Below are 56,453 nucleotides of genomic sequence, written 5' to 3' on the forward strand. Positions count from 1 at the left end.
GGATCGTGATCGGGGGCGCCATGACCGCGACATCGCAGGCGGCGCGGCGGGCGGTCGACGAGCTGCGGAACCGCTACGGCGAGTACGAGGCGGCGCTCTCGCTCGGGTTCCTGCAGCGGGCGGCGGCGCTGGAGATCTGCCGCGGCTCCGCGGGACACGCGCTCATCCCGCCGCTCGACCAGACCCGCACGGTCGGCCTGGTGACCCTGCCCGGGGCGTACGTCGGGGTGCTCCTGGGCGGGGCGAGCCCGGTGCAGGCGGGGGTGACGCAGCTGCTCGTGCTGATCGGCCTGCTCGCCGCGGAGGCGGTGGCGGTCCTGCTCGCCGTGCAGCTCGTCGCCGCCCGCAGGCTGCACGCCGACTGGTCATCTCCGGCGTGACCGGGCGGCCGCACCTCGAGTGCCGCGTCCGGTCTCGCGAGTGCCCCGCCCAGGCTCGCGAGTGCCGCGTTGAGGATGGCGCGTGTCGGGGTCGCGCGGGACCGCGCCCCCGGCCGTGCCCTCGGTGCTGCTCCCTCTGCGCGGCCGGGCCGCCGGAGCCGTGGAGCCGCCCTTCGCCGGGTGCTTCTGGCTCGACGGTCGCGTGTGGACCCTGCGCGTGGACGGTGGTCCGCCGCCCCGGATCGCGCCCGGGGAGAGCGCCGACGCCGACGTCACCGTACGCACCGACCCGTGGACGCTCACCGCGCTGATCGAGGATCCGGCCGCACTCGACGGCGCCCTCGCGGACGGCCGGGCCGACGTCACGGGCGATGCCGACGCGCTGCGCCGCCTGCTCGCCACCGCGGCGCGTGCCGGTTGCCGCGGCGCGACGCGGCACACAGGGTGACCGAACTGCCTTCCTCGTTCCGTGTCGTGTTGCTCGGCGGGGCGCGGCAGACGGGGAAGACCACGCTGGTGCGAGACCTGCTCGACCTGCCAGGGCATGCCTGGTTCGGTTTCGATGACGAGGCCGTGCTGGCTCGGGCAGCGGACGATCCTGTCGGGTTCGCCGAGGCTCTGCCCCGGCCCGCGGCGATCGACGAGTTCCAGCCGGCACCGGGACTCGCCCGCCGGGTCACCAGCCGCGTTCGCGCCACTCCGGCAGCTTCGGGCGCTCGGCGCCGAGGGTCGAGTCGTCGCCGTGGCCGGGATAGAACCAGGTGTCGTCCGGCAGCCGGTCGAACACCCGCTGTTCGACGTCGTCCAGCAGTGACCGGAACGCCTCGGGCGAGGTGGTCTTGCCGATGCCGCCGGGGAACAGCGAGTCGCCCGTGAACAGGTGCGGGTGGCCCTCCGGGTCCCGGTACAGCAGCGCGATCGAGCCCGGGGTGTGCCCGCGCAGGTGGATGACCTCCAGCGTGCACTCGCCCACGCGCACCGTGTCGCCGTGCTCGAGCAGGAAGTCCGGCGGCACCGGCAGCGGCTCGGCGTCGTCGGGGTGTGCGGCCGTGTTCGCGCCGTACGCCCCGGCCACCGCGCCCAGCGCCTGCCAGTGGTCCGGGTGCTGGTGCGTCGTGACGATCGTGCGCAGCGCGGGCCGGTCGTCGCCGTGCCCGATCAGGTCGGAGATCCGCTCCGGGTCCGCCGCGGCGTCGATCAGCAGGGCCTCGTTGCTGCCCCGGCAGGTCAGCAGGTAGGCGTTGTTGTCCATCGGGCCGACCGACAGCTTGGTGATCGTCAGCGCGCCGAGCGTGCGCCGCGCGGCGTCCCCGCCCGGCTTGACATGACCGGTGTACTCCTCAACGACGTTCACCCGCCACACCGTAGCCGGTCGGCTGTCCGCCACTCCACCCCGGCGCGGCCGCACGGTGACCCTGCTCGTGCTCGCCGGCTACCTCGTCGGGCCTGCCCTGGGCGCGGCGACGTAGCCGTGCCGGCCGCGCGGACGGGTGACGTGGCTCGCCGGCGCGAGCTTCGGCATCGGCCTGGCGCACCAGCAGCTCGGCTACCCGCTGGGGAGGGTGCTGCCCGAGCTCGGTGTCCCGGACGGGTGGCTCCGGTTGAGCGTGGTCGGCGGCGCGATCGTCGTCGCGGGTGGCTCCTGACGGTGCTGGTGGAGCGACCGGCGTACCGTGTACTGGCGAGGCCGCGTGCCGACGGCGGGCGGCCCGGCGCATCCGTCGACAGGCTGCCCGGCCCTCCGTCGTCCGTTTTTGTCGGGGGCGCGACCTAGCATGGGTGCGGGCCGGTGTCACCGGCATTCCACAGACCAGTTGTGAAGGGACCTTCGGGTGGCTGATCGCCTTGTAGTTCGTGGCGCCCGCGAGCACAACCTGCGCGGTGTCGACCTCGACCTTCCGCGGGACAGCATGATCGTGTTCACCGGGCTGTCCGGCTCCGGCAAGTCCAGCCTGGCCTTCGACACGATCTTCGCGGAGGGCCAGCGGCGCTACGTGGAGTCGCTGTCGGCCTACGCCCGGCAGTTCCTGGGGCAGATGGACAAGCCCGACGTCGACTTCATCGAGGGCCTCTCGCCCGCGGTGTCGATCGACCAGAAGTCGACCTCGCGCAACCCGCGCTCCACGGTCGGCACCATCACCGAGGTCTACGACTACCTCCGCCTGCTGTACGCGCGGGCGGGCAAGCCGCACTGCCCGCAGTGCGGCGAGGCGATCAGCAAGCAGACGCCGCAGCAGATCGTCGACCAGGTCCTCGACATGGAGCAGGGCACCCGCTTCCAGGTGCTCGCCCCGGTCGTGCGCGGGCGCAAGGGCGAGTACGTCGACCTGTTCGCCAACCTCCAGCAGCAGGGCTACGCCCGGGCCAGGGTCGACGGCGAGGTGCACTCGCTGGCCAGCCCGCCGAAGCTGAAGAAGCAGGAGAAGCACGACATCGGGGTGGTCATCGACCGGCTCACGGTCAAGCCCACGGCCAAGCAGCGGCTGACCGACTCCGTCGAGACCGCGCTCCGGCTCGCCGACGGCCTGGTGGAGCTGGAGTTCGTCGACCTGCCCGAGGGCGACCCGCACCGGCTGCGCGGCTTCTCGGAGAACCTGGCGTGCCCCAACGGGCACCCGCTCGCCATCGAGGACCTCGAGCCGCGGTCGTTCTCGTTCAACTCGCCGTACGGCGCCTGCCCCGAGTGCACCGGTATCGGCGTGCGCAAGGAGGTCGACCCGGAGCTGGTCGTGCCCGACGACGAGCTCTCGCTGGGCGAGGGCGCCATCGCGCCGTGGGGCGGCGGGCAGAGCGCCGAGTACTTCCAGCGGCTCCTGCAGTCGCTCGCCGAGACCATCGGCTTCCGCATGGACGTGCCCTGGCGCAGGCTGCCCGCGAAGGCGCAGAAGGCGGTGCTGCACGGCGTCGACGAGCAGATCCACGTCCGCTACCGCAACCGCTACGGCAGGCAGCGCTCGTACTACGCCAACTTCGAGGGCGTGATCCCGTTCCTGGAGCGGCGGCACGAGCAGACCGACTCCGACTACGCGCGGGAGCGGTACGAGGGCTACATGCGTGAGGTGCCGTGCCCGGCGTGTCAGGGCAGCAGGCTCAAGCCGGAGATCCTCGCCGTCACGCTCGAACACGCCACGCTCGGTCCCCGGTCGATCGCCGAGGTCTGCGCGTACTCGGTCGCCGAGGCGTCGGAGTTCCTCGACGGCCTCGTGCTGGACAAGCGGCAGGCGATGATCGCCGGTGCCGTGTTGAAGGAGATCCAGGCCCGGCTGCACTTCCTGCTCGACGTCGGTCTCGACTACCTCTCGCTCGACCGGGCGGCGGGCACCCTCTCGGGCGGCGAGGCGCAGCGCATCCGGCTGGCGACACAGATCGGCTCCGGCCTGGTCGGCGTGCTGTACGTGCTCGACGAGCCGTCCATCGGGCTGCACCAGCGCGACAACCACCGGCTCATCGAGACGCTCTCCCGGCTGCGCGACCTCGGCAACACGCTCATCGTCGTCGAGCACGACGAGGACACCATCCGGGCGAGCGACTGGGTCGTGGACATCGGCCCCGGCGCCGGTGAGCACGGCGGCCGGATCGTCCACAGCGGACCGTACAAGAAGCTGCTGCGCAACAAGGACTCGCTCACCGGCGACTACCTGGCCGACCGCAGGCGCATCGACATCCCGGCCATCCGCCGCCCGGCCGACAGGAAGCGGCAGCTGACGGTCGTGGGCGCGCGGGAGCACAACCTGCGTGGTATCGACGTGTCCTTCCCGCTCGGTGTCCTGATCTCGGTCACCGGTGTCTCGGGCTCGGGCAAGTCGACGCTGGTCAACGACATCCTCGCCACCGTGCTGGCGAACAAGCTGAACAACGCCCGCCAGGTGCCCGGCAGGCACACCCGCGTGCGGGGGCTCGACCACGTCGACAAGCTGGTGCGCGTCGACCAGTCGCCGATCGGCCGCACGCCACGGTCCAACCCGGCCACCTACACCGGGGTGTGGGACCACGTGCGCAAGCTCTTCGCCGCCACCACGGAGGCCAAGGTCCGCGGGTACCAGCCGGGACGGTTCTCGTTCAACGTCAAGGGCGGGCGCTGCGAGGCCTGCGCGGGCGACGGCACCATCAAGATCGAGATGAACTTCCTGCCGGACGTCTACGTGCCGTGCGAGGTCTGCAAGGGCGCCCGGTACAACCGGGAGACGCTGGAGGTCCACTACAAGGGCAAGACGGTCGCCGAGGTCCTCGACATGCCGATCGAGGAGGCCGCCGAGTTCTTCGAGCCGATCAAGGCGATCCACCGGCACCTGCAGACCCTGGTCGACGTGGGTCTCGGTTACGTCCGGCTCGGCCAGCCCGCGCCCACCCTGTCGGGCGGCGAGGCGCAGCGCGTCAAGCTGGCGAGCGAGCTGCAGAAGCGGTCCACCGGCAAGACGGTGTACATCCTGGACGAGCCGACGACGGGCCTGCACTTCGAGGACATCCGCAAGCTGCTGGGTGTCATCAACGGCCTGGTGGACAAGGGCAACACGGTGATCGTCATCGAGCACAACCTCGACGTGATCAAGACGTCCGACTGGATCATCGACATGGGACCGGAGGGTGGCTCCGGTGGCGGCATGGTCGTCGCCGAGGGCACCCCGGAGCAGGTCGCCGACGATCCGGACAGCTACACCGGCCAGTTCCTCAAGCCGATCCTCGGTTGAACCCGCATACTGGCGTCGTGCCGCTGACCAGCTACCGGTTCCGCACCTCGTGGCTGATCGGTGCGCCTGCCCGGGCCGTTTTCGCGACCCTGGTGGACCTCGGGACGTACCCGGACTGGTGGCCCGACGTGCGATCGGTGAGCCGCGTCGACGACGACGCCGCCGAGGTGACGTGCCGGTCCATGCTGCCGATCACGCTGACGCTGTGCCTGCGCCGGATGGAGCAGGACGAACCCGCGGGGCGGCTCGGGGTGGCGCTCACCGGTGACCTCGAGGGCTCACTGTCCGGAGTGGTCCGCGAGCGCGACGGCGGCACCCGGCTGGACATCACCCAGCGGGTGGTGGCCCGCAAGCCGCTGCTGCGGGCGCTGTCCCCGGTGGCGCACCCGGTGTTCCGCGCCAACCACGCGGTGATGATGCGCCGTGGCCTGCGGGGCCTCCGCGCCTACCTGACCACACGGCCCTCGTGAGTGAGAAACGTCGTTAGAGTGCGCCTATCTTAGGGGTTCTTAGGCTCTGACCTGGGCTTATCCGAGTCTACCTCGTCTCGCAGACGCTCCAGCGCCATCAGCACGACGGCCGAGAGCGAGCGGCGGGTACGCGCGGCGTAGTCCCGTGCCCACTGCCAGAGCCACTCGTCTTGCTGGCTCACGTACACCACCTTGTCGCCCATATGTCTTAGCCTGGGTTCCCTATGGATTACCTAGGTAAACCAGGGGTACCCTACGGCCTGTGCTTATCTACGTTCGGTTCCGTAAGGGCCTCGTTGGGGAGACGCGTCGGACGGTGCATCTCATCGAGATCACCCCGGAGACCTTCCAGTCCCCTGAGGCTCTCCCTGCGCTCTGTGGGCAGCTCTTCCGTCCTGGTGAAGCTGAACGTCTCGACTCAATGGGCGGTATGCCCTGTGTCGGCTGCCTAGCGAGAGCTGAGCCCCCTACCGAGAGCGGGAGGAGTCTCCCGTGACTCGCGCCCTGGTCATCAGCGTCCTTACCGGTCTCTTAGTCCTCTTCACTACTTCTGCGTCACAAGCGGAACCAAGACCTCTGCCTACGCCTTGTAACTGGCGTACTGAGTACGAACGGACCATCTATGAGTTAGGTGATGATCCTTCCAATTGGTTCTTGCTAGGCGGAGAGCCTATGCGTGACCCTAAGCGGGGTATCTACTTCGGTATGGTCTTCCATGAAGACGGTTCAGCGGCAGTAAACCCAGCTACGCCTTGCCGACTCGTTGCAGATGTTGTGCGCCATGAATGGATGCACCTACAGCAGTGGCGTATGTATGGACCTGACTTCGGAGCAGTCATGCTAGGTAAGCGACGCTTAGAGCTGGTAGCCGACTGTGGATCAATGCTACTCGGCTCGAAGTACACTCCCTATCTCCAGCAAGAGACCTGTACTCAGCGAGACCTAAGAGATGCTCGACGGCTTATCGACTACTAGTACTTAACCCAACGCAGAGTTAAGAATCCGGTTACGTTCACAGAAGCCTCTGAAGTCTGAGCGTTGGCATCTATCACTACGACGGTCCCAGAGGTAAGCCGGTACTCAGTGCCGAGTCTCATTCGACGTTCGTCAACGGGCTGTAAGTCATCATCATAGGTAATAGTCTTAGCAGAGTTGACTAACCTCAGCAGGTAGTTACCGGCTCCTGAGGGAGTAGCTGCCGGAAAGTCAAACCCAGCGGTGAACACCCACAAGCCAGACCTATTGAGCGTAAAGAGCTTGTGGTCAAGGTCAGGGGTGACGAGAGCGGTAGTATAGATCGAAGTCGCAAACGCGATGTTCGTCAAGTTGAAGTTGTCTACGGCTACCGTTCCATCCGTCTCATAGCGTGCTTCTGTTTCCTCCAGAGGGTCTAGGTCGCTCGCTCTGAGCTTCTCTCCAGCTAGAAACTCTGCCATGTCTTCCTCGCTCGCTCGTATGTTGCTCGGGTCTTCTTCGTGACCATCCCGGTAAGTGTCTTGGCATGTGTTCCCCCTACAGACCTAGTACAGGAGCCTTGTAGACACTGATTGAATCTCCGGCCGTAAGGGCCTGTGAGACCGGATCAACCGTAAATGTCTGTGGACTAGTAGCCCCCGAGATAGCCGTAACGTTGACGACCACACCGCCTACTTCAATCTCAAACGGGAAGTCATCAGTAGCGGTAGTCCACAAAGGGCCTGAGTTAGTGGCCACAGACAGACTCGTAGCCCCCGCAGATACTCCCGTAACTAGCTCTGAGTCGTCCGTATCGAGGTGACACAGCTCAGGGTCGGTATCTCCCGTGTCAGCGGCTAGGACAATCACCCTCCAGGGCTCAAAGCGTGAACACGCGAACTCTGTAGTCCACTCCATAGGGCTTATCTGTGTCTGAATACCCTCGACAACCAACGAGATTGTTTCTGAGGGAAGCTCAGGAAAGACCTGCTCTGGGTTGATAATGTCGATACGAGCCGTAGGGCTGATACCTGCTACCTGCGCAGCGAGGCTAGGCGTAGCCCGGAGGTTCAAAGAGACTGACGGGAATCGATAGCCCTCTACCGTTCCCTTGTGAACTACCCACGCCGCATAGTCCCGCAGCAAGTCAACTAAACCGACGTTGACACTGACCTCACCGTCATAGAGACCGATGGTGTTAGTACCCAGAGGGCCATCTCTGTCTTCATAGACCGCTTCTGAACCTTCCCGCTGGTCGGCTGTGGCCTTGTTAATGACACGCTGGTCATCATCAGTAGGCGCGAAGTCAGGAGCTAGCTCGTTGCTCGCAACGTCAATCGTCAGAGCAGCCGAAGAGCTTTCTACAGACTCTCGACTTACGTAAGTCAGCCCAGCGCTCGTACCGTCATATACAATGCCCTGGTCTGTCGCCTCTATCTCTCTCACCAGGTTCAGGAAGGTATCCGGGAACTGTGCTCCCATCTGGGTAATCGAGGTAGCAGGGCCGCTGTACTCCACACCGTCCTCAGCACATAGACGGGACAGCCTCACCACCGCATCCTCATTCAGCAATGCGTCAGTACCAACGTTGTTCAGCTCGGTTACGTTAGCGTCAAAGTCCGCGAGCGTCAGAATCATGATATGACCGAAGCTCAGTTCAGTGTCTCCAACGTCGCAGTACCACCTAGCCATGCTGAGACCAGGGCCGAGGTCTACGTCAGTGATGTTGCCGTTCATGACCTGCTGGCCGTCTACATAGAACTGGTAATCAACGCCAGTGCCGTTCTGGGCAAACCTCACCGCGAAGAAGTGCCAGATACCGTCACGCTCTTCTACAGGAAGAAAATAGGGCTCAACATTCACGGTCGTAGTTGGTGTTATCGCCTTAATGAGTCCGATAAGCCCATCAGTCCGCTCAAAAGTGAAATAGAGAGCGTAATTATTAGGGTCATTCAAGTAGAAGACTACCTGTGCTTGAATCTCGCTACCGTCGTCGTAGTCAATCTTCTGTGCCCAAGCTAGAGCCCAGCCCGCACCAGGTACACCCTGTAACGTCGCTACAAGTCCACCACCGTCAGCCGCTACAGGAGCACGCTTGGTTGGCACATAATCGTCTGTCGCTCCCCACGATATCTTGCCCTGAGGGGGCGGGGGTGACAGGATAAACGTCATATTCGTATTGCCGAAGACAGGTCTACCTACCTTAGCGTCTTTACCTTCTTCCAAAGGCCAGTAGTAGACCGGGGAGAGGTTAGACGTCACAAACCTGTATAGAGCCGACTGCTCGGCACTCTTTAACTGCTGAATTCGACGCAGAGAGCCATTAGCGCCTATGGAAACGACGGGAACGTTACCCTTCAGGTTCCACGTAGGGGTAAACCCTGTGACGTAGCCTTGAAAGAGCGTCTCGTCAAAGACTGCCGTCTGAGTGGCTCTAACCCTCAGCGGCGTATTCCGTCTGACGTTCGGGTAGCTGGGCGACTGTGGCCCTAAGCTGTACTTTGCTCCCGTATTCGTTACCGAGAACGAGCACTCGGCAGGCTGAGAGTCGGAAGCCTCATCCGAACGGCCTAGCTTAATACTAATAGGACCGTCTTCGTAGCGAATGTCAGTCGTAATGTCCGTCCACACCCACGTGGACGAGTCCGCAGTTAAGTCCGCTCCCCAAGCGATTTCCACAAAGAGGGTAGCGTCGGCTAACTCCTGAGGCAGTAAGGGAACGCCCATTATGCACCCCTGATCTGAATCTGACCGGAGCGGATAAGTTGCATAATCAGCGTGGCAACGGCCGTATCAGTGTTACCCCGGAAAGTCATCGAGACACCAGAGGAACTATCAACACGACCAGCAGGGGTAACCGTCTCTCCTGCCTGGAGCAGCGCTAGCATCTCACTACCAGGTGCACCAGGAACCTTGCCACCCCTGTGGAAGGTAGGGATGTTGGGCACACCGAAGCTATTCCCACCGATGCCAGGCACCCAGCCTGGGATAGTGAAAGAAAGTCGGCCAACGGTGTTGTTCCAAATAGAGGCAACGAAGTTGAACGCAGACCGGAAAGCGTTCTTAATGCCCTCACCGATAGCACGGAAGAAGCCACCGATACGACCAGGTAATGACCGGAACCAATCGACCACACCGGCCGCCTTATTGCGTACCCAGTTCCAGGCGTCAGAGAATCGCTGACCTATCCAGCGCGCAACGTTGCCAACGAGGTTACGCACCCACGCCAGACGGTCACCTATCCAGTTAACGACTGTGGTGAAGACCTTCTTCACCTTATCCCAATGAACGATCATTAGGACAATAGCAGCGATAAGGGCGGCTATACCTACAACTACCCACGTAATAGGGTTAGCCAGTAGGGCAGTCGTAAATGCCCACACGGCTGGAATCGCCGTAGTAAAGAGCGACTTACCGAACGCTGCGATCACAGGAATCAAGAAGTTGGCGAAACCTGAAGCTAGGTCACCTACGCCCATACCAAGCGTTAAGAGACGCTCTCCGAGCGAGAGTGAGTCGTCTGTGAGTCCCGTAAAGGTGTCCTGTAGACCGGTAATCGTGTCACGGAAGCCCATTGCCTTGGTGTCAGCGTTGTCAGCCGAGTCAATGAACCTGTCCGTTGAGCTTCCCGCTCTTTTAACGCTGTCCGACGCTTTACCAACGTCTTTACCCATAGAGTCCGCAGACTCACCGACCTTGTTAAAGGCTTTTTCAAGGTTCGCAGTGTCACCAGCGAACGTGAGCGTAACCGTAGGTCCAGCCATTAGCTGTCAACCTCCACTCCGGCCTGTCTGGCAACGTCGATAAGAGCTTGCTCAAAGGTGTCGTAGACACGCTGACTCTGTTCGTCGTATGCCTTCCAGATGTAGCGGCCTGACTTGAAGAACGGTCGCTTAACCGAGCGGTTCCTACCTACCCGGCCACCGAAGTCAAGCCAGGCGTAGTAGGGGAAGCGCTTGCCACCTCCCGCTACACGAGCCGCCGTCCTAGTAGACCGGGCTTTCAGTGACGACACTGCGTGCCCACCCTTACCCGGCCCTCTCGGTACACGAGGCTTGGCCGTCTGAACGATTAGCTCAGCGGCCTTGTTACCAGCAAGGCGCACACCTTTAGGGAGATCACCATCAATCTTCTTGAGATTGCGGGTGAACTCCCTTAAGCCATCAATCTTGATAGGCTCTGGTGTGGTCATTAGTACCTTCTCGCGGGTGCTTTCGCCTTAGCCTCTGCTTTGAGTCGCTCTAGTTCCTGCCGCTGGGCTCTTCTACCGTGGTAGACGTTCCAGTAGACGAATTCCTCGTGAGTGAGGTGCTCTCGCAACTGACGGACCGTCATCTTCAACCGGTCTGCTAGGTAGAACTCAAACTCAAGCTCTCCGTCAAACTCAAAGTCTAGGTAGGCTCTTTTGGGTTAATCTCCAGTCCAGACAGAGCCGCAATGGCCCTAGAGACTCTTTCAATCTCACCGGCGTTAGATGCCGCCTGCCAACGTTTAACGTCGTCTACGTCCATCTCAGGGTCAACCATGGCCTGCACTAAGATTTTGCGTTCCATGACCTCTTTGGGCATCTCTTTATTATGGATCTGAAGAACCTCAGCCCGAGATAAGGCACGAAACCTAACAGTGCCGACGCCTGGAATCTCTAACTCGTCCTCTTCCAGACGATTTGTGAAGAGTAGTTCCTTGTCCACCATGACTACACCTGGTCAATCGTAGTTACGTCGTCAGTGAGTTGAAGCTCAGCCGTCCACGTAATCATGTCGGCTACCGGAGAGGTCTCCTGGTAGCTCGTAACGAGTACGTTCACGGTGTCTTCAGGCAAGCCAGTACCGGTACCTTCCGGTCGCCATACAAAAGCCACGACCGTACCGATAAGCGGCTGGATAGTCGCACGAGGACCTGTAGCGCCATCCTCGTAGATACCCGAGATGGTAGCCGTACCGTTTTTCAGCCCACCCTGGAACGTGTGGGCATTCTTCCCGTACGTCGTGGTGTCGTGGGAATCAGCACTGTTGGTGTACTCGGTGTTGTTTACAAAGGTAGAGAGGTCTACCGAGTCTAACGAGCAGTAAGACCCTTTACCGTGCACAAAGGCCATGGTTTAGCTCCCTGAGCCAGTTACGTCGATTTGAAAGATTGCTGCGAGGTACTCAACGCCTGCGATGGTGACTACCTCGAATGACGCTGAACTGACGGTTGCTACGTCGTAAGCGGTAGCCGTGTGGTTGTCGATAGCCGCCTTCACACTTGAAGCCCCTGAGCCGTTCGCATACTGCGAGAGCTCGTCACGAGACGTACGCGCATCAACCTTGCCCACAACGAGGGTTACGGGGAACGTGGCTGTATCAGACCCGCGCTGGTAAGTAGCGTCGAAGTTGTAAGGCTCCGGGAAGCCCACAGACGCAGCGGGAGGGGTAACCCTCTCTGCCCAATAGGGAAACACCCTGAGACCAGAAATAGTCTCTAAGGCAGCCCCTAAGTCGTCCATGACGTTTCCGATATCCATTACGCAGCTCCCCAGATGCGCCGGTACGGAGTCACGGCTACGGCTACGTCAGGGTCTACGCGTGCTAGGAGACGCATCTCTGACCCCTGGTCTGGAGACCCAGCGATACCAAAGGGAGAGTCTCGCCTGATTAGGAAGCGAGACGCTTGTAAGAGCGTGGCCTCTACGATCGCTGTAGGTACAGAGGTCCATCCAAACGTAGCCGTAACCCGGATACCATCCTCTAATGCTGTCGGCTGTGTAGTGGAGTCAGAGTTAACGACAATCTCAGTCCACGGACGGCTCTCACTCGAAGCATTAGCGGGCTTCAATCGGTAGTCGGTAATCTCGCTTGCATAGGTCTCGTCAGCGTCGCTGTCGTAGTGAACTAGGAGACCCGTACTGGTCATCACGTCGTCTATCTCGATGACCCAGCGAGCACGCCTTTTATCCCACCGAGCGGTATAGAAACGTTCCTGTACGGCACCCGTGTTACCGAACTGTCTGTTCGTCGCCTGGTCGATAGCACGGGAAGCGGCAGTAATGGCATAACCGACCTCAGCGTCATCAGCCGTGTCCGTGATACGAACAAAGTTCTTCAGTTGAGTAGCGGTTACGTAGTCAGGAGCCCACGCCATCACTGCCACCTCCCTTCATGTGCATTAGCAAATACGCTGGCCAAAACTAAACGGCGTCGTTTACCAGCAGCGAGTACGCGTTAACGTTCTGCACTGCGCCATCGGCACGAGCCCAGACGGTGTACTCCACCTGACCCTCATTAGCACGGCTGTAAGGGTTGACGATAAGAGTCACGTCCCGAACGCGACGGATGATGTAACCCTCACGAACGTGCCCAAAGACACCCCAGGTGTTACTAGAAGCGTCGGTGTAGTCCGCGAAAGCCTGGTCAATAACGACACGGTGACCCAGAAGCACACCACCAGGAGCGTCCTGTAAGCCTGCGTCAGCCTGAGACTGCCACAAGGGACGGCCGGTAGTGTCTTCCATCTTCCGAATAAGGGACAGGGTGGTGTCATTGAAGACCCACACCGCACCAGAACGGTAATCGGGGTCAACGGTGTGGAGAGCATCAATTAACTCGTCTTTGGTAGGCGCTGCGCCAGCGAACGTCTGACTAGCCCCCGTGCTCTGAATGATGCCCTCAGGCTCACCAGTGCCCGTACCGGTAACCCAATCGACAGCCTGAGCCCGTGCGATGCGCTCACCGAGCTTGCGGGAGATAAGCCCCTGAATATCAAAGGCGGAGTCCTGGAGAAGCTCCACAGAGACCCGTAACGGGAGGTTACCCGCGCCGGGAGCCACGTACTTGTGAGCCCCAAGAGTAACCTCACCAAACACGAGGTCAGCTCCACCAGAGGCCGGAGCCGTGTTCTCAGTGGCAATAACGCCAGAGTTAGCCGTGTCATCGAGGGTCGGCCAACGGAGAGTCTCACCGCTAGAAGTGGTAATCGTCTCTACTTCAGGAGCAAGGCCACCGAAAGCCAAGAGACGCTCCGTGATCTTATTACGGAAGGTCTCAGGCACCGTAAAGCCACCAGCCGAGTCAGTACCCACAGACTGAGCACGCAGCTCGGCAAGGTCTTGGTTCTCAACACCCGTACGAAGATAGTGGTTAAAGGCGCGCTCTAAGGTGTCGTCAGACTTGGCCGTACCCACGTGGACACCCACGTCATTACGGATAGGCTCCTGATACGACTTCAAGCGCGCTCGCATGTCCTCAGAGCGCTGGACAGCCGTAAGCTTGCCCTCTAACTCTTCGAAACGAGCAACCTCTTCGTCAGTCAATTCACGCCCATTGGCCTCATCAAGGATAGCCTGGAGCGCTGCTAGAATTTCTTCCACAGTCACTGTGTCCTCATTCGTTTTTGAGCCCAACGGGCACGGATAAGACGGGATCTAAGTTCGCTCTTCGTCTGCGCATAAGGATCAAAACTGCGCAGAGCTACAGCAGCGGACTTATAAGCCGGGTACGTCACCGCTGAAACGTCTAAGAGACGCTCCATAGTGGTGTGCGTCCTGATAAGCGAACCGTCGTTCTGCTCATTCAGGGTGTACTTACCGGGAATAGCAGCAAAGGACGCCCCGTCAACGTCACCCCGCTGCACAAGTTCTTTAAGGTCATTGGCATAGCTCGTGTCTGGTAGGTCAACCTCGAAAGCTAAGCCCTCACGGTCAATCTTCACCCTGAGAGTGCCGCTCGACTGCCTACCGAGCACGAGATTAGGGTCATGATTAATAAGAGCGCGTACGTCCGTGTCCGACCTGTCTAACGCATCAGTGAACGCAGTTGGAGCGATACGCTCTCTAATCCCGTTCTCTACGATTGCCTCTTGAAAGAACACAGCCGCGTGACCATGCAGCGTGTTAGAACGCATCTCGGCTTTATCTAGCTTGGCTGAGAAGGTTAGTACCTCGCCCATTGGTATTCTCCGGCTGACCCAGCTGATTAGGCTGATCTGATTGGACAGGTTGCGCGAAGCCTTGCCTAGGAATGTCCCCACCCTCGACGGGCGGTAGATTCCTCTGAGCACGAGCCTCATTAAGCGTCAGAAGACCTGAATCAATCTGTTCGATCAGTAACCTAACTTCGTCTTCCGGGGACGGCTTTAAGTAGCCGCTGAAATCGAACTCCACTAACCGAGGATTCTCTACGAGCGTAGACAGAGCCTCTTGGAGCCTTAACGTCCACGGCATGAGCACGTGACGTGCCAAGCCTCTATTCTGTTCTGATAGTCCGGTACCCCAGCTTGTAGACTTCTCGGTTAAGCCCAGCAGGTGAGGGGGTACACCCCACCAGCGGCCAATCTCTTCAATCTGGAATGTCCGCGACTGTAAGAACTGTGCATCTTCAGCCGACATAGACCAGGGAGAGAGCTTCAGCTTTCGGTTGATAACCGCAATCTCGCCCGCGTTCTCTGGGCCGGTCATCTTCGCCTGAAGGTCAGCCTTAATGGTCTCGGCTTCGTCCTTGGTGACATCCTCTTCAGGCGTAACGATGATGTTGTAAGCACCACCGTTCCTGAACATACGAGCGGCAGAGCGATCACCAGCGAGAGCCGTCCCCAGAGAGTTACGAGCGAATCTGATAGGGGACATACCTCTGAGCCTGTCTAACGACGGCCCCATTACCTGAGTCATACCTCTAGCGTCTTTAACGAGCGGCTCTCTACCATCAAGGTGAATCTTGTAAAGCTTTCCCCCAGGAGCCCTATCGTTCCATTCCACCGTGACGTAAGAAGGATGCACAGGGAGAAGCCCGATTAGCTGCCCAGCCCCACCATATCGGTGGAGTAAGAACGCGTCTCCGTGTAAGAGAAGGTGTAAGACCACAGTCTCTTTCCAAGAGAAGGGAGTCTGTAGCCCTACCTCGCTCGCTGCACCTGCTGGGTTATCAAGGAACGATCTAACTGTCTGTCTACGGCCCTCAGCAACTGTGAGAGTCTGTAAGGGTAGTGAGGCGATGGTTCCGGCAATGAGGTTAACCGAGCGATAGACAGCACTAAGGTTGAGTGCCGTCATTTCGGATACCGGCTCACCTGAATAGTTTAGGGAACCGTACCCGAAAAGTTCGGCCACGACGGGATCGCCCACGCTGACCACGTGGGCTGATCGTTTCATGGATCGCCGGAAGGGCCACCACCCCATACAGCCCAGAATACGGCGTGTCAAGCCCCCTGTCTCGCCATCTTTTATCGAATTTTATACGACGGCTAGTTTCGGCTTAGGTGGTGGCAGAATCTTTGCTAAGTGAACGGCACCAGCAGCGGCATAAACGGCGTCAATGTCTCCGTCTCCCTGTCTGCTAAATCTCCAAGCGTCACCTTGTCTCTGCTTCTGTGCGTTCTCTACGTGCTTATTGAGCAACGGGTCATCAGAGTGCGCAACGAGATGTCCGGTAACTAGTTCGGAGAAGCTCATACACACGGTGGTGACTTCCGCTCTGATCTCTTCCACCTTGGTACCGCGCGGCGGCCATGCGGTCTTGTAGCCGTACCGTCTCTGTGGGTCCGCTAGGTCAGCAGCTACCACAGCAGCGGGACCGCTAGGGAACCATCCGAAGAGAGCAGGCTTTACCGCAGCGACCCACGTCGGCAGCTCTTTACGGAGATCGTTAGTGCACCCAGGGCCGGACCAGTGGTGGATAACCTCCACACGTACCGTGCCGTCCTCTTGCACAGCAGCCGCTACAAGAGTGGCATGTCTCGCGTTCATAGAGACGTCCACACAGAGCGCTACCCGGTCCCGTAGCTGGTCCATAGTTCCCGCTGAGACGCACGCAGACCAGCCGTCAGGGTCTACCGCTGGGTCAAGGTGGTTAACCCGCTGACAGAGCACCTCAGTACGGAACGTTGCTAACTCTTGGCCTCCCGCTAGCCTCGCTCGCTGAGCGTCACCAAGGATGCTGTCTAGCTCGATGCGCCTACCAAGGTTCGGGTTAGCCGCTGCGATAGCGTTAACGTCCGTAGGGTCTGCGCCATCAGGAGCGCTCCACTCGAAGATACCTAACCGTGGGTCTCCCTTACCGTCCTTCAGGTAGGAGAGCGCAGAGTCTCTGAGAGAGTCGAGCACGATCGAAGAGTCGTCACCTTGGTTGGTGATAGCTACCGCCTGCGCATCAGGCACAGCGTTCATAGCGTTAGTGGCAGCGCCCCAGGCATCCCACGAATCATGCTCTCGTAGCTCATCGAGAATGAGACGGTTAATCGTCAGTGACCGACCACCGCGACGGTTAGACGCAGCGATGCGGTACTTACAGCCATCCTTAGTCGTCAGGCACTCGTTACCGATTGCCCTTGTGACACCGCTCGTGCCGTTACGACTCGGCGGGGGAATCTCACTAGCTAGGTACGGATTTGCTTCCGCAATCTCGATAGCCTTCAACCAAGACTCTTTGGCGTACATCAGATTGGTAGACGTACCAAGGATCATCTTCTGTCGCTCTACAAAGAGCCAATAGAGACTGAGCACTACACAGAGGTGTGTCTTACCGTTCTGTCTAGCGACGATAATTAAGACCTTGCGGAATCGAGGCCGGCCGTCTTCGAGTAACTCCCCAGCGTGGATAACTGCCCACTCTTCCCAGGGGTCCAGCGGTAATCTCAGTACCTCGTTAGCGAAGTCGATAACATCAAAGCCGTAGCTGGTCTCAGGAGTCAGCGCACGGAGAGGAGGTGTCCACAGCCTAGGTTCCGTGTGACCTAGCGGCCCGTCTTGCTCGTAACTCATCGAGCTTGGAATTACCGACATTCTGGTCTTGCTCCTTGCTCTTGGCAGCAATAGCCGCCCGGCTCTTAGGCGTCATGCCCAGCTCTACGAGCACCTCTAGAAGTTTTGAGCTGGTCAGTCGACCGTTTCCTAGCTTCATATCCATTTCGACGGCCAATCTCCGGGCCATTGCTACCGCTGCCCGGTCTTTATCGGTGAATTCCATCGCTTGAAGGGCCTTTTCTAGCTCTGCCGTAACTTGCGGTGAGTGCTCCATAAGAACTCCATAGGTGGACGTATAAAAAATTTTCAGGGGACGGCGGGTGTATGGGAGAGGTCAGACTGTGAAGTTTTGAACTCCCGGCCCAGCCTCTCACTGTCTTCGGCTCACCAATCGGTCATCTTCTTTGGTTCAGGATTGCTCTTCGTTGGATCACCAATCTTCAGGTTGCACTCACGACACGAGGCGACCATGTACTGAGGGTTGTCCCCTGTCACTCTTCTACCTTTGGTGTGGTGAACCTGAGTAGCTTCCCCTGTGCACACCCCCGGTATCTTAAGGTTGCACTGCCCATAGTGAGGGGGGCCTTTATTGTTAGCTAAGATCATGGCCCTAATCCCCCGGTACTTCCCGTAAGACCCAGCCTTATGCCAGTTGTCAGTCACGTCTATGCCTAGTGGGATAAGGGACGTACCTACTATCAATCTCGTATCGAGTAGCTGTCGAGTAGTTACAGCGTCCACAGATCAGGAAGTCTCCTATATCTACTTTCCACCTCATAGGTTTCACTGTTCCTACCTTCATTAGCAAGTGCCCTGCCGTACAGCGGTCTTGCTCCATGACTCGTTCCTCTCGCCTCTCCTGGCTCCGGCCGTCCGTGCTCGGGGTGGTTCCGGAACCGCTTCGCAGTTGATCTTTCCTATGTAGTGGTGGTTCCCGGTTCCCTCCTAAGGGAGGGGAACCGGGGAACCACCTCACTACCGGTTCCGGGAACCACTGGGAACCACTGGGAACCACCTAAAAGCCCAGGTCGCTACAGCGGGAACGGGGGATCGACCCCACCAGCAGAAGGGGTGGTTCCCGGCCCTGAGTGGCCCGCTGAGCGGCTGTAGGGGCCACCCCCGTCCCTTCCATGCCCCTTGAGTATGCCAGCCTTCACGAGGGTATCTATCTCACTATTAATGGCAGCTTTTCGACCCTGAACGCGCTGATTAATCTGATTCTTACTCAGTCTTACGATGTCATCATCGAACGCATCGAGAATCTTTTCTCGTAGGTCAGTACGGCGGCTTCTCTCGTTAAGAGAGTCCCTAGTCTGTCCCGTCGCCTTCAATTCAAGTGTTTCTGGGTTCCATTGAATCTCACACGCTTCTTGGTTGATACCACGTCGACCACTAGCAGCTAGGAACGCCGGGCCACCATTCCTACGGGTATAGATCCAGCCCACGTCTTGCCAGTCGTTTAGTCTCGTAGCACCTCTTGTGCGTTCTTCTCCCTCTTCATGGTCAGCACGTCCCATATGCGCAGTCATGAAGAGGTTGGCAACCTGGGCTTGATTCTTAACGTAGTCGATTGCGTCTAGGAACTGGCCTACACCTGAGTTGTCATTCTCGTCTATGCCACACTGAGAAAGAGCTTTGGTGTAGGTATCCAGCATGAGGGTATGGACACCACCAGGTACCCCTTTAAGCTGCTCGATGAGCCATTCCTGTGCTCTATCGTCAGTGAGCGGGAGACGAACACCTCGCAAGTTGACTGGAGCAACCATGCCGTCTGTGTTCTCAATACCCAGCTTTGCTAAGTCTCGCTGTACGTCCCGCTCTTCCATCTCGTAGTTCAGATATACAATACGGCCAACCGGCTGTGTGACATTGAACTTTCCGAGAAACGGCACCCCGTCACAGAGGCTTTTAATGAGGTTAAAGAGCATGGTTGACTTGCCGACTTTGAACTTCGCTGTAATGACTGTGTTGTGCCCGTCTCCATGTAAGCCTTCAATTAGATATTGAACGGGAGGTAGAGGCTTGGCCAGGAACGTACCGAGAGTGCCACCTAAAGGCTCGGGAGGTCTGAAGGTGATGGTCTTAAGGTAGTCCCTGACCGCCTGTCTAACTTCCTCGTCTCTAACCTTCTGTTGGAGGTTAGATGCGTCAATTCCTCGCAGCTTGGCAAACTCTTGTAGTTCAGGGTCCACCTTTTCGAGGTGGTCCAACTCTCGATTCATTTGCTCCGCTGGAGTTAACTCGTCTTCTGTCATGGAATACACTGCTTTCCCTCCAGTGAGCATTAGCCGAAGAGACAAATCTTTTGGTACTTGCCAGAATTGACGCCACTTTTGATCGTGTCCTTAGCTTCTTTATCGGTTAGACCTAGGTCTAGTGCAATGGTTAGCAGTCGCTCTGTGGCTACGTCTTCGTCTAGTCCAGACCCACTAATAAGCCCTCCCGCAACACGTGCTACCTTATAGAGCCTTACGTTTCTATTTCCGGGTATGGCTTGTTTCAACCACACGAGCCATCGGTAAAACTCACGTGCTAAAAACGATGTTTGTTCGTCGGTAAGCCTCCCTCCCGAGTAGTTGGGATCAGTCGAGACTCTGTAGGTTCCCTTGTGTGTCTTATGCCGATCAAAGACAGTCTGTAACCATCGCCTCTGTCGTTCCCTATCCTCGTCAGTAGGTGACGCGAGACCTTCCCAATCGATAGGCTCTATCGGCTCGTATCCCTTATAGCCGTATTTGCGTCTGTACGTGCCCGGTACGAAAACGAAGCCCCTGCCGACTCCGTACTTGTCTCCAGCTTGATAGTCGATACCCGGCCACAGGTCAGTGATCTTTCTAAGACCACTCGGCGGAACGTACAGATGTTGACCCCCGCCAGGCGTAGAAACGCTTCCTTTAACCGGCGGTAGAACGTTAGCCTCTCGCAGCAGAGCTAAAGATTTATCTCCACCATTTCGAGGGTCTACGTCGATAACATCGAACTTGACTCCCGTCACCGCACAGATAGCGCTTGTAGGGAACCAAGCTCGAAGTACGCTTGTGTCAACCTGCGACTCTTGCCAACCTTTCGGGTACCAGAACTCTGGTTCAGGGTCATAGTTGGGCTCAGCGACGAATACGGGCACTCCGTGCGAGATGTAATCTGTGGCTACGGATAGGTACCTCTCCCTCGTTCTCACGATAACGCCACCACCATGCTTGCCAAGCCAGCCAGGGAACCAGCCAGAACGAAGTAGAGGAAGCACAGGAGAAGGACACGATCAGACTTAGTCATTTCAGACCTCTTAGATTGCTAGACCTGCGTAGATAAAGGTGATTGCTACTGCAATGAGAGGGAACGCAACTAACCGTGCGACAATCCACGACTTAGGACGGCACGTGCGTGAATGTGGCCTCTTAAGACAAGCCCAGAGCCGCCTAGTCATTGCTAGTCTCCGACTCAGGGAGAAGGGCACGCAGACGCTCTATCTGTTCGTCAGAGAGCTTAGGAACACGCGAGAGAGTCTCACGAATGAAGTCGGCTACCCGCTCAGTTTCGTACTCAGCTCGAATAGCGTCTATCTCACTCTGGGACTTACCCTCACGGATAGCGACAGCTAACTGACCCAGTAAGGACCTAGTTCGCTTAGATGCGGGCATGAAAAACCTCTCGATTACTAAGCCAGTGCCTAATGATCGAGAGGTCTACCTAGCGGATGCCCTGGCTGGTGGGCTGGTGTACGGGGACCATCGTACACAGTCGGATGCCGATTGTCTCAGAATGGGTCTGAGCTGCGAAAATGCGGGGAAATGGAGCCTCAGCGAGCGAACCGAATGCGGTCTTCGACGGGTGAGGGAATGCGTCCCCGCCGCTGGGCAGGCTTAACCCTCAGCTCTCCGATAAGAGCAGGAGTGAGCAGATAAGCGGCTACTTGCCTCTTCTGCTGGCTAGTAGCAGCCTCCCAGCGTTCTTCTAGACGCTTACCAGGGGGAAGAAGCCCCGCCACGATAGAAGGTGTCGTCAGCTCTTCTAACCGCTCCTGAGCCTTCACCTCTTGTGCTGTAAGCCTCTTCTCTTCGGCCGTAGCCATACGAGCCGAGACCTCACCGGCTTCGACGTCAGCTTCTAGCTGTCTGATATCCATGCGGATAGTAGCTAGCTGATCCTTAACGGCTTGGACTTCCCTACTCCTATCCTCTCCCTTAACGAGCTTGTCTATGTGAGCACCATCGGACAGGTACGCGATAAGAAGTAAGGTGATCTTCCCGTTCAGCTCGTGATAGTCGATACGAGTGCAGCCACGAGACTTGCAGCGGTACACAGGGTTTCGACCCTTGTTAGCGAGCACAGACAGTCCGTCTCCACAGACGTCACACTTAGCGATACCGGACAGAAGGTGTGTGGCCCTTCCATGCCTGCGCTGGGTCTTCTCCGGGGAACTCGTAGCCTCTGCGTTCTCATCCAAGATGCGCTGAGCCTGATAGAAGACGCTCGGCGTGATGAGAGCAGGCCACACCCCGCTGTAAGTCTTACCCTCGTATGTGCGCTTAGCTATGTATGCCTCGCTCCGTAGCCATGAGTAGAGCACAGGGCGGCTCAGACGGTTACCGCTACGAGACCTAATACCCCGCTCGTAGAAGTCCCTCTCGATGGCTCTGAGACTTTCGCCCGCTGTGAAGCGCTTGAAGACCTCTTGCACTACCTGAGCCTCTGCCGGTACCGGCTTCAGGTTTACCAAGCGAGGCTTACCGTCTACTACTGCATGGACAGCCTCGTAGCCGTAGCGCTTGCCGTTGTTCGGTAGCCCACGCTCGGCCGCAAGGCTCTTACCGCTCAGGATGCGGCTAGAGAGCTTGCCACTCTCATACTGTGCGTCCACGCCATCCTCCTGGAGAGTACGGACGTCTCTCGCGTTAGAAGGATCGTAGACCTTGCCGTGAGTAGCTACGGCTATCTGCACCCCTGCCGCTTCGCACAGCTCGATAAGGAGACACCACTCACTGAGCCGACGGCTACCCCTACTGGCCTCATGGACTACCAAGAGATCAGCCTCAAAGGCGCCGCTCTTCAGGTCGGTAACTAGCTGCTTGTAACCTCCCCGCCTCTTACGAGAGAACTTGGACGCACTTACCAGATCACTGTAGGGCTCAGGGTGCCTAAGCCAGCCGTTATCGACGATCATCCGGCCGTTATCGCTCTGCTGACGCTCTAGCGAGACCGTCTGACCAGACGAGTTACGCCAGTAGTCCCTAGCCACGAGTGTCTTACTAGCTGCCTGACCTGGGCTTTCGAGGGTTGCCGTCATGCCATCAGAATAGCACCCCTAAAGAATCTGCACTAGAACAACGTTTCGCACTCACGAGGGCCGGTGCGGCGGTCAGGCGGGGACGGGTTCCCTTGCCGGTTCGGGCTCGGGCGATCCGGCGTGGTCGTCGACCAGCGTCGCCTCGTTGAACGGGTCCCGGCCGGAGAGCACGCGCGCCGCCTGTGCCCGGTTGAACTCCCTGGTCCACGAGCCGATCACCACGGTGGCGATGGCGTTGCCCGCGAAGTTCGTCAGCGCGCGGGCCTCGGACATGAACCGGTCGATGCCGAGGATGAAGCCGACGCCGTCCACCAGCTCCGGCCGGTGCGACTGCAGCCCGCCCGCCAGGGTGGCGAGTCCCGCGCCGGTGACGCCCGCGGCGCCCTTCGACGCGATGATCATGAACAGCAGCAGGGAGATCTGCTCGCCGACGCCGAGCGGGCTGCCCTGCGCGGTGGCGATGAACAGCGTCGCCATCGTCAGGTAGATGGCCGTGCCGTCCAGGTTGAACGAGTACCCGGTCGGCACGGTGATGCCCACGACCGGCCTGCTCACGCCGAGGTGCTCCATCTTCGCGATCAGCCTGGGCAGCGCCGACTCCGACGACGACGTGGAGACGATCAGCAGGAACTCCCGCGCGAGGTAGCGCAGCAGGCTGAACACGTTGATCCGGGCGCCGAACCACAGCACGGTGCCGAGGACGGCGAACACGAACACCAGGCACGTGGCGTAGAACCCGAGCATGATCACCGCGAGGCTGCGCAGCGCGTCCCAGCCGGTCTCGCCGACCACGGCGGCGATCGCGCCGAACGCCGCGACCGGCGCCGCCCACATGATCATCGCGAGGACGCGGAACACGAGCCGCTGGATGTGCTCGACGCCGCGCAGGATCGGCTCGCCCGCGCGGCCCATCTTCTGCACGGCGAACCCGGCGAGCAGGGCCACCAGCAGCGTCTGCAGCACCGAGCCCTCGGTGAACGCCGACACGAGCGTCTCGGGGATGATGCCGAGCAGGAAGTCGACCGTGCCCTCACCGCCCTCGGCGGCCTCCGCCTGCACCTTCGCGACCGACTCCGGATCGAGCTGCATCCCGGAGCCCGGGTGCAGCACGTTGCCCACGACCAGTCCGATCGCCAGGGCGAACGTGGACATCAGCAGGAAGTAGCCGAGCGCGATCAGGCCGACCCTGCCCACCTTCGCGGCCTTGGCCACCTTGCCGATGCCGAGCACGATGGTGCAGAAGATGATCGGGCTGATCATCATCTTGATCAGGCTGACGAACCCGCTGCCGAGCGGCTTGAGCTCCTGCGCGACGCCGGGGACGGCGAACCCGACGATCACGCCGAGGATCACCGCGGCGATCACGGCGAGATACAGGTAGTGCATCCGGTCGCGGCGCCTGCCGGGCTGTGCGGTCTCCGCTGTCGGTGGTGTCGGCACCGTTGCCTCCGTAGGGGTCGATCGAAAGTCACGACGACTATCCGCACCGGCCCGCGTCCCGGTCACGGTTGTGTTCATTTCGTTCGCCGGTCCTGTGGTCTCATGAGGCGTGACCCCACGCTGGAGCCTCGCCCGGCAGCTGCTGCTGTTACAGCTCGTGCTGGTGGTGCTGCTCGTCGGCGCGGGAGCGACGCTGGCGTACCTCGACGCGGCCAGGGCGACCGACGAGAAGGCGCGCGAGGAGGTCGTCTCCGTCGCCGCGACGGTCGCCGACTCGCCCAGCGTGCGTGCCGCGCTGGAGACGGCGGACCCGGCCGCCCGGCTGCAGCCGTTCGCCGAGCGGGTCCGCGCCGACACCGAGGTCGACTTCGTCACGATCATGCGGCCGGACGGCATCCGCTACACCCACCCGACACCGGAGCGGATCGGCCAGCGCTTCCTCGGCAACACCGGGCCCGCGCTGCGCGGCCGCCTGTTCACCGAGACCTACACGGGCACCCTCGGCCCCTCGGTGCGCGCGGTCGCGCCCGTGTTCGGAGCCGACCGCGAGGTGGTGGCGCTCGTGGCCGCGGGGATCACCGTGGACGCGCTCACCGCCGAGCTGGACAAGCGGCTGCGGCCGCTGTTCGCCGTCGCCGCGGGGGTGTTCGCGGTCGGGGCCGGCGGCAGCTACCTCGTCAGCGCCCGGCTGCGCCGCCAGACGCGCGGCGTCGCGCCCGCCGAGCTGAGCGGGATGTTCGAGTACTACCAGGCGATCCTGCACTCGGTCCGGGAAGGGCTCGTGCTCGTCGGGCGGGACGGGCGGGTCGTGCTGTGCAACGACGCCGCCCGGGAGCTGCTGGCCCTGACCGGCGACGTCCGGGACGTCCCGGTGGCGGAGCTCGGCCTGTCCGGGGAGCTGGCCGCGACGTTCACGGCCACCGAGCCGCGCACCGACGAGTTGCACGTGACCGACACCCGCGTGCTGCTCGTCAACACCGCGCCGGTGCGCTCGGAGGGTCGCGCGAGGGGCAACGTCGTGACCCTGCGCGACCACACCGAGCTGCAGAGCCTGACCGGCGAGCTGGACACGGTGCGCGGGTTCGCCGAGTCGCTGCGCTCCCAGGCGCACGAGTCCGCCAACCGCCTGCACGCCGTGGTGTCGCTGCTGGAGCTCGGGAAGGTGGAGCAGGCGGTGCGGTTCGCGACCGCGGAACTGGAGACCGCGCAGCAGCTCACCGACCAGGTGGTCGGCGCGGTGTCGGAGCCGGTGCTGGCCGCGGTGCTGCTGGGCAAATCGGCGGAGGCGGCCGAGCGCGGGGTGGAGCTCGTGCTCACCGACGACACCGCGCTGCGGGACACCGAGGTCCCCTTCGACACCCGCGACCTGGTGACGATCCTCGGCAACCTGGTGGACAACGCGCTCGACGCCGCCGTGGAGGCGGCCGCGGGCCGGCCGCCGACGGTGACCGTCACCGTGCGGATCGACGGCTCCGCGTTGCTGCTGCGCGTCGCCGACAGCGGGCCCGGCGTCGCGCCCGAGCTGGTGCCGGAGATCTTCCGCCGGGGCTGGTCGACCAAGCCCGGCGGCGAAGGCGGACGCGGGCTGGGGCTCGCGCTGGCCGGACAGGCCGTGCGCCGCAACGGCGGCACCGTCGACGTCGCGGGCGGCCCGGACGGCGGCGCCGCCTTCACGGTCCGGCTGCCACTGCCTGCTACCGTCCCGGGCCGAAGGGACGGCTCCGGATGATCGACGTGCTCGTGGTGGAGGACGACCCGGTGGCCGCCGACGCGCACCGGCAGTACGTCGAGCGCGTGCCCGGCTTCACCGTCGCCGGTGTCGTGCACTCGGGCGGCGAGGCCGTGCGGTTCTGCGAGCGGCGCCGCGTCGACCTCGTCCTGCTCGACTTCTACCTGCCCGACACCCACGGTCTCGCCGTCTGCCGGGCGTTGCGGGCCGCCGGGACCGCCGTCGACGTGCTCGCGGTCACCTCGGCGCGGGACCTGGCCGTCGTCCGCGCCGCGGTGTCGGCGGGCGTCGTGCAGTACCTGCTGAAGCCGTTCACGTTCGCGTCGCTGCGGGAGAAGCTGGAGCGCTACGCCGAGTTCCGCGCGCAGGCGACGGGTGCGGGCGAGGTGAGCGGGCAGGCCGACGTGGACCGCATGCTCGCCGCGTTGCGCACCCCCGACCACCACGCGCTGCCGAAGGGCATGAGCGGGCCGACCCTGGACGCGGTGACGGCCGCACTGGGGGACGCACCGGACGGGCTGTCCGCCGCCGCCGTGGCCACCGTCACCGGGGTGTCGAGGGTGACGGCGCGGCGCTACCTGGAGTACCTCGCCGACAACGGGCTGGTGCGGCGCCGCCCGCACTACGGCCAGGTCGGCAGGCCGGAGGTCCGCTACCAGCCCGTGACCTGACACCGTGTCCGCGGATCAGGCACGCGTGCCCGCGCCGTGCGACGCCGACACGCGTGCACCGACGGCGGACACGCGTGCGCAGGTGGCGGACACGGCTCAGCGGGGGCGGCCGGGGACGCCGGGCCGGGTCTGCCAGGGGAGCGGGCCGCCGAGCGGCCGGTACTCCACGCCGAGCGCGTCCAGGCGCGGCAGGTGGTGGTCCCGCAGCCGGGACAGGAACCCGGCGTGGTCCCGCGGCCCCGTGCTCCACGCGACCTCGGCGAACGCCGCCAGCCGGGGAAAGGCCGCGTAGTCGACCCGGCGCACCGAGTCCAGGTGCTCGGTCCACACCTGCGCCTGCACGCCCAGCACGCCGGGACCGGCGGGTGGCTCCCAGCCGTACACGTCGGCGAGCGTGCGCACGTACCCGACCGGGATCGGCTCGTCCGGGTGGTCGGACTGCCGGTGGTCCAGGTACACCCGGTCCTCGGGGCACAGCACCACGTCATGGCCCGCGGCCACGGCCCGCCGCCCGGCCTGTTCGTCCCGCCATGCTCCGATAACGGTGCCCGGCGGCAGCGCCGGGCCGTCGAGCACCTCGTCCCACGCGAACGGCCGCCTGCCCCGGGAACGCACGTGTTCGGCGAGCCGGGCCACGAACCGGCCGTGCTCGGGTGTCGCGCCGGGCACCTCGTCGCCGCCGATGCCGATCACCGGCCCGGGGAAGACGTCGAGCACCTCGTCCAGCACCGCCCGGTAGAAGTCCAGAGTGGACTTACTGGGGTCGAGGACGTCCTCGCACACACCCCAGGACGTCCACACGTCGACCCGCCTGCCGCCGCCGAGCTCCGGATAGGCGGCGATCGCCGCGCGGGAGTGCCCCGGCACGTCGATCTCCGGCACCACGGTGATGCCGCGCGCACCGGCGTAGGCCACGATCTCGCGCAGGTCGTCCGCCCGGTAGCAGCCGCCGTGCGGCCTCCCGTCCCGCTCCGGGCCGTCATGCCTGCCGACCATCGACTCCCGCCGCCACGCGCCCACCTCGGTGAGCCGGGGGAACCGCGGCACGTCGAACCGCCAGCCCTGATCGTCGGTGAGGTGCAGGTGCAGCACGTTGAGCTTGTGCGCCGCGAGCAGGTCGGTGAACCGCAGCACCTCGGCCTTGGTCCGGAAGTGCCGGGCCACGTCCAGCAGGCAGCCGCGCCAGCCGAACCGGGGCCGGTCGGTGACGACTCCACACGGCAGCCGCCACGGTCCACTGTGGATATCGGCGGCCCGGAACGCGTCCGGCCCCTTCAGCTGCCGTAGCGTCTGCCCTGCGTGGTGGGCCCCGGCCGCGTCGGCCGCGGTGATCCACACCCCGTCGGGCGTGATCTCCAGGCGGTAGCCCTCGGCGGGCAGCTCGGGCGAGAAGGAGACCTCCGGTTCGCGGCCCGGGGCGAGCAGGCACTCGCCGGGCCGCGGCTCCACCGAGACGGGGCGGGGGAGGAGGGTGCCGAACCCGGGCACGCGGCTCACCCCTTCACCGCGCCGGCCAGGCCGGACACAAGCCTGCGCTGCACGAGCACGAAGAACACGAGCACCGGGACGGTCATCAGCGTCGAGCTCGCCATGATGGCGCCCCAGTCGTTCTCCTCGGGCTTGAAGAAGACGAGGATGGCCTGCGGCAGCGTCTGGTTCTCCGTCTTGGAGATGATGAACGTCTTCGCGAACAGGAAGTCGTTCCACGCGTGGATGAACGCGAGCACGCTCGTGGCGACCAGGCCGGGCAGGACCAGCGGGAACAGGATCTGCCAGGTGAACCGCAGGCGGCTGGCACCGTCGATCCGCGCCGCCTCCTCCAGCTCCACGGGCACCGCGGCGACGAACCCGCGCAGCATCCAGATCGCGAACGGCAGGCTGAACGCCAGGTGCACCAGCACCAGCGAGCCCAGCTCGTTCAACCCGAACGCGGGCACGACGTCGCCGACCGAGCGCATGAGGAAGAACAGCGGGATCGTGAGCGCCTCGATGGGCACCATCTGCGCCACCAGCAGCATCACCAGCAGCACCGTGCGCCCGCGGAACCGGAACCGGGTCAGTGCCACCGCCGACAGGAACGACATCAGCAGCGAAAGGGCGACCACCGCGGTGGCCACGACGACGCTGTTGAGGAAGTACCGGGCGAATCCGTCCACGGTGAGCACGCGCTCGAAACTGTCCAGTGTGGGCGCCCACGTCCACGGCCGCGGGTCCGTGGACTGGATCTCCCCGGCCGGTTTGAGCGCCGAGAGCACCATCCAGTAGAGCGGGAACGCCACGGCGGCCGCCACGAGGACGGTGACGATCTCGGCGAGCAGCCTGCTCCTGCGACGTGTCATGTCAGCTCCACGCTCCGCCGCTGCGACCGCACGTACAGCGCGGTGACCGACAGCAGGATCAACGTCATCACCACGCCGATGGCGGCGCCCTGGCCGTACTCCTGGCCCGCGAACGCCTGCTGGTAGGCGTACACGTTGAGCACCAGGTTGCGGCCGGCGACGCCCCCGCCGTTGGTCATCACGTAGATCTGGGTGAACACCTTGAAGTCCCAGATGATCGACTGGATGGTCGCGATCAGCAGCAGCGGCCGCAGCATCGGCAGGATCACCGCCGTCGCGATCCGCGGCCAGGAGGCACCGTCCAGCGAGGCGGCCTCCACGACCTCGTCCGGGATGCCCTTGATCCCCGCGTACATCGTGACCATGACGAACGGGAACGAGCACCAGATCACCTCCATGGCCACCAGGCCGAAGGCGCTGTAGGTGCCGAACGTCCAGGAGTGCCCGGCCATGCCGTCGAAGCCGAGACCGGCCAGCACCTCGTTGACGAGGCCGAAGTCGGCGTCGAACAGGAACAGCCAGACGTAGGATCCGGCGACGGCGGGGGTCGCCCACGCGCCGAGCGCGGCCAGGAACAGCAGCATCCTGGGCACCGCCCGGACCCGGCTGGCGAGCACCGCGAGCGCCGTGCCGACGGCGAGGCTGCCCACCACGCACACGGCGGCGAAGCCGAGGGTCTTGGCGAGCACCACCCAGAACTGGGTGCGCCGCAGCAGGTCGGCGTAGTTCTCCAGGCCGAGGAACACCAGCGGCGCGTTCCCGGCGGCCTCCGCCTGCCCGTAGTCGTACAGCGAGATGACGACCAGCTGGTAGATCGGGTAGGCCAGCACCCCGAGCAGGAGCACCGCCGCGGGCGCGAGGTACAGCGCGGCGGACCGGCCGTCCCGCCCGCGGCGCCGGGTGCGGCGCGCGGGCGGGACGGCCGTCCTGGCCGGGGCGGGGGTGAGTTCCCGGGTCGCCATCTATCCGCCGAAGGCCTCGTTCATCTGCCGCTCGGCGTCCGCCAGCGCCTCCCGCGCCCGCGCCTCTCCGGTGGCGATGCGCTGGATGGCGGTGGGCAGCACCCCCTGGGCGTCGATCTGCGACCAGGCCGGGGTGGCGGGCACGAAGCGCGTCCCCGCGGCCATCGACTCGACGAAGGGCTGCAGGAACGGGTCGTTCCTCGCGAGCTCCCGTTGCACGCTCGCCAGCGTGGGCAGGTTGCCCATCGCGGAGTACATCTCGGACTGGTACTTCGGGCTCGCCAGCAGCTGGGCGAACTCGACGCCGAGGCCGCGTCGCTCGCTGGCGCCGAACACGCCGAGCAGGTTGCCGCCCGCGAACGCCGGCGCGATCGAGCCGCGCTCGGTGCCCGGCAGGGGCACGACCGCGTACTTGCCCTTCAGGCCGCCCTCCTCGACCGCCTTGCGGTTGAAGTCGCCGCCGATCGTCATCGCCGCCTTGCCGCCGGCGAAGGCCTGCACGCTCTGGGTTCCGGTGAAGTCGGCGCACTGCTCGGGCGGGCAGATGCCGGGGGAGATGAGGTCGGCGAACGCGGTGACGCCGCGGATGGCCTCCGGGGAGGTCAGCGCCGAGGTCCACTGCCCGTTCTCCGGCCGGGCCAGCTCGCCGCCGGAGGCCCACAGGAACGGCAGCATCGCGTAGACGTACTTGCCGCCCACGGAGATGCCGTACATGTCCGGCTTGGCCTGCCGGACCGCCCTGGCGGTCTCGGCCAGCTCGGCGAGCGTCGCGGGCGGCTCGAGCCCGAGCTCGGCGAAGACGTCGGTGCGGTAGTACAGCGCCCTGATCCCGGTGAACCACGGGATTCCGTAGACCTTGCCGTCCACCGTGGCGGTGTCGAGCACGTCCGGCAGGAGGTCCGCACCGTGCTCCCAGCTCTCGACGTCGCCGGTGAGGTCCGCGAAGGCGCCCGCCTCGACGTAACCGGCGAGGTCGGTGTTGCCGAACTCGGCGACGTCCGGGGCGTTGGCCGGGTCGTTGAACGCGCCCGCGAACTTGTCGGCGCGGCTCTCCACGGCGATCCACTGGACGTCGACGGTGACGCCCTCGTGCGCCGCCTCGAACTCGGCGATCGCCTGGTCGACCACCTTCTCCTTCGGGTCCCGGTTGGCCTCGTCGAACAGCCACACGCGCAGCGTGCCCGTGCGCTCGTCGCCGCCCTCCCCGGTGGAGCCGGACTGCGCGGGGGCGCATCCGGCCGCGACCACGAGCGCGAGGCTCGCCGCGATGGTTCTGAACTTCATGTCAGCCTCCGTTGCAGAATATGCAACTAAGATTTCGTAATAAGCAACGACGATAGGTCGCCGTGGCGGCTACCACAAGGGGTCTAGACCAGTTCGCCACCCGAACCGGGCGCCCCGCCCAACGCCCCCAAGGCCACCTTGGTTGCGTTGGGTGCGACCAAGGTGACCTTGGGGGCGGTCAGACGGCCACGAAGGCGGCCGAGGGGAGTGGAAGGGTGCCCGCTGGCTGGCCGGGCAGGCCGGTCCGCCGGTCGCGGGGCAGCCACGTGACCGTTCCGGAACGCTGGTTGGCCACGTGGAACCAGCCGCCCGTCGCGTCGAGCGCGAAGTGCCGGGGCCACACGCCCCCGGTGGGCACGGAACCCAGCCGGGTCAGCCGCGTGCCGCCCCCGGCGACGGCGAACGTCACGATCGTGTCCTCGCCGCGGTTGGTCGCGTAGCAGAACCGGCCGTCCGCCGACACGAGGATCTCCGCCGGGTACTGCGGCCCGGCCACGTCGTCCGGCACCGTTGGCACGGTCGCGACCGGCGTCAGCCGCCCGCAGGCCGCGTCCCAGCGCGCCACGGTGATCTCCGGGCGCAGCTCGCCGAGTACGTACGCCACCCGGCCGTTCGGGTGGAACGCCAGGTGCCGGGGCCCGGCGCCGGGCGGCAGCCGCAGCCGGTCGCGTTCCGCGAGCCGCCCGCGCCGCGGGTCCAGCCGGTACACGTACACACTGTCCGCGCCCAGGTCGACGGCCAGCACCCAGCGGCCGCTCGGGTCCGGCAGCACCTGGTGCGCGTGTGCCTGCCGATCCTCCCCGGTGTGCCGGACCAGGTCCGTGGCCTCGCCGAGCCCGCCGTCGTCCCGGATCGGGTGCACGACGACGCTGCCGTCGGCGTAGTTCGCGGTGAGCAGGTGCCGCCCGCCAGGGTGCACCGCGAGGTGGGTGGGCGCGCCGCCGAGGGTCGGGCGGCTCCCGAGAACCGTGGGTCTGCGGGGATCGCGCACGTCCAGCGCCGTGACGCTGCCCTCGGGTACCCGCTCGTTGGTCACGTACAGCGTGTTCCGGTGCCGGACGAGCCATGACGCGTCCGGCACCGCCACGGTCCGCTCGGCGGTGAGCTCCGGCCCGCGCGGGGGACGGGTCACCACGGTGAGCCCTGCCTCGGCGTAGCCGCCGAGGTAGCCCACGCGCTCTTTCCGGTGCCCGGCGGCCGCCACGGGCGCGGCCAGCAGGCCGCCGAGCCCGGCCGCGCCCGTGGCGGCGAGGACGGTGCGGCGACTCGGTCCGTACATGATTGACCTCCTTGATGTGGACGACCATGAGCGCGGCCCGCCGTGCGCGGGTCACGCCGCCCGCCCCCGGTGCCGCAGGGATCCGCCGGCGAGCGCGCCGGTCGGCCTCCCGTCGTCGATCGCGGCGACGCCGTTGACGAACACGTAGGGAATGCCGGTGGCCCGGCGTCTCGGCTCGGCGAACGTCGCCGTGTCGGCGACGGTGTCCGGGTCGAACAGGACGAGGTCGGCGGCGTGCCCCGCGCGCACCAGGCCCCGGTCGGTCAGCCCGAGCCTGCGGGCCGCGCGGCCGGTGAGGTGCGCGACGCACTCCGTCAGCGACAGCACCCCCAGCTCGCGGACGTAGCGGCCGAGGTAGCGGGGGAACGTGCCCCACGCCCGCGGGTGCGGCCGGTCGCCGACGAGCAGGCCGTCGCTGCCGCCCGTGTGCGCCGGGTGCCGCATGATGGCGCGCACGTTGTCCTCGTGCCCGACATGCATCAGGCACGAGGTGCCGAGCCGTTCGGCCACCAGCACGTCGAAGTACAGCCGCGCCGGGGTGGTGCCCTCGGCGCGGGCGGACTCGGCGACGCTGCGACCCACCAGGTGCGCGTGGGCGGGATCGCGCACGCCGTTGATCTCGATCGCCGACCAGTCGACCGGCACGCCGTGCGCGCCGTCGGAGCCGGTCTCCTCCAGCTCGATCCTGATCCGCTCCCGGGTGTCTGGATCGGACAGTCGTGCGAGGGTGGCCTCCTGGCCGCCCTCCGCGGCCCAGCTGGGCAGCAGCGCGGACAGGTACGTCGCCCCGGCCAGGTACGGGTAGCTGTCGAGGGAGATGTCGCAGCCGTCCGCGATCGCCTCGTCGAGCAGCGCCAGCAGTTCGGGCGCCCGCCCCGCGTTGACCGGGAAGTTCATGGTCGCGTGGGCCAGGTGCAGCGGGCATCCGGCCCGCCGCGACACCTCGATCATCTCCGCGTAGGCGGCGAGCGCGCCTGCGCCGTAGCCGCGGTGGTGCGTGTCGTGGAACCCGCCGAGCGCCCCGACCACCTCGCACAGCGCGACCAGCTCGGCGGTGTCCGCGTACATGCCCGGGGTGTAGGTGAGACCCGACGACATGCCGAACGCGCCCTCGCGCATCCCCCTGGCCACGAGCTCGCGCATGGTGTCCAGTTCGGGCTCCGTGGCCGGCCGCCCGGCCCAGCCGACGGTCAGCATCCGCACGGTGCCCTGCGGAACCAGGTAGGCGGCGTTGACGGCGATGCCCTCGTCCAGCCGGTCGAGGTACTCGCCGACCGAACGCCAGTTCCAGTCGAAACCGGGCGGATCGCCGTTCCACCCGGCCAGCTGCGCGCGCAGCGCGTCCAGCGTCCGGTCGTCCACCGGGGCGTAGGACAACCCGTCCTGGCCGAGGACCTCGGTGGTGACGCCCTGCGACACCTTCGCCAGGTGGTCCGGTTCGGCGAGCACCCGCAGGTCGGAGTGGGAGTGCATGTCGACGAACCCGGGCGCGAGCACCAGCCCGGTCGCGTCGACCACCCGCCGCCCGGTCAGCGTGCCCGGCCCGCCGACCGCCGCGATGCGGCCCTCCCGCACCCCGACGTCGCCCAGGTACTCCGGCGCGCCGGTGCCGTCGGCGACGCGCGCGCCCCGCAGCACGATGTCCACCTGAAACCTCCCTCGATGCCGGTCGTGCGTGAGAAACGTCGTGCGAACCACGTTTCTCACGCACGAGGGGTGACCAGCCGCTCAGAAGTAGGTCCGCACGAGGTCGACGACGGTCTCGCCGTCCGCGCCGACCACCGGGAGCAGCGGCCACTTGTCGAACACCGTGCACGGATGGGACAGGCCGAGCCCCACCCAGTCGCCGACCTCCAGCGGGGAGCCCGGCGGCAGCGCCACGAACGCGTGCTGGTCGTTGAGTGCGGTGACCGTGTGCCCGGCCAGCGGTACCGCACCGGCCGCTCCCTGCGGCCGGTGCAGCCGCGGCACCGGGAGCCCCTCGTCGAAGGACGCGTCGCGCTTGCCGAGGGTGAGCAGGGCCAGTTCCGCGGAGGGCCGGGAGGTGACCTGCGCCCAGGCGAGCAGCGCGGGCCGGAAGGGGGTGCCCGCCACCCGGGGTCGTTCCCCCAGTGGCGACACGGTCCGGTAGAAGCCGTCGTCGTGGGTCAGGTAGGCGCCGCTGCGCAGGACCGGCAGCACGGCAAGGCCGGCGGGCCAGCCGGAGGTGATGCCCTCGGCCACCCGGTCGAAGAACGCGCTGCCACCCGCCGTGACCAGGATCGGCCGGGCCGGGTCGAGCAGTCCGCGTTCGGCCAGCGCCAGCGTGAGCGCCCGCAACTCGTCCACATAGGACGTCACCCGGGCCAGCGCGGCGTCACCGGCGTCGTGCGCGAGCGCGCCCTCGTAGCCCCCGGTGCCGGCCAGCCGGAGCGCCGGGCTGTCCCGTACGGCCGTGGCCACCGACAGTGCCGTGGCACGGTCGCGCACGCCGGTGCGCCCGCCCTCGGCGCCGAGTTCGAGCACCACGTCGACCGGCCTGCCCGCACCCGCCGCGGTGAGGGCCCGCGTCATCAGCTCGGCCCCCCGCACCGAGTCGACCCAGCAGCAGAACTCGAAGCCGGGATCGCGATCGAGCTCGCCGGCGAGCCAGTGCAGTGCGGCCGGGTCCACGAGTTGATTGGCCAGCACGATCCGGGACACGCCGAACGCGCGGTACACCCGCAGCTGGCCCGCCGTGGCCGCGGTGATGCCCCATGCGCCGTGGTCGAGCTGGCGGGCGAACAGCTGCGGCGCCATCGTGGTCTTGCCGTGCGGCGCGAGCGCCACGCCGTGCCGGGCGCACCAGTCCGCCATCGTGCGCAGGTTGTGCTCCAGCGCGGGCTCGTCCAGCACCACGAACGGGCCGAGAAACCCCGCGGCGCCGTCGAACAGCCGGACGCCGCGGGCGGCGGCCTCCGCGAGCGACAGACCGTGCAGCGCGGCGGGGACGGCCCGGAACCGCCAGTCGAGCCGCTCCTCGTGGATCCTGCGCAGCGCTGCCCGGTCGAGGGTCCCCGCGGTCACCGGTGCGGACACCCGACACTCCGTTGCGCTATGTGCAATGACAGTTGCATGAAACGCATTGGAAAGGTGTAGCATCGCCGGGGTGGCAGGTCAACGCCGTCCGCGCACGCGGCGAACAACGGAGGGGAACCGGTGGCCGAGGTGGTCTGCGTCGGGGAGTCCATGGCGGTCTTCGTGCCCGCGGAACCCGGCCCGGCGCACGAGGTGCGGACCTGGAAGCGCACCACCGGAGGCGCCGAGTCCAATGTGGCCTGCCACCTCGCGGCGCTCGGCGTGCCGAGCGCGTGGGTCAGCGCGGTCGGCTCCGACTCGTTCGGCCGGGCGGTGCTGACCGAGATCGCGGCCGCGGGAGTCGACGTCGCCTCCGTGCGCCAGGACCGGCACCGGCCGACGGGGCTCTACGTCAAGGAAAGCGCGGCCGGGGGCAGCCCGGTGCGCTACTACCGCACCGGATCGGCCGCGTCGGGAATGAGCCCGGACGTGCTCGCCGGGCTCGACCTCACCGGCGTCCGCCTCGTGCACTGCAGCGGTATCACGGCGGCGCTCTCGGACGGTTGCCGCGACCTCGTGCGGGCGCTGCTCGCGGCGCCCCGCGAGGGCAGGCGCGTGTCGTTCGACGTCAACTGGCGGCCCGCGCTGTGGGCGGGCCGGGACCGCTCCGTGCTCGCGGAGCTGGCCGGCCTCGCCGACATCGTGCTGGTCGGCGACGACGAGGCCGAGATCGTGTGGGGCACCGGCGATCCGGCCCGGCTGCGGCGGCTGCTGCCCGGCCCGGACACGCTCGTGGTCAAACACGGCGAGCGCGGGGCGACCCTGCTGGAACGCGGCAGGCCGCCGGTGTTCGAGCCCGCCCTGTGCGTGGACGTCGTCGAGCCCGTCGGCGCGGGCGATGCCTTCGCCGCGGGCTTCCTCGCGGCGACCCTGCGCGGCGCCGCACCCGCCACGCGGCTGCGCGCCGGGCACCTCCAGGCGGCCGCCACCCTGCTGACCCACGATGATGTGGGGGAGCCGCTTCCTCCCGACCTCGTCCGCACGCTCCTCGGCGCGGACCCCCGGGAGTGGACGGCGATCCGGCTGACCGGCGAAGGCGTGGTGCGGACATGAGCCAGAGCCTCGATCGCGCACTGACCCTGCTGACACACCTGGCCAAGGAACCGAAGACGCTCGACCAGCTGGCCGAGGAGATCGGGGTGCACAAGTCGACCGTGCTGCGCCTGCTGCGGACGCTGGAGGAGCACCACTTCGTGCACCGCGAGGGCGTCCGGCACTACCGGCTCGGCACGGCGCTGTTCGACCTGGCCAACCAGTCCCTCGAACAGCGGGACGTGCGGCGCAGCGCGGAACCGGCGCTCGCGGCGCTGAACGAGCGCACCGGGCACACCGTCCACCTGGCGAGCTACGAGGACGGCGAGGTCGTCTACATCGACAAGTTCGAGGGCCACCACTCGGTGCGGATGTACTCGCGGGTGGGCAAGCGGGCGCCCCTGCACTGCACCGCCGTGGGCAAGGTGCTGGTCGCCTCGTTCCCGCCACGGCGCAGGCAGGACGTCGCGGCGGGGCTCGACTACCCGGCGCTGACGGCCAGCACGATCACCTCCGCGCGTGACTACCTCGCCGAACTCGACCTCGTCGCCGAGCGCGGCTTCGCGCTGGACAACGCCGAGCACGAGGACTTCATCCACTGCGTGGCGGCACCGATCCGGGGAGCCCGCGGCGAGGTGCTCGCCGCGGCGTCGCTGTCCGTGCCCCGCGTGCTGCTCGATCTCGACGGGCTGCTCGCCCTGGTCCCGGACCTGCTGGCGGCGGCAGAGGAGGCATCCGCCCGCTGCGGATGGACCGGACACGAGAAGGGAAACCAGTAGATGGCCAAGGTCTCCACCAGCACCGAGGACGCGCCGCAGCCGGTCGCGTTCTACTCGCAGGCCGTGCGCAAGGGCAACATCCTGCAGGTCGCCGGTCAGGTCGGGATCGACCCGGCGACCGGCGCCGTCGTGCAGGGCGGGGTCGCCGAGCAGACGCGGCAGGTGTTCGCGAACGTGGCGGCCGTGCTCGCGGCGTCGGGGGCGAGCCTCGACGACGTCGTGATGATGCGCGCCTACCTCACCGACACCGCGCACTTCGCCGAGTTCAACGAGGTCTACAACGAGCTCGTCCGCGAGCCGTTCCCCGCGCGGACCACGGTCTACGTCGGCCTGCCGCAGGGACTGCTGGTCGAGATCGACGCCCTCGCCGTGCTGGACGGCTGACCGCGGCGGCCTGCGCGGTCAGCGGACCGGGCCGGTGTACTTCTCGCCGGGGCCCTGGCCCGGTTCGTCCGGCACCGCCGAGGCCTCCCGGAACGCCTGCTGCAGGGACTTCAGCCCATCGCGCAGCGGGCCCGCGTGCAGGCCGAGGTACTCGGCGCTGGCGGTGACGAGCCCGGCCAGCGCCGTGATGAGCCTGCGCGCCTCGTCCAGGTCGCGCCGCGGGCTCGTGGCCGGGTCCTCGTCGGCGAGCCCCAGTCGCTCGGCGGCGGCGGAAAGCAGCATGACGGCGGCCCGGCTGATGACCTCGACGCTGGGGATGTCGCCGAGCTCGCGGACGTCGGGGGAATCATCGGGCTGCTGAGGAACGTTATCCACCACGTCTGGTACCCTTCCACGAGCGACCAGCCCCCGAGTGATCGGGGGCCGCAAGTGGAGCCCCGCTCCCACCCGAGTCGCCGCCCGGAACCCCAGGGTTCCCCAGGTGGCCGGGTCCGGTCCCCGCGGATCGTGGATCCGCGGAGCACCTGGTCTCCCCAGGTGCAGATCGGGTTGAGGGCCCCGCGCGCGGGTACGTACGTACTGGCGACGGGGCCCGCGGTATGTGGGCACCAGGTCGAGATACGAGAAACAACGACACTTGGACCAAGGAGGCCCCATCAGCTCCGAGACGCGCATCAACGAGCGCATCCGTGTTCCCGAGGTTCGCCTCGTGGGACCGAACGGTGAGCAGGTCGGCATCGTCCGGATCGAGGACGCGCTGCGGCTCGCCCAGGAGGCCGACCTCGATCTCGTCGAGGTGGCCCCGCAAGCCCGGCCGCCGGTGGCCAAGCTCATGGACTTCGGCAAGTTCAAGTACGAGAGCGCCCAGAAGGCCCGGGAGTCCCGCCGCAACCAGCAGCTGACCGTCATCAAGGAACAGAAGCTGCGTCCCAAGATCGACCCGCATGACTACGAGACGAAGAAGGGGCACGTGTCCCGCTTCCTCGCCGCGGGCAACAAGGTCAAGGTGACGATCATGTTCCGCGGACGCGAGCAGTCGCGGCCGGAGCTGGGTTTCCGGCTGCTGCAACGGCTCGCCGACGACGTGTCGGAGCTGGGTTTCGTCGAGGCGTCGCCGAAGCAGGACGGCCGCAACATGACCATGGTGCTGGCACCGCACAAGAACGCGAAGGCGAAGTCGAAGGCGACGAAGGAGTCCGAGAAAGCCTGAGGCTTCCGGCTCGCACCGCCAGCACAGTCAGCAGCACACCGGGTTCCGGTGTGCTGCCGCATGAAAGAGGGATCAATGCCGAAGAACAAGACCCACAGCGGCACCGCCAAGCGCGTGCGGATCACCGGCAGCGGCAAGCTCCGCAGGCAGAAGGCCGGGCGCAGGCACCTGATGGAGAAGAAGTCCAGCAAGCTCTCCCGCAGGCTGGAGGGCACCACCGACCTCGCCGCTCCCGACGTGCGCCGCGTGAAGCGGCTCCTCGGCCGCTGACCACCACGACCGTGTAAACCCGGGGCACCCGCGCCCCCCGAGACCGACAGGATGGACCCGTGGCACGCGTGAAGCGGGCGGTGAACGCCCAGAAGAAGCGCCGCGCAACCCTCGAACTGGCCAGTGGTTACCGTGGCCAGCGCTCGCGGCTGTACCGCAAGGCCAAGGAGCAGACGCTCCACTCGCTCAACTACGCCTACCGGGACCGCCGTGCCCGCAAGGGTGACTTCCGCCAGCTGTGGATCACCCGGATCAACGCGGCGGCCCGCCAGAACGGCGTCACCTACAACCGGTTCATCCAGGGCCTCAAGGCCGCCGGTGTGGAAGTCGACCGGAAGGTCCTCGCCGACCTGGCGGTGAACGACGCGGCCGCCTTCGCCTCGCTCGCCGAGGTCGCGAAGCAGAACGTGCCGGCCGACGCGAAGAAGCCGGCCTGAGCCGCGACAGCAGCCGACCCGGGGACGTCTTCACCCACCGGACGCCCCGGGTCGTCGCCGCCCGGCGGCTGACCACCCGTTCCGGCAGGGACGACGCCGGCCGCTTCCTCGCCGAAGGCGCCCAGGCGGTGCGCGAGGCACTGCGGTTCGGCCGGGTGCACGAACTGTTCGTCACCGAGGCGGCCGCGCGGCGGCACCCGGATCTCGTCGCCGGGGCTTCCTCGGTGTCGTACATCGACAGGCGCGCCGCCGAGCTTCTCTCCGAGACCGTCACCCCGCAGGGCATCGTCGCCGTCTGTGACACCGTGGACGTCCCGCTGGCGAGTGCGCTCCGGGGAACGCCCCGGCTCGTGGCCGTGCTGGCCGGAGTGTCCGACCCCGGCAACGCGGGCACCGTGCTCCGCGTCGCCGACGCGGCGGGTGCCGACGCGGTCGTCTTCGCGGGCGACACGGTGGATGTGCACAACGGCAAGTGCGTCCGGGCATCCACCGGGAGCCTCTTCCACCTGCCGGTCGCCAGGGAGCGGGACCTCGACGTGGTGCTCGATTCCTGCGCGGCCGCCGGGTTGCGCGTGGTGGCCGCCGACGGCAGTGCCACCCACGCCACCGACGATCTCGAATCCACGCCCGTACTCGCCGAGCCCGCGGCGTGGCTGTTCGGCAACGAGGCGCACGGGCTGCCGTCCGCCGTCGTGGCCAGGGCCGACCACGTGGTGCGCGTGCCCCTCTACGGACGTGCCGAGAGTCTCAACCTCGCCACCGCGGCCGCCGTCTGCCTCTACGCGGCGGCCATGGCCGCCCGTCGCCGGATTGCTGACCGAGGGTGACCAGGGGCCTGCCACCCCGATCCCATAGAATCGGCCCGTCCATCGCTCACGTGTGCTCGCGCCTGCGTGGAGCCTGCCAGAGCCGTCACAGCGGACGCCGAGGAGTTATGTCCGAAGCCACCGACAAGCAAGAGGCCAAGCCGGCCGACCCGCTGGCGCCCGAGACTCTGCAGGCCGCCGTCGAGTCGGCCGAGAAGGAGTTCGCCGCCGCGGCGGACCTCGACCAGCTGGCCGCCGTCAAGCCCGCGCACCTCGGCGACCAGTCGCCGTTGCTGCTCGCCCGCCGCGAGATCGGCTCGCTGCCCAAGGAGCGCAAGGCCGACGCGGGCAAGCGGGTGAACGAGGCGCGCCAGGCCGTGCAGGCGGCGTTCGACGCGCGGCGCGCGGCGCTGCAGGCCGAGCGCGACGAGCGGGTGCTGCGCGAGGAGAGCGTCGACGTCACGCTGCCCTGGGACCGCGTTCCCCGCGGCGCGCGCCACCCGATCACGACCATCGCCGAGCGGGTCTCCGACGTGTTCGTCGGGATGGGGTACGAGGTCGCGGAGGGCCCCGAGCTCGAGGCCGAGTGGTTCAACTTCGACGCGCTGAACTTCGGCAAGGACCACCCGGCACGGCAGATGCAGGACACCTTCTACGTCGCGCCCGAGGACTCGGGTCTCGTGCTGCGCACGCACACGTCGCCGGTGCAGGCACGCGCGCTGCTGCACCGTGAGCTGCCCGTGTACGTCGTGTGCCCCGGCCGCACCTACCGCACCGACGAGCTCGACGCGACCCACACCCCGGTGTTCCACCAGGTCGAGGGCCTCGCCGTCGACAAGGGCATCACCATGGCGCACCTCAAGGGCACGCTCGACGCCTTCGCCCGTGCCATGTTCGGCGAGCGGTCGAAGACCCGGCTGCGCCCGCACTTCTTCCCGTTCACCGAACCGTCGGCCGAGGTGGACGTGTGGTTCCCGGAGAAGAAGGGCGGACCCGGCTGGGTCGAGTGGGGCGGCTGCGGCATGGTCAACCCCAACGTGCTGCGGGCCTGCGGCGTCGATCCCGACGTGTACTCGGGTTTCGCGTTCGGCATGGGCCTGGAACGCACGCTGCAGTTCCGCAACGGAATCCCCGACATGCGCGACATGGTGGAGGGCGACGTGCGGTTCACCCTCCCCTTCGGAACGGAGGCCTGAGTGATCGACAATCGCGCAGCGGGTCACTCGGGCCGACCGGGTGCGGGTGTCCCGCAGGAAACGGAGGCCTGAGTGCGAGTCCCCGTGAGCTGGCTGAAGGAACGGCTCGAGCTCAGCGACGACGTCACGGCACAGGACCTCGCCGACGCCTTCGTCCGGATCGGCATCGAGGTCGACGGGGTGCACCCGCTGGAGGAGATCACCGGTCCGCTGGTGATCGGCCGGGTGGCCGAGATCGAGGAACTGACCGAGTTCAAGAAGCCGATCCGGTACTGCCAGGTGGAGGTCGGCGAGGCGTTCACCGCCGGCGAGGACACCGCCGAGCGCGACGAGGACGAGGACGACGACCTCGACCCCACCCGCCCCCGCACCAACGGGATCATCTGCGGTGCCACCAACTTCGCCGAGGGCGACCTGGTGGTCGTCGCGCTGCCCGGAGCGGTGCTCCCCGGCGGCTTCGAGATCACGGCGCGCAAGACCTACGGTCACGTCAGCGAGGGCATGATCTGCTCCGCGCGGGAGCTGGGCCTCGGTGACGACCACACCGGCATCCTCGTGCTGCCGCCCGGGACCGCCGACCCCGGCGACGACGCGCGCGGGGTGCTCGACCTGGACGACACGGTGCTCGAGCTCGCCCCGACCCCCGATCGCGGCTACGCGCTGTCGATCCGCGGGCTCGCCAGGGAACTGGGCTGCGCCCTCGACGTCCCGTTCGGCGACCCGGCGGCGATCGACGTGCCCGAGGCCGAGGGCGACGCCTGGCCGGTGCGCATCGAGGACACCGAGGGCTGCCGCCGCTTCGTCGTGCGCCGCGTCACCGGCCTGGACGCGGGGGCGCCCACGCCGTGGTGGATGCGGCGGAGGCTGCTGCTGTCCGGCATCCGGTCCCTCTCGCTGGCCGTGGACGTCACCAACTACGTCATGCTGGAGCTGGGCCAGCCGCTGCACGCGTTCGACACCGGTTCGGTGCAGGGCGAGCTCGTGGTCCGCAGGGCGAAGGAGGGGGAGAAGCTCACCACGCTCGACGACGCCGAGCGCGAGCTGGACCCCGACGACGTGGTGATCGCCGACGACACCGGCGTGATCTCGCTGGCCGGGACGATGGGCGGAGCCGGCACCGAGATCCACGCGGACAGCACGGACGTGCTGCTGGAGGCCGCCCACTGGGATCCGCCGTCGATCAGCCGCACCGCGCGCAGGCACCGGCTGTTCTCCGAGGCGGCCAAGCGGTTCGAACGCTACGCGGACCCGCAGGTGTGCGCCGCCGCCGTCGAGCTGGCGGCGCGCCTGCTGCGCCAGTACGGCGACGGCAGCATCCTGCCTGGCCGCACCGACGAGGGCGGCACCGAGCCCCACCCGGCACTCACCATGCCGATCAGCCTGCCCGACCAGGTCGCCGGGGTGCGCTACGAGCGGGGTGTCACCGTGCGCAGGCTGACGCAGATCGGGTGCAAGGTCGCCGTGGGCACCGGTGACGACGGCACCGCACTGGTGACCGCCGTGCCGCCGAGCTGGCGGGGCGACCTGAACCAGCCCGCGGATCTCGTGGAGGAGGTGCTGCGGCTCGAGGGCTACGACAGCATCCCCTCGGTGCTGCCCACCGCCCCCGCGGGGCGGGGGCTGACCGAGACCCAGCGCCGCCGCCGCACGGTCTCCAGGGCGCTCGCCGAGGCGGGCTACGTCGAGGTGATCCCGTTCCCCTTCGTCGCCAAGGCCACGTGGGACGCGTTCGCGCTGCCCGAGGACGACCCGCGCCGGGGCGGGCTCACCGTGCTCAACCCGCTCGAGTCGGACAAGAACGAGCTCGCGACCACGTTGCTGCCCGGCCTGCTGGAGACCCTGCAGCGCAACCTCTCCCGCGGTTTCCGCGACCTGGCGCTCTACCACGTCGGGCAGGTCGTGCTGCCGCCCGGCGAGCCGGTCGCCGTGCCGGACCTCGGTGTGGCCGGGCGGCCTTCCGACGACGAGCTGGCGACCCTCGAGCGGTCGGTGCCCCCGCAGCCACTGCACGTCGCCGTGGTGCTCACCGGCCAGCGGCAGCGTGCGGGCTGGTGGGGCCAGGGCGAGGCCGCCGGCTGGGCGGACGCGGTGCAGGCGGCCCGCACGGTGGCCGCGGCCGCCGGTGTCGAGCTGCGCACGGAGGCGGACGACCTGCTGCCGTGGCATCCCGGCCGGTGTGCCCGGCTGCTGGTGGACGACGTGCCGGTCGGGCACGCGGGCGAACTGCACCCCAAGGTCGTGGAGTCGCTCGGGCTGCCGAGGCGGACCGTCGCGATGGAGCTCGACCTCGACGCCGTGCCGCTGCCGCGGTCCCGGCCCGCGCCCGCCGTGTCGCCGTACCCGCCCGTGCTGCTCGACGTCGCCCTCGTGGTGGACGCCGGGGTGCCCTCGGCCGACCTCGCCGACGCGCTGCGCGAGGGCGCGGGCGAGCTGCTGGAGGACGTCACGGTGTTCGACGCCTACACCGGAGAGCAGGTCGGGGAGGGCAAGCGGTCGCTGGCGTACAAGCTGCGTTTCCGGGCCCCGGACCGCACGCTCACCGTCGAGGAGGCCACCCAGGCCAGGGACTCCGCGGTGGCGGCCGCGGCGCAGCGCTGCGGGGCCGCGTTGCGCGGCTGAGCGACGGCCGGCTCGCGGGCTCATCGGGCCGGGGGCAGACCGAGAAGCGGTTGCCTGCCGGGCTCGAGGGCGTAGCCGGGTTCCCACGGGAACCGGCCCCACAGGTCGTCGTGCACGGCCTGCAGGGCGGGCACGGGTGGGTCGCCGCACCGCCGGTAGCGCGCGTTGGCGCCCAGCAGGTGGCCCGACGAGTCGAGCACGGCCAGCAGCCACAGCCGGTGGGGCCAGCCGCGGACGCTGATCGGCCGGTCCCGTTCCGGTGGCCTGCCCGCGCGCACCAGCGCGCCGAGCGCGTTGAGCACCCCGCCCGCCGTGTACTGGTCGGTGCCGCACACCACGAGTTCCGGGTGGCCCAGCGCGTGCAGGCCGATCGTGTAGCCGAACGGCGGTTCCTCGTCGTCGCCGAAGACGTACTGCACCGCCCAGCCGCAGCGGGCGATGGTCTCGCGGGTCCACCGCTCGTGATCGGACCCGGGCCGGTGGTGGTAGGTGCCGTGGTTCACGGTCGTGCGCTCCGTTCGTCCGGGCCGCCGGGAGCTGTGGGAGCTGTGGGAGCACCGAGGTGCCGGAGTGCTTCCCGGCGGGACAGCGGGGAGAGTCCCGGATGGTCGTCGGTGAACCGGCGCACCCAGCCGGGATCGGTTCTCGCGAAGTCGCGCAGCGCCCAGCCGATCGCCTTGCGCAGGAAGAAGTCGCCGTCGGCCACATTCGCCTCGACGCAGTGGGTGAGCAGTCCGGTGTCGGTCCGCTCCTTGGCCCCGACCTGGCAGAGGACCGAGGTGCGGCGGATCCACCGGTCGCCATCGGTGGCCCAGGTGCGCAGGACCGGTTCCAGCACGCTCGGCTCCGCGCGGTGAATCGGCCCGATGCGGTGGACCGCCACGTCGTCGACGTAGTCCCACCACGCGCCGGTACGGATCAGCTCCTCGTAGAGGGGCACCCGCCGCGCCGTCTGCCAGGGCAGGTACGCGCGGTGCCCGGTGAGGTCGAGGGCCAGGTAGCGCTCCTCCCGGTAGGACGCGCCGTACCAGAGCTGCCGGACCACGTCCTCCCATTCCTCCACATCGGACAGCGGGAACTCGCGGAAGAGGGCCCGCGCGAGGCGGGCCCGCGGTGGCTTGGGTACGCCGCGGAACGGCAGTTCGGACTTCATGTATCGCCGCATGTCCTCGGCTCTCGCCGGATCGGCGAGGTCGGCGAGGCCCACGCGGACGGCGGAGACCAGTGGGTGGCTCACGGACGCTCCCCGGCCCGTGAGCGGCGGTCCGCCCCGGCGGGCGGCGGTGGTTCGTGTCGAGTCATGGCGACCCCCAGAGGCGTGTCGGTGTCCGTGGCCGCGACGCTAGGCCGGGGGCCCGACAATTTCGGAGAGCGATCGTGCGAGTGCTCGCCGTAGCGGTGTGCGGACTGCCCTGAGTGGCTCGTGACGGGCGAGAAGGGTCAGGAACGACCCACTCGTGACATGCGCGCGGGCGGGGTGATCCGACCCTCGATTGATTGAACTTGCGTACGCATGCATAATCATTCGCATGACGGTGAAGGTAGCGGTGGCCGGTGCGACCGGCTACGCGGGCGGCGAACTGCTGCGCCTGCTGCTCGCGCACCCCGGGATCGAGATCGGCGCGCTGACCGCGGCCAGCAGCGCGGGCACGCCGCTGGGACAGCACCAGCCCCACCTCGCGCCGCTCGCGGACCGGGTGGTGGGGGAGACGACGGCCGAGAACCTGGCCGGTCACGACGTCGTGTTTCTCGCGCTGCCGCACGGGCACTCCGGGGAGATCGCCGCCCGGCTGGGCGAGGACACGCTGGTGATCGACCTCGGCGCGGACCACCGGCTCGCCGACGCCGCCGACTGGCAGCGCTGGTACGGCAGCGAGCACGCGGGCACCTGGCCGTACGGCCTGCCGGAGCTGCCCGGCGGGCGCGACCGGCTCCGGAGTGCCCGCCGCATCGCCGTCCCCGGGTGTTTCCCGACCGGCGGCTCGCTCGCGCTGGCGCCCGCGCTCGCCGCGGGCCTGATCCGGCCGGACGTCGCGATCGTGGCGGTCACCGGCACCTCCGGCGCGGGGCGGAGCCTCAAGCCGCACCTGCTCGGTTCCGAGGTCATGGGCTCGGCCAGCGCGTACGGCGTGGGTGGTGCCCACCGGCACACCCCCGAGTTCGCCCAGAACCTCGGTGCCGTCGCCGGGCAGCCGGTGACCGTGTCGTTCACCCCCGTGCTCGCGCCGATGCCGCGCGGCATCCTCACCACCGCCACCGCCCCGCTCGCGACGGACACGGATCCGGATGTCGCCAGGGCCGTCTACGACAAGGCCTACGCCGGCGAGCCGTTCGTGCACCTGCTGCCCGAGGGCTCCTGGCCCGCCACGGCCGCGACCGTCGGCTCCAACAACGTCCTGCTCCAGGTGACCGTCGACGCCGACGCCCGGCGGCTCGTGGTCGTGGCGGCCATCGACAACCTCACCAAGGGCACCGCCGGCGGTGCCGTGCAGTCGATGAACCTCGCCCTCGGCCTGCCCGAGACGGCGGGCCTCCCCGCGGCGGGGGTCGCGCCGTGACGATCACCGAACCGAAGGGCTTCCGCGCGGCGGGCGTCACGGCGGGACTGAAGGCCAGCGGCAGGCCCGACGTCGCGCTCGTCGTCAACGAGGGGCCACTGGACGTCGCCGCCGCCGTGTTCACGGCCAACCGGTGCAAGGCCAACCCGGTGCTGTGGAGCGAGCAGGTGATGGCCGACCGCCGCGCGCGGGCCGTCGTGCTCAACTCCGGCGGCGCCAACTGCTACACCGGGCCGCAGGGCTTCCAGGCGACCCACGCCTCCGCCGAGCTGGTGGCCGGGAAACTGGGCCTCGGCGCCATCGACGTGGTCGTCTGCTCGACCGGCCTGATCGGGGAACAGCTCGACCGCGACAAGCTCGATGCGGGGATCGAGAACGCCGTGGCCGCGCTGTCCGCCGAGGGAGGCGCCGCCGCCGCCGAGGCGATCATGACCACCGACACCCGCAGCAAGCAGACCCTGCGCGCCGGGGACGGCTGGTCCGTCGCCGGCATGGCGAAGGGCGCCGGGATGCTGGCACCCGCGCTGGCCACGATGCTCGTGGTGCTCACCACCGACGCCGCCGTCGACGCGGAGACCGCCGACCGCGCCCTGCGCGAGGCGACCAGGGTGACGTTCGACCGGCTCGACTCCGACGGCTGCATGTCCACCAACGACACCGTGCTGCTGATGTGCAGCGGGGCCTCCGGAGTGACCCCGGACTCCGCCGCGTTCGCCACGGCGGTGCGGGAAGCCTGCCACGACCTCGCCCAGCAGCTGATGGCCGACGCGGAGGGCGCCGAGCACGACATCGCGATCGACGTCGTGGGCGCCGCCACCGAGGACGACGCCGTCGAGGTCGGCAGGGCGATCGCGCGCAGCAACCTGTTCAAGTGCGCCGTGTTCGGCGGGGACCCCAACTGGGGCCGCATCCTCGCCGCCGTGGGCACGACGAACGCGGTGTTCGAGCCGCACCGGCTCGACGTCGCGTTCAACGGGGTGTGGGTGTGCCGGGGCGGCGAGCCGGGCGAGGCGCGCGAGAAGGTGGACCTCTCCGGGCGCGCGGTGACCGTGACCGTCGACCTCAAGGCGGGCGCGAAGTCGGCCACGATCTGGACCAACGACCTCACGCACGCCTACGTGCACGAGAACTCGGCGTACTCGACATGAGCGACCACGAATCCCTCGTCGCCGCCGACGAGCGGCTCGCCACCGCCTCGGAGAAGGCGGGCGTGCTGATCGAGGCGCTGCCGTGGCTGCAGCGGTTCCACGGAGCGACCGTCGTCGTGAAGTACGGCGGCAACGCCATGGTCGACGACACGCTCAAGCGGGCGTTCGCGCAGGACATGGTGTTCCTCCGGCTCGCCGGGCTGCGGCCGGTCGTCGTGCACGGCGGCGGTCCGCAGATCACGGCGATGCTCGGCAGGCTCGGCATCGAGGGGGAGTTCAAGGGCGGGCTGCGCGTCACCACGCCCGAGACCATGGACATCGTGCGGATGGTGCTCGTCGGCCAGGTCAGCCGCGAGCTCGTCGGCCTGATCAACGCCAACGGCCCGTACGCCGTGGGCCTCTCGGGCGAGGACGCGCACCTGTTCACCGCCGAGCGCAAGAAGGCGACGGTCGACGGTGAGCCCGTGGACATCGGGCTGGTCGGGGAGGTGTCCGACGTCAACCCGGACGCCGTGCTCGACATCGTCAACGCGGGCCGGATCCCCGTGGTGTCCACGGTGGCGCCCGACGCGGACGGCGTGGTGCACAACGTCAACGCCGACACCGCGGCCGGCGCGCTCGCCGCCGCCCTCGGCGCGCAGAAGCTCGTCGTCCTCACCGACGTGGAGGGCCTCTACGCCAACTGGCCCGATCGTTCGTCGCTGATCGACCGGATCTCCGCCGACCGGCTCGAGCAGCTGCTGCCGACACTGGCCAGCGGGATGATCCCGAAGATGGAGGCCTGCCTGCGGGCGATCCGGGGCGGCGTGCCGCAGGCGCACGTCATCGACGGCAGGATCGCGCACTCGCTGCTGCTCGAGGTCTTCACCTCGCGGGGCATCGGAACGATGGTCCTGCCCGAACCAGGGGGTAACTGATGTCCAACCGGGACAACCAGTCGCGGTGGCGGTCCGCGATGATGAACAACTACGGCACGCCCGCGCTCACGCTGACCCGCGGTGCGGGCGCGTACGTGTGGGACGCCGACGGGAACCGCTACCTGGACCTGGTCACCGGCATCGCGGTGAACGCGCTGGGGCACGCGCATCCCGCGGTCACCGCGGCGGTGACCGAGCAGGTCACGACGCTGGGCCACACCTCCAACCTGTACGTCAACGAGCCGGCGTTGCGGCTGGCCGAGCGCCTGCTCGACCTGTCCGGTGTGGACGGCGAAGGCCGCGTGCTGTTCTGCAACTCCGGGGCCGAGGCGATCGAGACGGCGTTCAAGCTGGCCCGCCGCACCGGCCGGACGAAGACGGTCGCCACGGACGGCGGCTTCCACGGCCGCACCATGGGCGCGCTGTCGCTCACCGGCCAGCCGGGCAAGCGCGAGCCGTTCGCGCCGCTCGTGCCCGGGGTGGAGCACATCCCGTACGGCGATGTCGCGGCGCTGGAGGCGGCCGTCGACGACGACACCGCCGCGTTCGTCGTCGAGCCGGTGCAGGGGGAGAACGGCGTCGTGGTGCCCCCCGAGGGATACCTGCAGGCCGCCCGCGCGGTCACCGCACGGCACGGCGCGCTGCTCGTCGTGGACGAGGTGCAGACCGGCATCGGCAGGCTCGGCAGCTGGTTCGCCTTCCAGCAGGCCGGGATCGTGCCCGACGTGGTCACCCTGGCCAAGGGCCTCGGCGGCGGGCTGCCGCTCGGCGCGTGCCTCGCGGTCGGCGCCGCGGCGGCACTGTTCGAGCCGGGCCAGCACGGCACCACGTTCGGCGGCAACCCGGTGTGCTGCGCCGCGGCGCTCGCCGTGCTCGACACGATCGCGGCCGACGGGCTGCTGGAGCACACGGCGGCCGTGGGCAAGGAGCTCGCCGCCGGGATCGAACAGCTCGGCCACCCGCTGGTGCGCGGCGTGCGCGGCGCGGGCCTGCTGCTCGCCGTCCTGCTGCGCGAGCGGGTCTCCGCGCAGGCGGCCGCGGCCGCGCAGCGCGCCGGCTTCCTCGTCAACCCGGTCCAGCCGGACGTCCTCCGGCTCGCCCCGCCGCTGATCCTCGGCCACGACCAGGCCGGGGAGTTCCTCGCCGCCCTTCCCGAGGCGCTCGACTCCGCCACCACCCCGAAGGACACCGACTGACATGCCCCGCCACTTCCTCCGCGACGACGACCTGACCCCCGACGAGCAACGGGCGGTCCTCGACCTGGCCGACGACGTCAAACGGCAGCCGTACCGGGACACGCTCGCCGGGCCCCGCGCGGTCGCGGTGATCTTCGAGAAGAACTCCACCCGGACGCGGTTCTCGTTCGAGGTCGGCATCGCGCAGCTCGGCGGTCACCCCGTGGTGGTCGACGGGCGCAGCATGCAGCTCGGCCGCGAGGAGACCATCGAGGACACCGCCAGGGTGCTCTCCCGCTACGTAGACCTGGTGGTGTGGCGCACGTTCGCCCAGGCCCGTATCGACGCGTTCGCCTCCGCCGCGACCGTTCCCGTGGTCAACGCGCTCACCGACGAGTTCCACCCGTGCCAGATCCTCGCGGACCTGCAGACCGTGCGCGAGCGCACGGGGCGGCTGTCCGGGCTGACGCTCACCTACCTCGGCGACGCCGCCAACAACATGGCGCACTCGCTGCTGCTCGGCGGCGTCACGGCGGGACTGCACGTCCGGGTGGCCGCACCCGAGGGTTTCCACCCGCTGCCGTGGGTGCTCGACGCGGTGAACAAGCGCGCGGCGGAGACCGGGGGCAGTGCCAAGGTGTTCACCGACCCGCACGCGGCCGTCGACGGCGCCGACGTGGTGACCACCGACGCGTGGACGTCGATGGGCCAGGAGAACGACGGCAGGGACCGCGTGTCCCCGTTCCGGGACTACCAGGTCAACGGCGAGCTGCTCGCCCGAACCGGCCGGGACACGATCGTGCTGCACGACCTGCCCGCGCACCGCGGCTGGGAGATCACCGACGAGGTGCTCGACGGGCAGGCGAGCGCGGTGTGGGACGAGGCGGAGAACCGCCTGCACGCGCAGAAGGCGCTCCTGATGTGGCTGTTCGACCGCGCGGAGCGACGATGAGCGTCACCCCGCGCGGAGGGGGCACCAGCAGGGCCGCCCGGCAGGCCAGGATCATCGAGCTGGTGTCCACGATGGCCGTTCGCAGCCAGACCGAGCTGGCGAAGCTGCTGGCCGCCGAGGGGATCGAGGTCACGCAGGCTACCTTGTCCAGGGACCTCGACGAGCTCGGCGCGGTCAAGCTACGGGGCGCGGACTCCGGGGCACCGGTGTACGTGATCCCGGAGGACGGTAGCCCCGTGCGGGGTGTGCAGGGCGGCACCTCCCGGCTGTCGCGCCTGCTGGCCGAGCTGATGGTGTCGGCCGACGCGTCGGGCAACCTGACGGTGCTGCGGACCCCGCCGGGGGCGGCGCAGTTCCTGGCCAGTGCGATCGACCGGGCGGCGCTGGAGGAGGTCGTCGGCTCGATCGCGGGCGACGACACGATTGCGGTGATCGCCAGGGAACCGCTCTCGGGTAAGGACCTGGCCGAACGATTCGCGGCGCTGGCGCAGCGGTCGTCTACTGTGGACGTTGAAATGAGTGAGGAGAACAACCATGACTGAGCGGGTGGTGCTCGCGTACTCCGGCGGGCTCGACACCTCCGTGGCGATCGGCTGGATCGCCGAGGAGACCGGGGCGGAGGTGGTCGCCGTCGCCGTCGACCTCGGCCAGGGCGGCGAGGACCTGGAGACCATCCGCAAGCGCGCCATCGACTGCGGTGCCGTCGAGGCCGTGGTGGCGGACGCGCGGGACGAGTTCGCCGACGAGTACTGCCTGCCCGCGCTGCAGGCGAACGCGCTCTACATGGACCGGTACCCGCTGGTCTCGGCGCTGTCGCGGCCGCTGATCGTCAAGCACCTCGCCGAGGCGGCGAAGTACCACGGCGCCACCACGGTCGCCCACGGCTGCACCGGCAAGGGCAACGACCAGGTGCGGTTCGAGGTCGGCATCGGCGCGCTCGCGCCGGACCTCGACGTGATCGCGCCGGTCCGCGACTTCGCGTGGACCCGGGAGAAGGCGATCGCCTACGCCGAGGAACGCAACCTGCCCATCGACGTCACCAAGAAGTCGCCCTTCTCGATCGACCAGAACGTGTGGGGCCGCGCGGTGGAGACCGGCATCCTCGAGGACCTGTGGAACTCCCCGCCGAAGGAGGTCTACTCCTACACCGAGGACCCGACCGTCCACTTCCAGGCGCCCGACGAGCTGGTCGTCACGTTCGACAAGGGCGTTCCGGTGGCCATCGACGGCGAGCCGGTGACCGTGCTGGAGGCCATCCAGCAGCTCAACCGGCGCGCGGGCGCGCACGGCGTCGGCAGGCTGGACATGGTCGAGGACCGGCTGGTCGGCATCAAGAGCCGGGAGGTGTACGAGGCGCCCGGCGCGATCGCGCTGATCATCGCGCACCAGGAGCTGGAGAACGTCACCGTCGAGCGCGACCTCGCCCGGTTCAAGCGCCAGGTCGAGCAGCGCTGGGGCGAGCTGGTGTACGACGGCCTGTGGTTCTCGCCGCTGAAGGACGCGCTCGACGGCTTCATCGCGAAGACGCAGGAGCACGTCTCCGGTGAGATCCGGATGGTGCTGCACGGCGGCACCGCCACCGTCACCGGGCGGCGCAGTCCCGAGTCGCTGTACGACTTCAACCTGGCGACCTACGACGAGGGCGACACGTTCGACCAGTCGCTGGCCAAGGGCTTCGTGCAGCTGTGGGGCCTGCCCAGCAAGATCGCCGCGAAGCGCCAGCAGAGCAAGAACTGACGAGCTTCCCCAATGTGGCATTCGGTGCGTTCGGCGCACCGAATGCCACATTGGGAACGCGGAACGCAACGAATGTGGCATTGGGGAATCACGTGGCACTGTGGGGTGGCCGGTTCGCGAGCGGACCGGCCGAGGCGATGGCGGCGCTGTCCGCCTCGACGCACTTCGACTGGCGGCTCGCGCCGTACGACATCGCGGGGTCGCGGGCACACGCCCGCGTGCTGCACCAGGCGGGCCTGCTCACCGCCGAGGAGCTGCAGGGGATGCTCGGCGCGCTCGACCGGCTGGCCGAGGACGTGGAGTCCGGGGTGTTCACCCCGACCATCGCCGATGAGGACGTCCACACCGCACTGGAACGCGGCCTGATCGAACGGGCGGGCCCCGAGCTCGGCGGCAAGCTGCGCGCGGGCCGCTCCCGCAACGACCAGGTCGCGACCCTGTTCCGGATGTGGCTGCGGGACGCCGCCCGGCGGGTCGTGGCCGGCACCCTCGACGTCGTGGACGCCCTGGTCGAGCAGGCCCGCCGGTACCCGGACGCGGTGCTGCCCGGCCGGACCCACCTGCAGCACGCCCAGCCGGTGCTGCTCGCGCACCACCTGCTGGCCCACGCCCAGGCGCTGCTGCGCGACATCGGCAGGCTGCGTGACTGGGACGACCGCACCGCCGAGTCGCCCTACGGGTCCGGCGCCCTCGCCGGATCGTCGCTCGGGCTCGACCCGGCGTCCGTCGCGGCCGAACTCGGGTTCGCGGCGCCGGTGGAGAACTCGATCGACGGCACCGCCTCCCGCGACTTCGCCGCCGAGTTCGCGTTCGCCGTCGCCATGCTCGGCGTGCACCTCTCCCGGCTCGCGGAGGAGGTGATCATCTGGAACACCGCCGAGTTCGGCTACGTCACGCTCGACGACGCGTGGGCCACCGGCAGCTCGATCATGCCGCAGAAGAAGAACCCCGATGTCGCCGAGCTGACCAGGGGCAAGTCGGGCAGGCTGATCGGCAACCTCACCGGCCTGCTCGCCACCCTCAAGGCCCAGCCGCTGGCGTACAACCGCGATCTGCAGGAGGACAAGGAGCCGGTCTTCGACTCCGTCGAGCAGCTGGAGCTGCTGCTGCCCGCCATCGCGGGCATGGTCGGCACGCTGGAGTTCCACACCGAGCGGCTCGCCGAGCTGGCCCCCGCGGGGTTCACCCTCGCCACCGACGTCGCCGAGTGGCTGGTGCGGCAGGGCGTGCCGTTCCGCGTCGCGCACGAGGCCGCGGGCGAGTGCGTGCGCGTCGCCGAGGGCCGCGACGCCGGGCTGGACGAGCTCACCGACGACGAGCTCGCCGCCACCCACCCCGCACTCGGCCCCGAGGTGCGCACCGTCCTCACCGTCGCGGGTTCGGTCGCCTCCCGCGACGCGCACGGCGGCACGGCGCCCCGCCGCGTCGCCGAACAGCGCGACCGGCTCGTCGCCCGGCTCGCCGAGCACCGAGCCTGGGCGGGCACCGGCGTCCCGGCCGGTTAGCCTGAGCGCGCAGCCGCAGGCGAGGGGGAGGCCGGAGTGACCGAGCAGAGCCGTGGACCCGGGCGCGTCATGACCCGTGACGAGCTGGCCGTCGACCCGGTGGACCTCGCGCGCAGGCTGCTCGGCTGCGCGCTGGAGTCCCGCCTCGGTGACGGCGTGGTGCGGGTGCGCCTCGCCGAGGTGGAGGCCTACCGGGGCCTCGACGACCCCGCGTCGCACTGCTACCGGGGCCGCACCCCGCGCAACGACGTGATGTGGGGACCCGCCGGGCACCTCTACGTCTACTTCGTCTACGGCATGCACTTCTGCGCCAACGTCGTCGGGCTGACCGACGGGCAGCCGGGCGCGGTCCTGGTCCGGGCCGGGGAGGTCGTCGAAGGCCAGGACCTCGCGCGCCGCAGGCGGCCCACCGCGCGCGGCAACGGCGCCGTCGCCAAGGGACCCGCCGTGCTGACCTCGGTGCTCGGACTCGACCGCGAGCACAACGGCGTCGACCTGACCGACCCGGAGTCGCCCGTCGTGCTGCTCGCCGGCGAGCCCGTTCCCGCGGAGTCCGTCCGCACCGGTCCCCGGGTGGGGGTCGCCGCCGCCATGGACGTGCCCTGGCGGTTCTGGATCGACGGTTCCCCTGCCGTGAGCACCTACCGCAGGGGCGGCCGGGTGCGCGCCCGGGCGAACGGCTGACCACCCCCGTGCGGGATGATGCGGGTCGTGACCGAGCACATCCTTGACGAGCTGTCCTGGCGCGGCCTGATCGCGCAGTCCACCGACCTCGACGCGCTACGCCGTGCGCTGGACGACGGCCCGCTCGCGGTGTACGCCGGGTTCGACCCCACGGCGCCGAGCCTGCACGCCGGGCACCTCGTCCAGATGCTGGTGCTGCGCCGCTTCCAGAACGCCGGGCACCGGCCCGTGCTGCTCGCGGGTGGCGGCACCGGGCTCATCGGCGATCCCCGCGACGTCGGCGAGCGCACACTCAACTCCGAGGAAACCGTGCGCGAGTGGGCGGGCCGCCTGCGCGGGCAGCTGGCCAGGTTCGTCGACTTCGACCACCCCGACGTCCCGCCGGTCGAGGTCAACAACCTCGACTGGCTCGGCGTGATGACCGTGCCCACGTTCCTGCGTGACGTCGGCAAGCACTTCTCGATCAACACGATGCTGGCCCGCGACACCGTACGGCGCAGACTCGAGGGCGACGGCATGTCGTACACCGAGTTCAGCTACATGCTGCTGCAGGCCACCGACTACCGGGAGCTGTTCGAGCGGTACGACGTCCGGCTCCAGATCGGCGGGTCGGACCAGTGGGGCAACATCGTCGCGGGGGTCGACCTCGTGCGCCGCGTGCACGGTGCTCAGGTGCACGCGCTGACCACCCCGCTCGTCACCGACTCCGAAGGCCGCAAGATCGGCAAGTCCACCGGCGGGGGCAACATCTGGCTCGACCCCGAGCTGACCTCGCCGTACGCCTGGTACCAGTACTTCGTCAACCTCCCGGACGCCGACGTCGGCAAGCTGCTGCGCCTGCTCACGTTCCTCGGCAGGGACGAGATCGAGGAACTGGACCGCGCCACCGCCGAACGGCCCGCCGCCCGGCTCGCCCAGCGCAGGCTCGCCGAGGAGATGACCGACCTCGTGCACGGGCCCGAGCAGACCCGCCAGGTCGTCGCCGCCAGCCAGGCGCTGTTCGGCAGGGGAGACCTCGCCGAGCTCGACGCCGGCACGTTGTCGGCCGCCATGGCCGAGGTGCCCACCGGCGAGGTGAAGCTGTCCGACGAGCCGACCATCGTCGACCTGCTCACCGCCGCCGGGCTCGTCGACAGCAAGGGCGCCGCGCGCCGCACCGTCAAGGAGGGCGGCGCATACGTGAACAACGCGAAGATCACCGACGAGGAGTGGCGGCCCGCCGCGGCCGACGCGTTGCACGGGCGCTGGCTCGTCGTGCGCAGGGGCAAGCGGAACACCGCCGGGGTCCAGCTGCTCGGCTGACCCGCGGGTCCCCCTGCTGACCAGCGCTTTCGCGGTAGGGGGACCCCCCCTGTTCGCAGGCTGGTGGCGGGCAGGTAATCTTTTCTTCGTCGCCGGGGAGACCGGGCCGGGGATCCGGAAGGGTTCCGCGGGGTCCGGGTTACCAGGCGGGGGAATACGAACCAGGCTGCACGGGTTGTGTAGTATGGGTGTTCCCCAGGGCCGGTGCGGCCATACCCCTTTCGATACGAGTGATCGTGGTGGGGTAGAGTGTGCGCCCGGTCGACAAGAGGATCGCATGGCGACATGCGTGTTGTTTGAGAACTCAACAGTGTGCTAGTGAATTTATGCCAGTAGAGCTTGTTTTTTGGACCCTGTTTTTTGGGGTTTCTTTGAGGCCGCGCATGTTTTTTGTGTGTGGTGTTTTTGGGATCATGCATTGTTGGAGAGTTTGATCCTGGCTCAGGACGAAC

At 67.2% G+C, this 56,453-nt stretch carries 51 protein-coding genes and 1 pseudogene (1 of these 52 only partly in view); 27 read left to right on the forward strand and 25 right to left on the reverse strand.

The window, feature by feature from the left end; genetic code table 11:
• The 3 genes and pseudogenes from B0I33_RS18880 to B0I33_RS30915 all read left to right on the forward strand — a co-directional run.
• Positions 1-380 carry the 3' portion of an ABC transporter permease gene (locus B0I33_RS18880; RefSeq protein WP_181193358.1) on the forward strand. The gene continues 379 nt to the left of window position 1, outside the view, so the window shows 380 of its 759 coding nt (coding positions 380-759); the start codon falls outside the window, past its left edge; it ends in the stop codon at positions 378-380.
• A gap of 82 nt (positions 381-462) precedes the next feature.
• Positions 463-828, forward strand: coding sequence for an SCP2 sterol-binding domain-containing protein (locus tag B0I33_RS18885; protein WP_106180109.1), 366 nt, complete (start codon positions 463-465; stop codon positions 826-828).
• Positions 829-896: 68 nt separating this feature from the next.
• Positions 897-1,019 (forward strand): annotated as a pseudogene (locus B0I33_RS30915) (hypothetical protein); the annotation flags it as partial.
• A 37-nt stretch (positions 1,020-1,056) separates the two neighbouring features.
• On the opposite strand, the gene B0I33_RS18890 reads toward B0I33_RS30915, so the two are convergent.
• Positions 1,057-1,734, reverse strand: a complete 678-nt coding sequence (locus B0I33_RS18890; protein ID WP_106180110.1) for an MBL fold metallo-hydrolase — start codon at positions 1,732-1,734, stop codon at positions 1,057-1,059.
• 136 nt (positions 1,735-1,870) lie between these two features.
• Between B0I33_RS18890 and B0I33_RS30815 the strand changes: the two genes are divergently transcribed.
• The 3 genes from B0I33_RS30815 (at position 1,871) to B0I33_RS18900 (ending at position 5,538) form a co-directional block, all read left to right on the forward strand.
• Entirely contained in the window at positions 1,871-2,026 is a 156-nt protein-coding gene (locus B0I33_RS30815; RefSeq protein WP_181193359.1) for a hypothetical protein, read from the forward strand.
• Between the two features lie 186 nt (positions 2,027-2,212).
• Complete coding sequence (uvrA, locus tag B0I33_RS18895) at positions 2,213-5,068, forward strand: excinuclease ABC subunit UvrA (protein WP_106180111.1); 2,856 nt, start codon at positions 2,213-2,215, stop codon at positions 5,066-5,068.
• Positions 5,069-5,085: 17 nt separating this feature from the next.
• On the forward strand, positions 5,086-5,538 hold the full coding sequence (locus B0I33_RS18900; RefSeq protein ID WP_106180112.1) for an SRPBCC family protein: 453 nt from the start codon (positions 5,086-5,088) through the stop codon (positions 5,536-5,538).
• 971 nt (positions 5,539-6,509) lie between these two features.
• Here the strand turns inward: B0I33_RS18900 and B0I33_RS29715 are convergent.
• From B0I33_RS29715 to B0I33_RS18960, 14 genes are all read right to left on the reverse strand, one after another.
• A complete protein-coding gene (locus B0I33_RS29715; RefSeq protein ID WP_146147527.1) occupies positions 6,510-6,974 on the reverse strand; it encodes a hypothetical protein in 465 nt (154 codons plus the stop codon).
• A gap of 76 nt (positions 6,975-7,050) precedes the next feature.
• A complete protein-coding gene (locus tag B0I33_RS29720) occupies positions 7,051-9,171 on the reverse strand; it encodes a hypothetical protein (protein ID WP_146147528.1) in 2,121 nt (706 codons plus the stop codon).
• Between the two features lie 47 nt (positions 9,172-9,218).
• On the reverse strand, positions 9,219-10,256 hold the full coding sequence (locus B0I33_RS29725; protein WP_146147529.1) for a hypothetical protein: 1,038 nt from the start codon (positions 10,254-10,256) through the stop codon (positions 9,219-9,221).
• Between the two features lie 627 nt (positions 10,257-10,883).
• Positions 10,884-11,186: a hypothetical protein gene (locus tag B0I33_RS29730; protein ID WP_146147530.1), complete on the reverse strand. Its 303-nt coding sequence runs from the start codon at positions 11,184-11,186 to the stop codon at positions 10,884-10,886.
• Positions 11,187-11,188: 2 nt separating this feature from the next.
• Positions 11,189-11,590 (reverse strand): hypothetical protein, encoded by a 402-nt coding sequence (locus tag B0I33_RS18915; protein ID WP_106180115.1) that lies wholly within the window; start codon positions 11,588-11,590, stop codon positions 11,189-11,191.
• Between the two features lie 3 nt (positions 11,591-11,593).
• Entirely contained in the window at positions 11,594-11,998 is a 405-nt protein-coding gene (locus B0I33_RS29735; protein ID WP_146147531.1) for a hypothetical protein, read from the reverse strand.
• A 663-nt stretch (positions 11,999-12,661) separates the two neighbouring features.
• Positions 12,662-13,846 carry a phage major capsid protein gene (locus B0I33_RS18925; RefSeq protein WP_106180116.1) on the reverse strand — a complete coding sequence of 395 codons (1,185 nt, stop codon included), beginning with the start codon at positions 13,844-13,846 and terminating at the stop codon, positions 12,662-12,664.
• Positions 13,843-14,418: an HK97 family phage prohead protease gene (locus tag B0I33_RS30920; RefSeq protein WP_181193360.1), complete on the reverse strand. Its 576-nt coding sequence runs from the start codon at positions 14,416-14,418 to the stop codon at positions 13,843-13,845. The genes B0I33_RS18925 and B0I33_RS30920 overlap by 4 nt, the downstream gene beginning before the upstream one ends.
• On the reverse strand, positions 14,381-15,589 hold the full coding sequence (locus B0I33_RS18935) for a phage portal protein (RefSeq protein ID WP_219927217.1): 1,209 nt from the start codon (positions 15,587-15,589) through the stop codon (positions 14,381-14,383). Before B0I33_RS18935 ends, B0I33_RS30920 begins: the two co-directional genes overlap by 38 nt.
• A 1,591-nt stretch (positions 15,590-17,180) precedes the next feature.
• On the reverse strand, positions 17,181-17,480 hold the full coding sequence (locus tag B0I33_RS30925; RefSeq protein ID WP_425440491.1) for a terminase small subunit: 300 nt from the start codon (positions 17,478-17,480) through the stop codon (positions 17,181-17,183).
• 757 nt (positions 17,481-18,237) lie between these two features.
• Positions 18,238-19,461: an AAA family ATPase gene (locus B0I33_RS18945; RefSeq protein WP_181193361.1), complete on the reverse strand. Its 1,224-nt coding sequence runs from the start codon at positions 19,459-19,461 to the stop codon at positions 18,238-18,240.
• A gap of 29 nt (positions 19,462-19,490) precedes the next feature.
• Positions 19,491-20,450, reverse strand: a complete 960-nt coding sequence (locus B0I33_RS30930; protein ID WP_106180121.1) for a bifunctional DNA primase/polymerase — start codon at positions 20,448-20,450, stop codon at positions 19,491-19,493.
• 552 nt (positions 20,451-21,002) lie between these two features.
• Positions 21,003-22,490: a recombinase family protein gene (locus B0I33_RS18955; RefSeq protein WP_106180122.1), complete on the reverse strand. Its 1,488-nt coding sequence runs from the start codon at positions 22,488-22,490 to the stop codon at positions 21,003-21,005.
• Positions 22,491-22,562: 72 nt separating this feature from the next.
• Positions 22,563-23,876: a cation:dicarboxylate symporter family transporter gene (locus B0I33_RS18960; protein ID WP_106180123.1), complete on the reverse strand. Its 1,314-nt coding sequence runs from the start codon at positions 23,874-23,876 to the stop codon at positions 22,563-22,565.
• A 163-nt stretch (positions 23,877-24,039) separates the two neighbouring features.
• On the opposite strand from B0I33_RS18960, the gene B0I33_RS18965 reads away from it, so the two are divergent.
• On the forward strand, positions 24,040-25,659 hold the full coding sequence (locus B0I33_RS18965; protein WP_106180124.1) for an ATP-binding protein: 1,620 nt from the start codon (positions 24,040-24,042) through the stop codon (positions 25,657-25,659).
• Complete coding sequence (locus B0I33_RS18970; protein ID WP_106180125.1) at positions 25,656-26,330, forward strand: response regulator; 675 nt, start codon at positions 25,656-25,658, stop codon at positions 26,328-26,330. The genes B0I33_RS18965 and B0I33_RS18970 overlap by 4 nt, the downstream gene beginning before the upstream one ends.
• Before the next feature lie 96 nt (positions 26,331-26,426).
• On the opposite strand, the gene B0I33_RS18975 is transcribed toward B0I33_RS18970, so the two are convergent.
• The 7 genes from B0I33_RS18975 to B0I33_RS19005 form a co-directional block, all read right to left on the reverse strand.
• Positions 26,427-27,818 carry a beta-N-acetylhexosaminidase gene (locus B0I33_RS18975; protein WP_106180202.1) on the reverse strand — a complete coding sequence of 464 codons (1,392 nt, stop codon included), beginning with the start codon at positions 27,816-27,818 and terminating at the stop codon, positions 26,427-26,429.
• A 5-nt stretch (positions 27,819-27,823) separates the two neighbouring features.
• A complete protein-coding gene (locus tag B0I33_RS18980) occupies positions 27,824-28,669 on the reverse strand; it encodes a carbohydrate ABC transporter permease (RefSeq protein WP_106180126.1) in 846 nt (281 codons plus the stop codon).
• On the reverse strand, positions 28,666-29,631 hold the full coding sequence (locus B0I33_RS18985; RefSeq protein ID WP_106180127.1) for a carbohydrate ABC transporter permease: 966 nt from the start codon (positions 29,629-29,631) through the stop codon (positions 28,666-28,668). Before B0I33_RS18985 ends, B0I33_RS18980 begins: the two co-directional genes overlap by 4 nt.
• On the reverse strand, positions 29,632-30,915 hold the full coding sequence (locus tag B0I33_RS18990) for an extracellular solute-binding protein (RefSeq protein ID WP_106180128.1): 1,284 nt from the start codon (positions 30,913-30,915) through the stop codon (positions 29,632-29,634).
• A 178-nt stretch (positions 30,916-31,093) separates the two neighbouring features.
• Positions 31,094-32,194, reverse strand: coding sequence for a lactonase family protein (locus B0I33_RS18995; RefSeq protein ID WP_106180129.1), 1,101 nt, complete (start codon positions 32,192-32,194; stop codon positions 31,094-31,096).
• 51 nt (positions 32,195-32,245) lie between these two features.
• Positions 32,246-33,841 (reverse strand): N-acyl-D-amino-acid deacylase family protein, encoded by a 1,596-nt coding sequence (locus B0I33_RS19000; RefSeq protein WP_106180130.1) that lies wholly within the window; start codon positions 33,839-33,841, stop codon positions 32,246-32,248.
• 81 nt (positions 33,842-33,922) lie between these two features.
• Positions 33,923-35,251, reverse strand: a complete 1,329-nt coding sequence (locus B0I33_RS19005) for an amino acid deaminase (protein ID WP_245900810.1) — start codon at positions 35,249-35,251, stop codon at positions 33,923-33,925.
• Between the two features lie 129 nt (positions 35,252-35,380).
• Between B0I33_RS19005 and B0I33_RS19010 the strand changes: the two genes are divergently transcribed.
• Genes B0I33_RS19010 through B0I33_RS19020 form a run of 3 tightly spaced genes read left to right on the forward strand, consistent with a single transcriptional unit; the run spans position 35,381 to position 37,485 of the window.
• Positions 35,381-36,343 (forward strand): sugar kinase, encoded by a 963-nt coding sequence (locus B0I33_RS19010; protein ID WP_181193371.1) that lies wholly within the window; start codon positions 35,381-35,383, stop codon positions 36,341-36,343.
• On the forward strand, positions 36,340-37,101 hold the full coding sequence (locus tag B0I33_RS19015) for an IclR family transcriptional regulator (protein ID WP_106180132.1): 762 nt from the start codon (positions 36,340-36,342) through the stop codon (positions 37,099-37,101). Before B0I33_RS19010 ends, B0I33_RS19015 begins: the two co-directional genes overlap by 4 nt.
• On the forward strand, positions 37,102-37,485 hold the full coding sequence (locus B0I33_RS19020) for a Rid family detoxifying hydrolase (protein ID WP_106180133.1): 384 nt from the start codon (positions 37,102-37,104) through the stop codon (positions 37,483-37,485).
• Positions 37,486-37,503: 18 nt separating this feature from the next.
• Here the strand turns inward: B0I33_RS19020 and B0I33_RS19025 are convergent, their stop codons facing one another.
• Positions 37,504-37,860, reverse strand: a complete 357-nt coding sequence (locus B0I33_RS19025) for a DUF1844 domain-containing protein (protein WP_245900812.1) — start codon at positions 37,858-37,860, stop codon at positions 37,504-37,506.
• 262 nt (positions 37,861-38,122) lie between these two features.
• On the opposite strand from B0I33_RS19025, the gene infC reads away from it, so the two are divergent.
• The 6 genes from infC to pheT all read left to right on the forward strand — a co-directional run bounded on the left by infC (position 38,123) and on the right by pheT (position 44,023).
• Complete coding sequence (gene infC, locus B0I33_RS19030) at positions 38,123-38,695, forward strand: translation initiation factor IF-3 (RefSeq protein ID WP_181193363.1); 573 nt, start codon at positions 38,123-38,125, stop codon at positions 38,693-38,695.
• 75 nt (positions 38,696-38,770) lie between these two features.
• Entirely contained in the window at positions 38,771-38,965 is a 195-nt protein-coding gene (gene rpmI, locus B0I33_RS19035) for a 50S ribosomal protein L35 (RefSeq protein ID WP_106180136.1), read from the forward strand.
• A 59-nt stretch (positions 38,966-39,024) separates the two neighbouring features.
• On the forward strand, positions 39,025-39,402 hold the full coding sequence (rplT, locus tag B0I33_RS19040) for a 50S ribosomal protein L20 (RefSeq protein ID WP_106180137.1): 378 nt from the start codon (positions 39,025-39,027) through the stop codon (positions 39,400-39,402).
• Positions 39,399-40,229 carry a TrmH family RNA methyltransferase gene (locus B0I33_RS19045; protein ID WP_106180204.1) on the forward strand — a complete coding sequence of 277 codons (831 nt, stop codon included), beginning with the start codon at positions 39,399-39,401 and terminating at the stop codon, positions 40,227-40,229. The genes rplT and B0I33_RS19045 overlap by 4 nt, the downstream gene beginning before the upstream one ends.
• Before the next feature lie 107 nt (positions 40,230-40,336).
• A complete protein-coding gene (pheS, locus tag B0I33_RS19050) occupies positions 40,337-41,404 on the forward strand; it encodes a phenylalanine--tRNA ligase subunit alpha (protein ID WP_106180138.1) in 1,068 nt (355 codons plus the stop codon).
• 72 nt (positions 41,405-41,476) lie between these two features.
• The gene (pheT, locus tag B0I33_RS19055; RefSeq protein WP_106180139.1) at positions 41,477-44,023 is read left to right on the forward strand and encodes a phenylalanine--tRNA ligase subunit beta; all 2,547 of its coding nucleotides are present in this window, start codon (positions 41,477-41,479) and stop codon (positions 44,021-44,023) included.
• Positions 44,024-44,043: 20 nt separating this feature from the next.
• Here pheT and B0I33_RS30025 read toward each other — a convergent pair whose 3' ends face one another.
• A complete protein-coding gene (locus B0I33_RS30025; protein WP_181193364.1) occupies positions 44,044-44,526 on the reverse strand; it encodes a DUF4262 domain-containing protein in 483 nt (160 codons plus the stop codon).
• The gene (locus B0I33_RS19065) at positions 44,523-45,260 is read right to left on the reverse strand and encodes a DNA alkylation repair protein (RefSeq protein ID WP_245900814.1); all 738 of its coding nucleotides are present in this window, start codon (positions 45,258-45,260) and stop codon (positions 44,523-44,525) included. Before B0I33_RS19065 ends, B0I33_RS30025 begins: the two co-directional genes overlap by 4 nt.
• Before the next feature lie 292 nt (positions 45,261-45,552).
• Here B0I33_RS19065 and argC point away from each other — a divergent pair, with 292 nt between their 5' ends.
• The 10 genes from argC to tyrS all read left to right on the forward strand — a co-directional run bounded on the left by argC (position 45,553) and on the right by tyrS (position 56,001).
• Positions 45,553-46,581, forward strand: coding sequence for an N-acetyl-gamma-glutamyl-phosphate reductase (argC, locus tag B0I33_RS19070; protein ID WP_106180141.1), 1,029 nt, complete (start codon positions 45,553-45,555; stop codon positions 46,579-46,581).
• Complete coding sequence (gene argJ / locus B0I33_RS19075; protein WP_106180142.1) at positions 46,578-47,729, forward strand: bifunctional glutamate N-acetyltransferase/amino-acid acetyltransferase ArgJ; 1,152 nt, start codon at positions 46,578-46,580, stop codon at positions 47,727-47,729. The genes argC and argJ overlap by 4 nt, the downstream gene beginning before the upstream one ends.
• A complete protein-coding gene (gene argB, locus B0I33_RS19080) occupies positions 47,726-48,646 on the forward strand; it encodes an acetylglutamate kinase (protein ID WP_106180143.1) in 921 nt (306 codons plus the stop codon). The genes argJ and argB overlap by 4 nt, the downstream gene beginning before the upstream one ends.
• Positions 48,646-49,842 carry an acetylornithine transaminase gene (locus B0I33_RS19085; protein WP_106180144.1) on the forward strand — a complete coding sequence of 399 codons (1,197 nt, stop codon included), beginning with the start codon at positions 48,646-48,648 and terminating at the stop codon, positions 49,840-49,842. Before argB ends, B0I33_RS19085 begins: the two co-directional genes overlap by 1 nt.
• A 1-nt stretch (position 49,843) precedes the next feature.
• Positions 49,844-50,773, forward strand: coding sequence for an ornithine carbamoyltransferase (argF, locus tag B0I33_RS19090; protein WP_106180145.1), 930 nt, complete (start codon positions 49,844-49,846; stop codon positions 50,771-50,773).
• On the forward strand, positions 50,770-51,315 hold the full coding sequence (locus B0I33_RS19095; RefSeq protein ID WP_106180146.1) for an arginine repressor: 546 nt from the start codon (positions 50,770-50,772) through the stop codon (positions 51,313-51,315). Before argF ends, B0I33_RS19095 begins: the two co-directional genes overlap by 4 nt.
• Complete coding sequence (locus B0I33_RS19100; RefSeq protein ID WP_106180147.1) at positions 51,308-52,510, forward strand: argininosuccinate synthase; 1,203 nt, start codon at positions 51,308-51,310, stop codon at positions 52,508-52,510. Before B0I33_RS19095 ends, B0I33_RS19100 begins: the two co-directional genes overlap by 8 nt.
• Positions 52,511-52,602: 92 nt before the next feature.
• Positions 52,603-54,015, forward strand: a complete 1,413-nt coding sequence (argH, locus tag B0I33_RS19105) for an argininosuccinate lyase (protein ID WP_106180148.1) — start codon at positions 52,603-52,605, stop codon at positions 54,013-54,015.
• A 69-nt stretch (positions 54,016-54,084) separates the two neighbouring features.
• Entirely contained in the window at positions 54,085-54,699 is a 615-nt protein-coding gene (locus B0I33_RS19110) for a DNA-3-methyladenine glycosylase (protein ID WP_106180149.1), read from the forward strand.
• 27 nt (positions 54,700-54,726) lie between these two features.
• A complete protein-coding gene (gene tyrS / locus B0I33_RS19115) occupies positions 54,727-56,001 on the forward strand; it encodes a tyrosine--tRNA ligase (protein ID WP_106180206.1) in 1,275 nt (424 codons plus the stop codon).
• Positions 56,002-56,453: the final 452 nt, after the last annotated feature.

Origin of the sequence: Prauserella shujinwangii (assembly GCF_003001955.1) — a bacterium.
In the GTDB taxonomy this organism is placed as follows: Bacteria; Actinomycetota; Actinomycetes; order Mycobacteriales; family Pseudonocardiaceae; genus Qaidamihabitans; species Qaidamihabitans shujinwangii.

What these genes read in the sequence shown, in the direction of transcription:
- argC (WP_106180141.1), top strand. Translation starts at nt 45,553, where the DNA reads ATGACGGTGAAGGTAGCGGTGGCCGGTGCGACCGGCTACGCGGGCGGC.
- argF (WP_106180145.1), top strand. Translation starts at nt 49,844, where the DNA reads ATGCCCCGCCACTTCCTCCGCGACGACGACCTGACCCCCGACGAGCAA.
- B0I33_RS18955 (WP_106180122.1), bottom strand. Translation starts at nt 22,490, where the DNA reads ATGACGGCAACCCTCGAAAGCCCAGGTCAGGCAGCTAGTAAGACACTC.
- B0I33_RS30925 (WP_425440491.1), bottom strand. Translation starts at nt 17,480, where the DNA reads ATGGAGCACTCACCGCAAGTTACGGCAGAGCTAGAAAAGGCCCTTCAA.
- B0I33_RS29725 (WP_146147529.1), bottom strand. Translation starts at nt 10,256, where the DNA reads ATGGCTGGACCTACGGTTACGCTCACGTTCGCTGGTGACACTGCGAAC.
- B0I33_RS19020 (WP_106180133.1), top strand. Translation starts at nt 37,102, where the DNA reads ATGGCCAAGGTCTCCACCAGCACCGAGGACGCGCCGCAGCCGGTCGCG.
- B0I33_RS18970 (WP_106180125.1), top strand. Translation starts at nt 25,656, where the DNA reads ATGATCGACGTGCTCGTGGTGGAGGACGACCCGGTGGCCGCCGACGCG.
- argB (WP_106180143.1), top strand. Translation starts at nt 47,726, where the DNA reads ATGAGCGACCACGAATCCCTCGTCGCCGCCGACGAGCGGCTCGCCACC.
- B0I33_RS18990 (WP_106180128.1), bottom strand. Translation starts at nt 30,915, where the DNA reads ATGAAGTTCAGAACCATCGCGGCGAGCCTCGCGCTCGTGGTCGCGGCC.
- B0I33_RS29730 (WP_146147530.1), bottom strand. Translation starts at nt 11,186, where the DNA reads ATGGTGGACAAGGAACTACTCTTCACAAATCGTCTGGAAGAGGACGAG.
- B0I33_RS29735 (WP_146147531.1), bottom strand. Translation starts at nt 11,998, where the DNA reads ATGGATATCGGAAACGTCATGGACGACTTAGGGGCTGCCTTAGAGACT.
- pheS (WP_106180138.1), top strand. Translation starts at nt 40,337, where the DNA reads ATGTCCGAAGCCACCGACAAGCAAGAGGCCAAGCCGGCCGACCCGCTG.
- B0I33_RS29715 (WP_146147527.1), bottom strand. Translation starts at nt 6,974, where the DNA reads ATGGCAGAGTTTCTAGCTGGAGAGAAGCTCAGAGCGAGCGACCTAGAC.
- B0I33_RS18980 (WP_106180126.1), bottom strand. Translation starts at nt 28,669, where the DNA reads ATGACACGTCGCAGGAGCAGGCTGCTCGCCGAGATCGTCACCGTCCTC.
- B0I33_RS19095 (WP_106180146.1), top strand. Translation starts at nt 50,770, where the DNA reads ATGAGCGTCACCCCGCGCGGAGGGGGCACCAGCAGGGCCGCCCGGCAG.
- B0I33_RS19085 (WP_106180144.1), top strand. Translation starts at nt 48,646, where the DNA reads ATGTCCAACCGGGACAACCAGTCGCGGTGGCGGTCCGCGATGATGAAC.
- B0I33_RS18985 (WP_106180127.1), bottom strand. Translation starts at nt 29,631, where the DNA reads ATGGCGACCCGGGAACTCACCCCCGCCCCGGCCAGGACGGCCGTCCCG.
- B0I33_RS19015 (WP_106180132.1), top strand. Translation starts at nt 36,340, where the DNA reads ATGAGCCAGAGCCTCGATCGCGCACTGACCCTGCTGACACACCTGGCC.
- B0I33_RS19110 (WP_106180149.1), top strand. Translation starts at nt 54,085, where the DNA reads ATGACCCGTGACGAGCTGGCCGTCGACCCGGTGGACCTCGCGCGCAGG.
- B0I33_RS18960 (WP_106180123.1), bottom strand. Translation starts at nt 23,876, where the DNA reads ATGCACTACCTGTATCTCGCCGTGATCGCCGCGGTGATCCTCGGCGTG.
- B0I33_RS19100 (WP_106180147.1), top strand. Translation starts at nt 51,308, where the DNA reads ATGACTGAGCGGGTGGTGCTCGCGTACTCCGGCGGGCTCGACACCTCC.
- B0I33_RS30920 (WP_181193360.1), bottom strand. Translation starts at nt 14,418, where the DNA reads ATGGGCGAGGTACTAACCTTCTCAGCCAAGCTAGATAAAGCCGAGATG.
- B0I33_RS18995 (WP_106180129.1), bottom strand. Translation starts at nt 32,194, where the DNA reads ATGTACGGACCGAGTCGCCGCACCGTCCTCGCCGCCACGGGCGCGGCC.
- B0I33_RS18945 (WP_181193361.1), bottom strand. Translation starts at nt 19,461, where the DNA reads ATGACAGAAGACGAGTTAACTCCAGCGGAGCAAATGAATCGAGAGTTG.
- rpmI (WP_106180136.1), top strand. Translation starts at nt 38,771, where the DNA reads ATGCCGAAGAACAAGACCCACAGCGGCACCGCCAAGCGCGTGCGGATC.
- B0I33_RS18915 (WP_106180115.1), bottom strand. Translation starts at nt 11,590, where the DNA reads ATGGCCTTTGTGCACGGTAAAGGGTCTTACTGCTCGTTAGACTCGGTA.